The sequence below is a fragment of the Stagnihabitans lacustris genome, assembly GCF_025950525.1.
Taxonomy (GTDB): domain Bacteria; phylum Pseudomonadota; class Alphaproteobacteria; order Rhodobacterales; family Rhodobacteraceae; genus Stagnihabitans.
In genome coordinates, this window is sequence record NZ_JAPDGS010000006.1 from 1 (window position 1) to 56,708 (window position 56,708).

General features: G+C 66.3%; 47 protein-coding genes and 1 pseudogene (1 of these 48 running past the window's edge). 24 read left to right on the forward strand and 24 right to left on the reverse strand.

The window, feature by feature from the left end:
• The first annotated feature begins 556 nt into the window (after positions 1–556).
• The 7 genes from NX862_RS14110 to NX862_RS14140 all read left to right on the forward strand — a co-directional run bounded on the left by NX862_RS14110 (position 557) and on the right by NX862_RS14140 (position 8,039).
• Complete coding sequence (locus NX862_RS14110) at positions 557–1,243, forward strand: hypothetical protein (protein WP_264494568.1); 687 nt, start codon at positions 557–559, stop codon at positions 1,241–1,243.
• On the forward strand, positions 1,240–2,343 hold the full coding sequence (locus tag NX862_RS14115) for an AAA family ATPase (RefSeq protein WP_264494569.1): 1,104 nt from the start codon (positions 1,240–1,242) through the stop codon (positions 2,341–2,343). The genes NX862_RS14110 and NX862_RS14115 overlap by 4 nt, the downstream gene beginning before the upstream one ends.
• A complete protein-coding gene (locus tag NX862_RS14120; protein WP_264494570.1) occupies positions 2,340–3,524 on the forward strand; it encodes a vWA domain-containing protein in 1,185 nt (394 codons plus the stop codon). Before NX862_RS14115 ends, NX862_RS14120 begins: the two co-directional genes overlap by 4 nt.
• A 97-nt stretch (positions 3,525–3,621) precedes the next feature.
• The gene (locus tag NX862_RS14125; protein ID WP_264494571.1) at positions 3,622–4,800 is read left to right on the forward strand and encodes a PQQ-dependent sugar dehydrogenase; all 1,179 of its coding nucleotides are present in this window, start codon (positions 3,622–3,624) and stop codon (positions 4,798–4,800) included.
• A 40-nt stretch (positions 4,801–4,840) separates the two neighbouring features.
• Positions 4,841–5,752, forward strand: coding sequence for an MBL fold metallo-hydrolase (locus NX862_RS14130; RefSeq protein ID WP_264494572.1), 912 nt, complete (start codon positions 4,841–4,843; stop codon positions 5,750–5,752).
• Positions 5,753–6,237: 485 nt separating this feature from the next.
• A complete protein-coding gene (locus tag NX862_RS14135; RefSeq protein WP_264494573.1) occupies positions 6,238–7,620 on the forward strand; it encodes an MATE family efflux transporter in 1,383 nt (460 codons plus the stop codon).
• Positions 7,617–8,039 (forward strand): glyoxalase superfamily protein, encoded by a 423-nt coding sequence (locus NX862_RS14140; protein WP_264494574.1) that lies wholly within the window; start codon positions 7,617–7,619, stop codon positions 8,037–8,039. The genes NX862_RS14135 and NX862_RS14140 overlap by 4 nt, the downstream gene beginning before the upstream one ends.
• 101 nt (positions 8,040–8,140) lie before the next feature.
• On the opposite strand, the gene NX862_RS14145 is transcribed toward NX862_RS14140, so the two are convergent.
• The 5 genes and pseudogenes from NX862_RS14145 to NX862_RS14160 all read right to left on the reverse strand — a co-directional run bounded on the left by NX862_RS14145 (position 8,141) and on the right by NX862_RS14160 (position 10,898).
• Positions 8,141–8,269 carry a hypothetical protein gene (locus NX862_RS14145; RefSeq protein WP_264494575.1) on the reverse strand — a complete coding sequence of 43 codons (129 nt, stop codon included), beginning with the start codon at positions 8,267–8,269 and terminating at the stop codon, positions 8,141–8,143.
• Positions 8,270–8,366: 97 nt separating this feature from the next.
• Positions 8,367–8,525 (reverse strand): annotated as a pseudogene (locus NX862_RS19470) (hypothetical protein); the annotation flags it as partial.
• Positions 8,491–8,619 (reverse strand): hypothetical protein, encoded by a 129-nt coding sequence (locus tag NX862_RS14150; RefSeq protein ID WP_264494576.1) that lies wholly within the window; start codon positions 8,617–8,619, stop codon positions 8,491–8,493. The gene NX862_RS14150 and the pseudogene NX862_RS19470, both read right to left, overlap by 35 nt.
• Entirely contained in the window at positions 8,619–9,197 is a 579-nt protein-coding gene (locus tag NX862_RS14155) for an ATP-binding cassette domain-containing protein (RefSeq protein WP_264494577.1), read from the reverse strand. Before NX862_RS14155 ends, NX862_RS14150 begins: the two co-directional genes overlap by 1 nt.
• A 1,059-nt stretch (positions 9,198–10,256) precedes the next feature.
• Positions 10,257–10,898, reverse strand: coding sequence for a TetR family transcriptional regulator (locus NX862_RS14160; protein WP_264494578.1), 642 nt, complete (start codon positions 10,896–10,898; stop codon positions 10,257–10,259).
• An 85-nt stretch (positions 10,899–10,983) separates the two neighbouring features.
• Between NX862_RS14160 and NX862_RS14165 the strand changes: the two genes are divergently transcribed.
• Positions 10,984–12,066 (forward strand): FAD-dependent oxidoreductase, encoded by a 1,083-nt coding sequence (locus NX862_RS14165; RefSeq protein WP_264494579.1) that lies wholly within the window; start codon positions 10,984–10,986, stop codon positions 12,064–12,066.
• Positions 12,067–12,449: 383 nt separating this feature from the next.
• Here the strand turns inward: NX862_RS14165 and NX862_RS14170 are convergent, their stop codons facing one another.
• The 5 genes from NX862_RS14170 to NX862_RS14190 all read right to left on the reverse strand — a co-directional run bounded on the left by NX862_RS14170 (position 12,450) and on the right by NX862_RS14190 (position 16,291).
• Positions 12,450–12,722 (reverse strand): hypothetical protein, encoded by a 273-nt coding sequence (locus tag NX862_RS14170; RefSeq protein WP_264494580.1) that lies wholly within the window; start codon positions 12,720–12,722, stop codon positions 12,450–12,452.
• A gap of 3 nt (positions 12,723–12,725) precedes the next feature.
• Complete coding sequence (locus NX862_RS14175) at positions 12,726–13,061, reverse strand: hypothetical protein (RefSeq protein ID WP_264494581.1); 336 nt, start codon at positions 13,059–13,061, stop codon at positions 12,726–12,728.
• Positions 13,062–13,099: 38 nt separating this feature from the next.
• Entirely contained in the window at positions 13,100–13,450 is a 351-nt protein-coding gene (locus NX862_RS14180) for a hypothetical protein (RefSeq protein ID WP_264494582.1), read from the reverse strand.
• A 192-nt stretch (positions 13,451–13,642) separates the two neighbouring features.
• Positions 13,643–13,813 (reverse strand): hypothetical protein, encoded by a 171-nt coding sequence (locus tag NX862_RS14185; protein WP_264494583.1) that lies wholly within the window; start codon positions 13,811–13,813, stop codon positions 13,643–13,645.
• 147 nt (positions 13,814–13,960) lie between these two features.
• On the reverse strand, positions 13,961–16,291 hold the full coding sequence (locus tag NX862_RS14190) for a hypothetical protein (protein ID WP_264494584.1): 2,331 nt from the start codon (positions 16,289–16,291) through the stop codon (positions 13,961–13,963).
• Between the two features lie 335 nt (positions 16,292–16,626).
• Here NX862_RS14190 and NX862_RS14195 point away from each other — a divergent pair, with 335 nt between their 5' ends.
• Complete coding sequence (locus tag NX862_RS14195; protein ID WP_264494585.1) at positions 16,627–17,847, forward strand: serine hydrolase domain-containing protein; 1,221 nt, start codon at positions 16,627–16,629, stop codon at positions 17,845–17,847.
• Between the two features lie 30 nt (positions 17,848–17,877).
• Here the strand turns inward: NX862_RS14195 and NX862_RS14200 are convergent, their stop codons facing one another.
• Together NX862_RS14200 and NX862_RS14205 are read right to left on the reverse strand one after the other, a co-directional pair.
• Positions 17,878–20,256, reverse strand: a complete 2,379-nt coding sequence (locus tag NX862_RS14200; protein WP_264494586.1) for a calcium-binding protein — start codon at positions 20,254–20,256, stop codon at positions 17,878–17,880.
• Positions 20,253–21,098 (reverse strand): FG-GAP-like repeat-containing protein, encoded by an 846-nt coding sequence (locus NX862_RS14205; RefSeq protein WP_264494587.1) that lies wholly within the window; start codon positions 21,096–21,098, stop codon positions 20,253–20,255. The genes NX862_RS14200 and NX862_RS14205 overlap by 4 nt, the downstream gene beginning before the upstream one ends.
• A 315-nt stretch (positions 21,099–21,413) precedes the next feature.
• Between NX862_RS14205 and NX862_RS14210 the strand changes: the two genes are divergently transcribed.
• Positions 21,414–23,288, forward strand: coding sequence for a calcium-binding protein (locus NX862_RS14210; RefSeq protein ID WP_264494588.1), 1,875 nt, complete (start codon positions 21,414–21,416; stop codon positions 23,286–23,288).
• A gap of 226 nt (positions 23,289–23,514) precedes the next feature.
• Here NX862_RS14210 and NX862_RS14215 read toward each other — a convergent pair whose 3' ends face one another.
• A complete protein-coding gene (locus NX862_RS14215) occupies positions 23,515–25,647 on the reverse strand; it encodes a methyl-accepting chemotaxis protein (protein ID WP_264494589.1) in 2,133 nt (710 codons plus the stop codon).
• 851 nt (positions 25,648–26,498) lie between these two features.
• Positions 26,499–27,476 (reverse strand): helix-turn-helix transcriptional regulator, encoded by a 978-nt coding sequence (locus tag NX862_RS14220; protein ID WP_264494590.1) that lies wholly within the window; start codon positions 27,474–27,476, stop codon positions 26,499–26,501.
• A gap of 138 nt (positions 27,477–27,614) precedes the next feature.
• Between NX862_RS14220 and NX862_RS14225 the strand changes: the two genes are divergently transcribed.
• A complete protein-coding gene (locus NX862_RS14225; RefSeq protein WP_264494591.1) occupies positions 27,615–28,421 on the forward strand; it encodes a pyrroline-5-carboxylate reductase in 807 nt (268 codons plus the stop codon).
• Between the two features lie 26 nt (positions 28,422–28,447).
• Entirely contained in the window at positions 28,448–29,779 is a 1,332-nt protein-coding gene (locus tag NX862_RS14230) for a DUF6880 family protein (protein WP_264494592.1), read from the forward strand.
• Here NX862_RS14230 and NX862_RS14235 read toward each other — a convergent pair whose 3' ends face one another.
• The 4 genes from NX862_RS14235 to NX862_RS14250 all read right to left on the reverse strand — a co-directional run bounded on the left by NX862_RS14235 (position 29,780) and on the right by NX862_RS14250 (position 38,010).
• Positions 29,780–30,316, reverse strand: coding sequence for a hypothetical protein (locus NX862_RS14235; protein ID WP_264494593.1), 537 nt, complete (start codon positions 30,314–30,316; stop codon positions 29,780–29,782).
• Positions 30,317–30,346: 30 nt separating this feature from the next.
• Positions 30,347–34,096 (reverse strand): DarP family protein, encoded by a 3,750-nt coding sequence (locus NX862_RS14240; protein ID WP_264494594.1) that lies wholly within the window; start codon positions 34,094–34,096, stop codon positions 30,347–30,349.
• Positions 34,097–34,125: 29 nt separating this feature from the next.
• Positions 34,126–35,622 carry a hypothetical protein gene (locus NX862_RS14245; protein WP_264494595.1) on the reverse strand — a complete coding sequence of 499 codons (1,497 nt, stop codon included), beginning with the start codon at positions 35,620–35,622 and terminating at the stop codon, positions 34,126–34,128.
• Between the two features lie 96 nt (positions 35,623–35,718).
• Complete coding sequence (locus NX862_RS14250) at positions 35,719–38,010, reverse strand: arginine/lysine/ornithine decarboxylase (RefSeq protein WP_264494792.1); 2,292 nt, start codon at positions 38,008–38,010, stop codon at positions 35,719–35,721.
• Between the two features lie 137 nt (positions 38,011–38,147).
• Between NX862_RS14250 and NX862_RS14255 the strand changes: the two genes are divergently transcribed.
• Genes NX862_RS14255 through NX862_RS14270 form a run of 4 tightly spaced genes read left to right on the forward strand, consistent with a single transcriptional unit; the run spans position 38,148 to position 41,504 of the window.
• Positions 38,148–38,942, forward strand: coding sequence for a metalloregulator ArsR/SmtB family transcription factor (locus NX862_RS14255; protein WP_264494596.1), 795 nt, complete (start codon positions 38,148–38,150; stop codon positions 38,940–38,942).
• Between the two features lie 3 nt (positions 38,943–38,945).
• The gene (locus NX862_RS14260; RefSeq protein ID WP_264494597.1) at positions 38,946–39,932 is read left to right on the forward strand and encodes an ArsJ-associated glyceraldehyde-3-phosphate dehydrogenase; all 987 of its coding nucleotides are present in this window, start codon (positions 38,946–38,948) and stop codon (positions 39,930–39,932) included.
• Positions 39,929–41,158: an organoarsenical effux MFS transporter ArsJ gene (arsJ, locus tag NX862_RS14265; RefSeq protein ID WP_264494598.1), complete on the forward strand. Its 1,230-nt coding sequence runs from the start codon at positions 39,929–39,931 to the stop codon at positions 41,156–41,158. Before NX862_RS14260 ends, arsJ begins: the two co-directional genes overlap by 4 nt.
• Positions 41,159–41,168: 10 nt before the next feature.
• A complete protein-coding gene (locus tag NX862_RS14270) occupies positions 41,169–41,504 on the forward strand; it encodes a zinc ribbon domain-containing protein YjdM (protein WP_264494599.1) in 336 nt (111 codons plus the stop codon).
• Between the two features lie 152 nt (positions 41,505–41,656).
• On the opposite strand, the gene NX862_RS14275 is transcribed toward NX862_RS14270, so the two are convergent.
• Positions 41,657–42,265 (reverse strand): TetR/AcrR family transcriptional regulator, encoded by a 609-nt coding sequence (locus NX862_RS14275; RefSeq protein ID WP_264494600.1) that lies wholly within the window; start codon positions 42,263–42,265, stop codon positions 41,657–41,659.
• 102 nt (positions 42,266–42,367) lie between these two features.
• Between NX862_RS14275 and NX862_RS14280 the strand changes: the two genes are divergently transcribed.
• Positions 42,368–44,101, forward strand: a complete 1,734-nt coding sequence (locus NX862_RS14280) for a CocE/NonD family hydrolase (RefSeq protein ID WP_264494601.1) — start codon at positions 42,368–42,370, stop codon at positions 44,099–44,101.
• 452 nt (positions 44,102–44,553) lie between these two features.
• Here NX862_RS14280 and NX862_RS14285 read toward each other — a convergent pair whose 3' ends face one another.
• Positions 44,554–45,399, reverse strand: a complete 846-nt coding sequence (locus NX862_RS14285) for a MurR/RpiR family transcriptional regulator (RefSeq protein WP_264494602.1) — start codon at positions 45,397–45,399, stop codon at positions 44,554–44,556.
• Positions 45,400–45,474: 75 nt separating this feature from the next.
• On the opposite strand from NX862_RS14285, the gene NX862_RS14290 reads away from it, so the two are divergent.
• From NX862_RS14290 to NX862_RS14305, 4 genes are read left to right on the forward strand one after another with little or no spacing between them, the layout of a single operon-like run.
• A complete protein-coding gene (locus NX862_RS14290; RefSeq protein WP_264494603.1) occupies positions 45,475–46,212 on the forward strand; it encodes a 5-formyltetrahydrofolate cyclo-ligase in 738 nt (245 codons plus the stop codon).
• Between the two features lie 27 nt (positions 46,213–46,239).
• Positions 46,240–47,202: an ABC transporter substrate-binding protein gene (locus NX862_RS14295; protein ID WP_264494604.1), complete on the forward strand. Its 963-nt coding sequence runs from the start codon at positions 46,240–46,242 to the stop codon at positions 47,200–47,202.
• A complete protein-coding gene (locus NX862_RS14300) occupies positions 47,202–47,972 on the forward strand; it encodes an ABC transporter ATP-binding protein (protein WP_264494605.1) in 771 nt (256 codons plus the stop codon). Before NX862_RS14295 ends, NX862_RS14300 begins: the two co-directional genes overlap by 1 nt.
• Entirely contained in the window at positions 47,962–49,497 is a 1,536-nt protein-coding gene (locus tag NX862_RS14305) for an ABC transporter permease (protein ID WP_264494606.1), read from the forward strand. Before NX862_RS14300 ends, NX862_RS14305 begins: the two co-directional genes overlap by 11 nt.
• Positions 49,498–49,533: 36 nt before the next feature.
• On the opposite strand, the gene NX862_RS14310 is transcribed toward NX862_RS14305, so the two are convergent.
• The 4 genes from NX862_RS14310 to iolD are packed head-to-tail and all read right to left on the reverse strand — an operon-like array spanning position 49,534 to position 54,081.
• Entirely contained in the window at positions 49,534–50,373 is an 840-nt protein-coding gene (locus NX862_RS14310) for a class II fructose-bisphosphate aldolase (RefSeq protein WP_264494607.1), read from the reverse strand.
• Entirely contained in the window at positions 50,370–51,209 is an 840-nt protein-coding gene (locus tag NX862_RS14315; protein WP_264494608.1) for a 5-deoxy-glucuronate isomerase, read from the reverse strand. The genes NX862_RS14310 and NX862_RS14315 overlap by 4 nt, the downstream gene beginning before the upstream one ends.
• A gap of 11 nt (positions 51,210–51,220) precedes the next feature.
• A complete protein-coding gene (gene iolC, locus NX862_RS14320; RefSeq protein ID WP_264494609.1) occupies positions 51,221–52,222 on the reverse strand; it encodes a 5-dehydro-2-deoxygluconokinase in 1,002 nt (333 codons plus the stop codon).
• Complete coding sequence (gene iolD, locus NX862_RS14325; RefSeq protein ID WP_264494610.1) at positions 52,222–54,081, reverse strand: 3D-(3,5/4)-trihydroxycyclohexane-1,2-dione acylhydrolase (decyclizing); 1,860 nt, start codon at positions 54,079–54,081, stop codon at positions 52,222–52,224. Before iolD ends, iolC begins: the two co-directional genes overlap by 1 nt.
• Positions 54,082–54,172: 91 nt before the next feature.
• Here iolD and NX862_RS14330 point away from each other — a divergent pair, with 91 nt between their 5' ends.
• The 3 genes in view from NX862_RS14330 to NX862_RS14340 are tightly spaced (at most 11 nt apart) and all read left to right on the forward strand, a layout consistent with a single transcriptional unit that may run on beyond the window.
• The gene (locus tag NX862_RS14330; RefSeq protein WP_264494611.1) at positions 54,173–55,273 is read left to right on the forward strand and encodes a Gfo/Idh/MocA family protein; all 1,101 of its coding nucleotides are present in this window, start codon (positions 54,173–54,175) and stop codon (positions 55,271–55,273) included.
• 7 nt (positions 55,274–55,280) lie between these two features.
• Complete coding sequence (locus NX862_RS14335) at positions 55,281–56,171, forward strand: TIM barrel protein (RefSeq protein ID WP_264494612.1); 891 nt, start codon at positions 55,281–55,283, stop codon at positions 56,169–56,171.
• Positions 56,172–56,182: 11 nt separating this feature from the next.
• A protein-coding gene (locus tag NX862_RS14340; protein WP_264494613.1) for a Gfo/Idh/MocA family protein crosses the window boundary here: on the forward strand, positions 56,183–56,708 show its 5' portion. Its footprint extends 608 nt past the window's final position; the window shows 526 of its 1,134 coding nt (coding positions 1–526); its start codon is at positions 56,183–56,185; the stop codon falls past the right edge of the window.

Below are 56,708 nucleotides of genomic sequence, written 5' to 3' on the forward strand. Positions count from 1 at the left end.
CGCCTCAGTGTATCTGCTTGTCTTCATTCGGAATCTCCTCGTTCATCTTGGCGAGAAAATTCTACTTATCCAGCCCCGTTAAGAATGGGGGGGATTACCATTGCGTCATGCCGCTAGGCGCGGCTCCGATCCTGTCGCGCAGAGCGCGGCATCTGACGGAGCAGGACTTGACGGGCCATCCACAACTGCGCCCGATCCTGCTGCAGGCCGGGCGGGAGGGCAACCACAGCGACCCGATTGTCTCGCCACAGCACGCTGTCTGGACTGGGGCCGGGACTGAGCCCGCGGGCGACACAGGCCGGGTTTCGCGGCAGCCTCTGCGCAGCCTATGGCCCCCCTTCCCACAGGGTCCTGTCCGCCCGACAGGCGCGCTGGCTTCGGGACCAAGGGCGGACAGGTCCTGCCCTCCTTTTCGCCTGTCGGCCGATATCGCCCGCCCCTCTTTCCATGTGCGGCCCTGTCACGGCTGGCTGTCATGCACCCGGGGCCATTTCGCCAACTTCGCCCCCCGGTTGCCGCCGGGCCGCAGGGCACTATCTGACAAGGGGGAGAAGCCATGCTGATCGTCACACAGACCACCGTCCTGAACCCCGCGGTCCTGGAAACCCGCAGCCTGCCGAAGAAATTCTTCGGCCGTGTGCTGGTGCTGCCACGGGGGGCCACCCCGGGCCAATGGCTGCGGCTGGTCGTGGAAATCCAGCTTCTGCGCTATCTGCTGACCCTGACGCCCTTTGTGGTCATCCCCTTTGCCTCACGCGACCTGGCCTTGCCGGTCATGGAGGCCCCCGCGCTGATGCTTTTGTTGATCGGCCTTGTCGAACTTCGGGTGCTGCGGCGGTCAAAGGCGGTGCGCGCCCGCGCGATCACCGAGGACGAGGCCGCCCGGCGTCTGGATCTGCTGTCGTTTCGCGCCCGGGCCTGCCTGCGCCGGATCGCGGCCCTGCATGACGTGACCGAGGGGCAGTTGCGCCTTGTCGTCGAACAATCGCCCTTGGCCCGGCTTCCTCCCCTGACGCTTGTTTCGGTGCAAAGCGACCAGCCTGAACCGCATCTGTTGGCGTTGGACGCGCAGGACCGCGCCGTCCTAAGCACGCTGTTCGATCACGATTTCACCGAAAGGGACCTTCTGGTGACGAACCAGCGCGACGACATCTATATCCGCGACATCGCGCAAGAGGCCCGGGCGGTCTCGGCCCAATCGCGGTTGGCGGCCTTTCTGGACAAGCGCGAGGCAAGCGCATGAGCGTCAACGCCACCACCGTTTCGGCAGGCGAGGCGCTGCGGGTGCTGCAGGCGGGCTGGGACGCGCAGCAATCGGGGGGGATGACAGTGTCCTGGATGCTGCATGGTCGCCCCGGGGTCGGCAAGACCGAACTGGTGCAGACGCTCGCCAACCGGATCGGGGCCGAGCTATACGACCTGCGCCTGACCACGATCGAGCCGCAGGACCTGCGCGGCCTGCCCTATTTCGACCATGCCCGCGCCAAGACGATCTGGTATCGCCCCGAGGATCTGCCGGACACTGACGCCCCGGCGATCCTGTTCCTGGACGAGCTGACCGCCGCCGCCCCCGCGCTGCAACCCACGGTCTATGGGCTGTTGCAAGAGCGCCGCGTGGGCCGCCACCGTCTGCCGGCCCATGTGATGATCGTGGCGGCGGGCAATCAGGTCGAGGATGGCGCCATCGCCTATGATATGGGCACCGCGCTGAGTGACCGGCTGATCCATATGATCGTGCAGGCCAATCCCGACGACTGGGTCAAGAATTACGCCGTACCCGCGGGCATCCATCCCACAGTGACGGCCTTTATCCGCACCCGCCCCGACCTGCTGGAGACGACAGAAGCCAGCCTTCGCCGCGGTCAGATGATCGCCTGCACCCCGCGCAGTTGGACCCGCGTCAGCCAGATCATGTCCAGCGTGCCGGACCGCGCCCTGCGGCAGGTCATGATCTCGGGCACGGTCGGGCTGGCTGCGGCGGCGGAATTCGCGCTGATGGCGGATGACATCGCGGCGACGGTGCGGATCGACGAGATGCTGGCCCTGCCAAGGCCTGACCGCGCCGCGCTTTATCCCGGCAGTTTGCACGGCCTGACCGCGCTGGTCTGCGGCCTTGCCGGAGCCGTGACGGAACGGACCCTGCCCGCCGCCATCGAGATGCTGGCCGATCTGCGGGGCCTGAAAGCTCCGGCCTTTCAAGGCCTGCCCTTGAGTGAACTGGCCAGCTTTGGCTTCGAACTCCTGATCACGCGGGCACTGGACAAGGGCTGGCAAGAGGTCTTTGCCCAATCCGCAGCCTATGCCGATTACGCAGGCCAGCGGCGGGCCGCTGGCCTGCCATGACCCGCGCCGCCCGCGCCTTGGCCCATCTGGCAGAGGTCGATGCGACCCTGGCGGTTCTGGCGCTGTGGTGCCGCCACCGCGACGACATGGGGGTCACGCGGACGGCGGGCGACACGATCACCTATGGCCCCGCCTTCGACCGCCTGGGGCTGCCGGAACAAGTGGGCCTTGTCGCCCATCACGTGCTGCATGTGGCCCTGCGTCATTCCGCCCGTCAGGCCGCGCTGACCGAAAGGCTGGGCGATGGCTTTGACGCGGCGTTGTTCGGTCTGGCCGCCGATGGCATCCTGAACCAGACGCTTGTGCTGGCAGGCCATGCCATCCCGCGCCCCGCCGTGCTTTTGACCGACCTTCTGGCGCAAGCAGGGCTGCCCGACCAAACCCCCATCGCCGCGCTTGAGGCCTGGGATGTCGAGCGTCTGGCCATGGCTTTGCACCGCGACCCCAAGCAGGCCGAGCGGCTGCGGGATTGGGGCAAGACACGGGGCTTTCAGGTCGACCTGTCCACCGGCGCGCCCCAAGACGAGGGCAAGGGCCAATCCACCGCGGACTGGCGCAACCATGTGCTGCGCGCCTTTGAGGCCGGGCGCAAGGCGGGGTCCGGCATCGGCCGGCTTGGCGCGATCCTGGCCGATCTTGCCCCCGAAAGCACCCCCTGGGAGATCCTTTTGCGCGGCATCCTGGCCCGCGCCCTGACCGAAAACCCGCGCGTCAGTTGGCGGCGGCCCTCGGGTTCGTGGATTGCCCGCATGGCCGCAGCCCAAGACGGCGCCGTCCCGGTCTTCGAGCCCGGGCGCCAAAGGATGGACAACAGGCCGCGGATCGTGGTGGGCCTTGATACCTCCTCGTCGATCGACGCCCAGACGCTGCGGCTTTTTGCGACCGAGGCCGAAGCGATTGTGCGCCGGACCGGGGCAGAGGCGCATCTTCTGGCCTTTGACGAAGCGGTCTTCGCGCAGGGCAAGCTTGGACCTGCGGGGTGGGACCTGCCCCTGCGCCAAGGCGGCGGCACCGATTTCAACGACCTGTTCCAGAAGGCCGGCGCCCTTGGCCCCTCGATCCTTGTGGTCCTGACCGATCTGGATGCGCCCCTGCCACCCGCGCCGCGGTTCCCGGTCCTTTGGGCCGTCCCCCATGAGATGCCCGCCCCGTCCTATGGGCGCCTTTTGCGGCTGACGTGACACACAGCCGTCCCGGACCTCGCCTGATATCACGGCATCGTCATGTGCCGGATTGGACCACTGCTCTAGGTTAACGCCAACCAAGCGGAGTTTCCCGATGCGGTTTGTCGCAGCCCTTGTCGGGCTTTTCCCCCTGCCTGCCCTGGCGCAGGACTGGAATACCGAGCCTGCGAATGCGCCCTATGTTGCGGCCTTTGCCGGGCAGACCCGGGCGCCTGTCTTGCCCGATGTCGCCCTGACCGTCACGCCGCTGGCCCAGGGGCTGGAGCATCCCTGGGGCATGGAGGAACTGCCCGATGGCCGTTGGCTTGTCACCGAACGCCCGGGGCGGATGCGGATTGTGGGCGATGCGGTGTCAGCCCCGATCCAGGGCCTGCCGCCGGTGCATGCCGAGGGGCAAGGCGGGCTTCTTGACGTGGCCATCGCCCCCGACTTCGCCCAGACCCGCCGGATCTGGTGGTCTTATGCCGAACCGCGCGGGGCCTTGAACGGCACCGCGGTTGCCACCGGGGTCCTGTCCGCCGACGAGACACGGGTGCAGGATGTGCAGGTGATCTTTGCGCAGCAGCCCGGTTGGGCCTCGGATGCGCATTACGGCGGGCGGCTGGCCTTTGCCCCCGATGGCGCGCTGATCCTGACGACCGGAGAACGTTCGGACCGCCGCGCGCGGGTTCAGGCGCAGGACCCCGCCAGCCACCTGGGCAAGGTCATCCGGCTGAACCCGATGGGCGGGCCTGCGCCGGGCAATCCCGCCCTGCCGGGCTGGGCGCCCGAGGTCTGGTCCATCGGCCATCGCAACGTGCAGGCAGCGGGCTTTGGCCCGGATGGCCAGCTTTACACGATCGAACACGGGCCGCTGGGCGGCGACGAGCTGAACCGGCCCCAGGCTGGGCGCAATTACGGTTGGCCCATCATCACCTATGGGCTGGAATATTCCGGCGCAGCCATTGGCCAGGGCCAAACCCGGGCCCCGGGGATGGAGCAGCCGCTTTACTACTGGGACCCTGTCATAGCGCCCTCGGGGCTGGTCTTTTATGACGGGGCGCTTTTCCCCGATTGGCAGGGCAGCTTGCTGGTGGGGGCCCTGGCCGGCCAGGCGCTTGTGCGCCTGACGTTGGAGGGCCAGACGCTGCAGGGCCAGGCCATCACCGGTGAAGCACGTTACCTGCAAGGCATGGCGCGCATCCGCGATGTGGCCGTTTCCCGCGACGGCGCCGTGATGATCCTGACCGACGAAGACAACGGCGCCTTGATTAGACTGACCCCGCAAGACTGACCCCGCAAGACTGACCCCCAAACCCTGACAGGAGAGCAAGATGACCCGACTGACCCGCCGCATGGTTCTGGCCTCTGGCGCGGCCGCGAGCCTTACGCCCTTTCTCGCCCAGGCTCAGGCGCCGATGCTGGGCGCCTCGACGCCGCTGCATTACCGCTTCACACTGGGGGCGTTCGAGGTGACACCCCTGCTGGCGGGCACCGGCACCCGCGACAAGCCGCAAGAGACCTTCGGCCTGAACGCCACGCCCGAGGAATTTGCGGCTTTGTCGGCCGAGAACCTGATCCCCGCCGACCGCAGCCAGAATTTCTTTACCCCCACCCTGGTGAACACCGGCAAGGAACTGGTCCTCTTTGACACCGGCCTGAACCCCGAGGGGCTTTTGGCCGCCCTGACCTCGGCGGGCTATACGGCCGATCAGGTCGACGTCGTGGTCCTGACCCATATGCATGGCGACCATATCGGCGGCATCGCGGGCGCGGCGGGCGTGACCTTCGCCAAGGCGCGCTATGTGACCGGCGCCATCGAGCACAACCACTGGTCGGGCGCGGCAAACGAGGGTTTCGACAAGCTGATCAAGCCCCTGAATGACAAGTTCACCTTTCTGGATGCCGGGCAGGATGTGGTATCCGGCATCACTTCGGTCGAGGCTTACGGCCATACACCGGGCCATTTCGCCTATCACATCGAAAGCGCGGGCCAGAGGTTGATGTTGACGGCTGACATGACGAACCACGCGGTCTGGTCCCTTGCGCGGCCGGATTGGGAGGTGAAGTTCGACATGGACAAGACGGCCGCAGCCACCACGCGGCGGCGGATTCTGGGGCAGTTGGCGGCCGACAAGACGGCTTTCGTCGCCTATCACCTGCCCTTTCCGGCGCTGGGCTATGTCGAGACCCGCGGCGAGGGCTTTGCCCATATCCCCATGTCTTACCAGCTGATTATGGGCTGACACCAAGACAGGGCGGCAGCAGCCCGGCCAAAGCCGCTGCCGGTCTTGGCCCGGGTGCATTTCCGGCGCTGCACCCGCCGGAAATGCATCTGGGCCAAGGCGGTCAACCGATCCCGGCGTTTTTCAAAAGGCGTTCTCAACGCCGACAGGCGAAAGATCTGGCAGTCTCGTGAGGGCGGGCGCAGACTTGGCGCCTGCCGGGCGGGCCGGTCTTGCGGAGGCCTTGCGTGCCGGAACACCAGGCGACGCCGGAACACCAAGCGACGCCGGAACACCAAGCGACAATGCGGAACCCGCGGCCCGGTTCCCTTGACTCGTCTGCCCCGCTGCGCTACGGCCCGTGCAAGGTGCCGGGCACCTGCCGCCTGCGGACACAAGTCACGGTGAAGCCCGGATCGCGACGATATCTTACCCTCGACGCATTTCGCGTGGTGGACAATGCAGGCTCCCATCCAGATCGAAATGCCTCATCAGAGGAGTAAGCGATGTCGGTCCGGCGCGCTGTCCCACAGGACAATCCCTTTCTGACCGCCCCCATCGGGCGGTTGTTTTTGTCGAATACCCTTCCCATGGCCCTGGTCATGTCGATGGGAGGTCTTCTGAACGTGGTCGACGGCGTCTTCGTCGGGCGGTTCATCGGGGCCGAGGCGCTTGCGGCGGTCAGTCTTGCCTTTCCGGTGGTCATGCTGATCTCTGCGCTGACGACACTGGCGGGGGGCGGCATGTCAAGCCTGCTGGCGCGATCTCTGGGGGCTGGGGATCGCGTCGCGGCGGCACGGGTCTTTGCCGGGGCGCATGGGTTGGTGGTGGGGATCGCGGCCCTTCTGGTGGGGCTGTGGGCGCTGTTCGGTCAGGCGCTGCTGATGCGGATGGCGGCCGGAAATGTGCCGCTGGCCCAGACGACCGGGGCCTATCTGTCCATCCTGATCTGGGCTGTGCCGGTCCAGCTCTTGCTTGGACTGCACGCTGACGCCCTGCGCGTCGAGGGCCGGGCCGGCGCGATGGCTGCGCTGTCCGTTCTGGTGAACCTGTTCAACATCGGCGCGAACTGGCTGGGGATCGTCATCCTTGGCCTTGGGATTGCCGGCTCCGCCTTGGGAACCGTCGCGGCGCAGGTCCTTGGCCTTGCGCTGGCCCTTGCCCTGCGAGCCCGAGGGCCGGGACTCCTTCCGCTGGGCACCCTGCGGCAAGAGAGCTGGTTTGCGCAATGGCGGCCGATCGTCACCCTGGGCCTGCCCCTGTGTCTGAGCTTCCTGGGCATCGCCCTGGTCGCCAGCATGGCGATGCTGGCGCTGCGGCAGCACGCTGCCGCCTATGACACGTCGATCGCGGCCTATGGCGCGGTCACGCGGCTTTTGAGCCTGGCCTTCCTGCCGCAGTTGGCGATTGCCTTGGCCTTGCAAGCCATCGCGGGCCAGAATGTCGGAGCCGGGCAGGGCGTGCGTGCCGTCGCGGCCCTGCGGCTGTCGATGACGGCGGCCTTGCTGTGGTGTGGAGCGGTGGCGTTGACCGGGCTTTTTGCCGGACAGGTGGTCAGCCGCTGGTTCACCAGCGATCCGCACGTGACCCTGGCGATCGTCGCAATCCTGCGGCCCATGCTGGCGCTTTACGTCTTTGCCGGTCCGATCCTTGTGCTGGCCATGTATCTGCAGGCGCTTGGTCAGCCTGGTTGGACGGCCGCACTGACCCTGGTGAAGCCATGGGTGCTGATGCCCCTTCTTATCCTTGGACTTTCCGCCCGGTTCGGGGTGGCGGGGATATGGCTGGCCTTTCCCATGGCGGATGCGGTGGTCCTGCTGATTGCGGTGACGATCGGGCGCGCCATCCTGCGCGGCGCGACGGCGCCCGGCACGGAGGAAGCGGCATGACCATCGACGAGGCCAAGGCGCAGGCAAAGGCCCTGCGCGCCGCCCTCGAGGCCCAGGGCCACGCCATCAGCCATGCCCAGGCGCTGGAACTTGTGGCCCGCCAGCACGGCGCCCGGGACTGGAACACGTTGCACGCCAGATTGGCGCTGCGCAATGCGCCGCCCGAATTGGGCCTTGGTGACAGGGTGCGGGGGCTCTACCTGGGTCAGGCTTTCGCGGGCCGGATCATCGGCCTGTCGGGCCCCTTGACCCACCGGCTGATCGAGATCCGCTTCGATCAGCCGGTCGATGTGGTCCGGTTCGAGAGCTTTTCGAACCTGCGCAGTCAGGTCCGGTCTGTCATCGACGAAACCGGCCGTTCCCATCGCAAGACCTCGGATGGCGCGCCACAATTGATCGTCCAGCGGGACAGCAGGTAGGCCGGCGCGGGGGCCTCTTGACCCGCCATCGCAGCTTCGAAAGCCGCGCGGCCCATGTCGAAATAGGGCAGGGCCATGGTCGAAAGACCGGGCCGCAACAGTCAGCAGAAAGGCTCTTCGTTGTCAAAGCTCCTCTCGGCCAGGTCATGGCCGATGCGCAAGCCCGCCCCGGCCGCCGCCAGATAGACCTGCGGCGTCTGGGTGTCCTGATCCTGGACCTTGAACAGCATCAACGGCTTGCCATGGTGCCAGGCGGCCTCTTGCGCGCCGCCACGCTGAATAGCCCCCGGCGGTCGATCTCTTTTTGGATGCGCAGCGGGTGGTTTCGGCCACCAGCGGGTCCTTGTTCATCGCCCGCGACACGGTCTTCACCGAGGTCCCCGCCGCCTGTGCCACCTGCTTTTGCGTCGCCAATGGATCGTTGCCCCCAAAGCCCGACCTTTGGCACGGGTCAAATGCCGCGCAGGCGGGGCAGGGCGCGCCCATCCGGGCCGAAAAGATGCAGCCGCGCCGGATGGGCGGCAAAGCGCAGGCTTTGGCCCGGAAGACCCGAGGTCTCGCCAGGCCGTTTCACGATCATCAGCTTGGGGGCGGACGGGGTCTCGACATGGGCCTGGGTGTCTTCGCCCAGCTCTTCGGCCACCGGGATGCGGGCCTGCAAGAGGGGGGGGCGGCCGTGATGGACAGGTGTTTGGGGCGGATGCCAAGGCGCAAATCGCCCTCTGGTGCGGGTTCCCAGGCCTGCCGCAGCGCCGCCCGGCGCGCTGCGGCAGGGCAAAGGTGCTTCGCCAGAGCGCCGATGAACCGCGCGACAAAGACGTCGGCGGGATGGTGATACAGCGTCATCGGCGTGCCGACCCGGGCCACGCGCCCGCCCGCCAGCACCCCGATCCGATTGACCAGCGTCATGGCCTGGTCATGGGTGACATGGATCACCGACTGTTTCAGCCGCGCGATCTCCAGCCGGGGCGCCACCCGCAAAAAGGCATCCGGGTTCGACAGGGGCGCGTCAAAAAGGAAGACCCCGGGATTGCGGCAGATGGCGAGGCAGGGACATTCGGCCAGGGTGGTTCTGTGGTCGGCTTCGCGGTGCAGGAGGCTGGCAAAGGTCCGCCCCGAGGCGCCATCCGCCGCATCGGTCGTGTGGTGCAAGATCACGCCGCCCGCCTTGTCCCTTGTGCCAATGACCCTCTGCAGGCCCCCATCCGGGCCGGGGACCACATGGGGGTCGCGGACATCGCTCCAGAGGCCCGGGCCCCGCGGCAGATCGGGCAGGATCGTCGCAGGCGCCGCGGTGACGCCATCCGGGACCAGGGCGGTCCGCTGGAACTCGGGCGGCTGGCGTCATCGTCGGTGAAAACGACCCGCAGAAGGCCGCGCCCAAGGGGGCGTCTGCGGTCGGCTGGCTGGGGATCAACAGGATCGGCTGATGGGTCCAATGGATCAGGTCGGTCGAGGTCGCATGGCCTCAATGCATGTCGGACCAGCGCAGCGCATGGGGATGATGCGGATAGAACAGGTGATCGGCCCCCCGGCCCGGCAAAGCCCTTGGGGTCGTTCATCCAGCCCATGAGCGGGCGAAAGCGGATGCCCTGCGCCAGGTCGTGCCGCGCTGCCCGGGCCAGGTGCAGACCCGTGATGCCCGGTGCCCCGTCAAAAGCATAAAGCATCCCGTCAGCCTCTGTCGGGTTCCAGGTCAGGTTTGCCTTGGCCTCGATCCCCCGGGGCAAGGTCGAAAAGGGTGAGGCCGGGCGCGGTCGCATGGGCCAGGACTTGGGAGCCAAGCGGCAAGCTGGCCTCGGCCTTCAGCGGTTTCAGTCACAGATGCAGGCGTGTCGATGGGGTCAGGGTCATGGCGATCTGACGTGGAAGGATGGCCTTGGTCATGTTCATCCCTTGATGGCCGAACCGATGAAGGACGAGACGAACCAGCGCTGAACGCCGAGACACAGCGCCAGCACTGGCAGCAGGTGCCACCGGGTCTTGAGGCGAGGAGGCTTGAACGGCGCCCTTCCAGTCTTGCCCCTCCAGTCCTGCCCCGGGCAAGACTTGCGCGGACAAGACTGGCCCTGCCAGCATGGGCGTTGCGACCTCTATTCCGTGGGGGGCGCCCGCCCGTCTTGCAAAGCTTTCCCCGGGCGCCAGGGCCGAAGAGGCAGCGCCCGCCCATCATGGGAGGACCGGCCATCCCCCCAAGTCGGTCCTTGCGACCTTTGGCTAGCGCAGGCCGTTCAGGATCAACGCGATGCCGCCCAGGAATTCGGCGCGGTCGTCATGGCTGGACAGCCGGGCCGAGAGGCTGCGGATAAAGGCGAAGTCGGTGGCGTCCAGCGCCTGCCAGCTGGCGGCCACCTCATCCAGAAAGGTCGTGCGGTCCTGGCCAATGGCGCGGTTGGCGGCGTTCTGGCGGCTTTCGGACAGGATATAACTGCCCAGCAGGGTCGCCCCGGTGAACTGCCGGTCCGGCGCCACCTGCAGCGCCTGAAGCTGGCGGCCCAATGCCTCGTAGAGCCGCAACAGCGCCAAGGGCGGCGGGGTCCGCGTCAAGGGGCCGCCCAGCCAAGGATGCGCGTCCAACAGGTCATAGACCCACAGCGCGATCTGGGGAATCGCCTCGGCCGGCGCCCCCATCGGCGCGGGCAAGGCGCGGACCATCACATCGGCGGCCTCGGCCAAAAGGTCCTCCTTGTTGGCGATGTGCCAATACAGCGTCCCCGGACCCGTCGCCAAACGCGAGGCCAGAACGCGGAAGGTCAGGCCCTCTTCGCCCGTCTCGTCCAGCACCTCGATCGCCGCCGCGATGATCTGGCCGCGCGACAGGCCCCCGGCCCGGCGGTTTACCTTGATATCGTCCGGCATCGACTTCCCCCGCTTGACTCGTGTGGAACGGCGTTCCATATAGCGGCAATGGAACGACGTTCCACCCTTGTCGCAGAGGTTTCCCATGAACACCATCGCAATCATCGGCGCGGGCCTTGGCGGCCTTGTGCTGGCCCGCGTCCTGCATCGGAACGGCATTGCCGCCACCGTCTATGAGGCCGATGCCTCGCCCCAGGCCCGCACCCAGGGCGGGATGCTGGACATCCACGAAGCCAACGGCCAGGCCGCCTTGAAGGCCGCCGGGGCCTATGACGCCTTTGTGTCGATCATCCATCCGGGCGGTCAGGCCACGCGCATCATCGACCCCCAGGGCTGGGTCTTGCTGGACGAGGCCGATGACGGCTCCAGCCACCGCCCCGAAGTGCCGCGCGGCGCGCTGCGCCGCATCCTGCTGGAGGGTCTTCCCGCGGGTTGCGTGCAATGGGGCCACAAGCTGGCCAAGGTGACACCGGGCGAGGGCGGCCCCAGGCTGACCTTCACCCACGGCGCCGAGGTGCAGGCTCGGTTGGTGATCGGCGCGGATGGCGCCTGGTCCAAGGTCCGCGCGCTGCTGTCCGACCACAAGCCCGCCTATATCGGCACCACCATGGTCGAGACCTTTGTGGAGGCCGCCCTTCACCCCGAGACCTCGGCCCTGCTGGGCCAAGGCTCGACCTATGCTTTGCAGCCGGGCAGGGGCCTGGTCGTCCACCGCGAGCCCGGGGGCGTCTTGCACAGCTATATCGCGCTGACCCGGCCGATTGACTTCTTCCAGACCAAGGATCTGCGCGCCCTGGTGGCGGCGGAATTCGCCGATTGGGCGCCCGAACTGCGGGCGCTGATCACCAACGGCGATCCCGTGTTGCGGCCGATCCATGCCCTGCCCATCGGCCACACCTGGACGCATCAGCCCGGCCTGACCCTGATCGGCGATGCGGCCCACCTTGTGCCGCCAGATGGAGAGGGCGCCAATATCGCCATGCTGGACGGTGCCGAACTGGCGCTTGCCATCGCGGCCCGACCGGATGACCTTGACGCCGCCGTCCGCACCTTTGAGGCCGCGATGTTCGCAAGGTCCGCCAGTGCAGGGGCCGAGGCGCTGGAAACCTTTCAGCGGATATTCGAGGACCCCAAGGCGCCGCAGGGTCTTTTGGACATGCTGGGCTAGGCGCGGTCCCCTTTGGGGCGCTGCGGCAAGGACCTGGCCGCTGCACCGGAAAGAAGGGCTTGCTCGTGATCCCGTTCCGGGCGGCGCCCGGGCGTCATGCCGGTTCCGATGATCTCGCAGCGCTGGGCAAGGCAGTCGAGAGGGGCGGCCGTCACCACGTCAAGCCCTCTGGCCAAAGGCGCGGTTTGGGGTGACGTTGACCGGGGTCCGCTTGGGGAGGCGGCCGATCCTTTGGACGGAGCAGGACCGGCAAACCGCCCGGGCGACTGTTCTTCCGACGCAGGCTGCCTTGACGTGACAGGCCATGGACCGCGGTTCGCACGCCCTCCAGTCGCAAGATCCGTCGATCTCAGCGTCACAGCCGACATGCTTTATGTCCGGGCTCAGCCGCCGGGCACAAAGCACAAGAGGTCATCGCCGCGGGCTGCGCGCACCCGGGCCAGATAGTCGCGCCCGGTCATCCCGTCCTGACGCAGGCTATGGGCCAGGCTGGATTGCCCGGCCAGGGCGAGGACGCTGCCCTTCAGCCCATGGGTCAGACTGCGGGCCTGATCAAGGGATCGCAAACACAGGCCCTGCGCGGCCTCGGGCTCGGCCGCGCCCGCCGCAATGCGCCGCGACAAAAGATCGGGGCTGATCTCTTCCAGAAGGGCCAAGTGTTACGCGGTCTCGGTGGCGCCAAGCCGTTCCGCGGCCTGCAATTCATCCGCCATGAACAGCGCCTGCAAGGCGGCCTCTTGGCAAAGTCGCATGGCCCCGGCCAGTGTCCACAACAGGTCAAGCTGCGCCAGCGTCAGGTTCGGGGCCGTGGCCTCGCGGCGGAAATGGGTCTCAAGCTTGCGGGTCGACCGGGTCAGGTTCGCTTGCAAGTGTTCCGCGAAGCGGCGCGGGTCGCTTCGATCGGTCAGGGTCTCAAGACTCAAAAGGTCGCCGCTGATCTCGGCCAGGGTGATCTTGATGTCGTCATCCCGGCGGTCGCGCGTGACCTGGGTCATGGCACCGGCAAGAAGGTCGATCCGCCGCTCGATCGCCTTCAGCCGCGCCAGGGTCGCGGCAAACCCGCAACCGAGATCCCAAGCCCCAGGCCGGACAGGGCCAGGGCGCCATAGTGCAGGTTCTGCATCAGGATCATGCCGTTTTGCAGCTGGGCGATGCCCTGCTTGATCTGTTCGTTCTGCACCAGGGACGCCGCCGCCAGCGGGCTGAACCCCGAGCTTGCCATTCCCGTCAGCCGGCTCAGGACCTGGGTCAGACCCATCGAGGGCTGCATCTGGGCGATGATCTGCCCCGTCGCATTGTCCTTGATGATGGCGCCAAAGATCGAGGCCTGGTTCATCGCAAGTTGCGCCAGCACATGGGCCGGCGGATCATAAAGAAAGGGCATCAGGCGACCTCGGCCAGGCGGGTTTCTCCGGATTTCAGGACAGTGGCTTGCAGGGTGGTCAAGAGGCAGGGGGCCTCGGGGGCGAGGCCGGTGCCAAAGACCGCCGCGCGGGCCAGGGCCTCGATGCGCTGGGTCAGGTGCTGGCCGACCTTGCCCCTGGTGCGGCCGCCCAGAGCCCCAAAAGGTCATCGGTCAGCTTGCGCGGGTGATTTGCAGGGCCGACATGCCCGCCACATGAACCTGGATTTGCAGCAGCAGCGTGGGAAAGGCCGCCTCCAGCTGCCGGGTGATGGCCGCCAATTCCCGGTCCCGCCAGTCAATGACCTTCAGCCGGGCGTCCAATTCTGCAAGATCAATCGGCATCTGCGAACGCCAATTCGCCCACACATTGATTCCCCGACGCGGCAAAGGCAAGGGGAATGGCCCCGCGGGTTTCGAATGTGGCCAGAAACCTTCGCAACCGCCTGGCGGGCGTTTCAATCGCCATCGCCGTCTTTCGGTTTGGAAACATCATAGATTGTCCGCAGGATGTCGGGGTTGCTGCCCCGGCCCTCCAGCTCCATCGTCAAATTCCGCAACACGTCGATATAGCGCCTTGCCGTCGGTTGGAACAACGGGACCCGCTCGGCCCGGTGTTCCAGATCGCCAAGCGTCGCGTCTATTGCGTCCTTCAGCCGGTCTGCCACGCTGTCTTCCCCAAGGACCAGGCTGTTGCGCAGTTTCAGCCGCCAGCGCAGCAAGCCGCCCAACAGCAGGGGGGCATAGTTGAACTTGGTATAGGGTCCGCCGCGTTGGTCCTTGAATTCCATCACCACGCGATCGGCAATCCGCTCGACCTCGCTGCCGCTCAGATGTCGGGGCGCGCTGTCCGACCGCGACAAAAGGAATGCCAGGGCCGCCGTTTCCTGTTGATAGGCCCAATCCTTCACAGGTTTTGCAAGGATCAGAGACATGGCCTTTCGTTCCAGGTCCGGGTTGCGGCAAGAGCGGCCAAAGCCCTGGAACACCAGAGTCCAACTGGACCAGTTCCGGCCGAAAGGATGTCTTTGACCGCGCCTCCATGGCCTCCAGCAGGCAATGGGAAAGCTCTGTCGGCGCGTTGCGGAATTGCCAGGTCAGAAAGATAAGGGCGGCATTGTTGGGGGTCGGCGCTCCGCGGGCCTGAGCGGTCACCGCCTCCAGCGCCCGAGCGTTCAGATCACCAAGGAGGTTGACCAGATGGGAGGGCACTTCTGGGGGCAAATCGCCATCGCTTGATATGGTGTGAAGCTTTTGGGGCCGCGCTTTGACCCGTTCGGCCAAAGTCACCCAATCGGGCGCGGCAAGCCCCCGGTTTGCCTCCAGCGCTGCCGCCAATCCGTCCGTCCCCGTCGACCCCTCCCAGGCCAGAATCCCGCAGGGCAGGACCAGGCGGGCGGGGATCGTGGCTTCGCCTGCGTCCAGCTCGGTGATCAGCGCGTCCCAGGGGCGCCGGATTTCCTCGGCCGCGTCCCAATCCAGCGTGAAGTGCCGCGCCAGGCTGGGGGCCTCGACGATCAGCCTGGCGCGGCCAGAAGCCGGAGCCTGTTCAACCCGCAGCTCTACCGGGGTCGCCTTGGGCAGGGCCGCGCCCAGTTCGATCCGCGCCTTGCGCGGCCAATCCGCCAGCTCTTTGCGGATATGGACCGAAACGCTGGCCTGACCCGCCTGGATCGCGAAATGGGCGGGTTTGGCCGAGCGATAGATCTGACCGGCCGGCAAGGTGGCCGAGGCCTCGATCAGGTCGTAGCTCTGCGCCCCCTCCGCGCCCAGAACGATGGTCGAGATCTGCGGCAGAAAGTCGAAATAGACGGGCAGGCCCTGGGCCAGACGCTTGGCCGCGACCAGGGCGCCTTGGGCCACGGTTTCGGGCGGGCAGGCCACCAGAGGACAGGGCAAAGTCTCGGCCAGAGCCGTGACAAGGTCCTGGCGCAACCGGCCTTCGGTCAGCGTCTCGAAAAGGATCAGGTCGCAATCGGCAAGCGCCATGACCCCCTCGGGCGGGGCGGCGGGAAGGGGCAGATGCCCGGGCGGGGTCAGGTGCAGAAACTGCCCCCGCGCGTTGCGGTAAAGCTCGGGGGCGGCCGTGCCGGTCAAGGCCGTTTCCGCCAGGGCACGGGATGCAACGGTCCAATCCTCGCGCAGGTCGGGCGGGACCCTGGTGGCCCGTTCGGCCGCAAGGATCAGCCCGTCATAGCCAAGCCCGCTGATGACTAAATCCGCCGCCCGCCGCCGCTCTGGCGCCAGAACCGGCCCCCGGGCGGTGACCACTTGCCGCAAGCGCAGGCTTTGCAGCGTGAAGCCCGCCGAGACATGGCCGATCACCCCGACCTTCATCCCGTCCTTCAGGCCGTCTTGCGCCAGCACCGCCAGCACCGAGCGCCAGACCAAAAGCCCGCGGCCGAGGCGTGCCTTGCCCATGGCCTCGACCAGACGTTCTTGCAGGCGTTCCGAGGTCTCGGGCCCTTCGGCGATGGCCAGGACCGAGGTCCCGGGCCTTTCCGCAAGGCCCGAGAGGGCGGCGGCCAGTTGGGCGCTGTCGGCCGCCGCGTCGCGCAGGATGTCCAGCGTCAGGCGGCGGCGGTCCGGCCTTCCGACCTCGCCCCAGCCGCCGCCCCTGCCGTGCGGCGCAAGGCTGGCCTGGGCGCCGCCGATCCAGCGCATCCCCTTGCCCGTGGCCATCCGCACCACGCCCGAGCGCAGGACGCGGCCGGTCAGATGCGGTTCTTCAACCACGTCCCCATCCGCGCCAAGGGTCCAGCTTCGGGCGGCCCGGTCGCTCCAGCCGTTCAGGTCATAGCCGCACAGCCGCCGCACCGTCATTTTGCCCCCCAGAGGTCGCTTTGCAAAAAGCGGGCGATGGCGCCGCGCCCCCGCATCAGGCTTTCGCCCGCGGCATCGAAGGCAATGGCGCAGAGATGCACGCCGTCGCGGCTGGTCCAACGTTTTCCACAAGGCCATGGGCCGCGGCGGGGCGGCCTTTGCCCGGCGGGCAACGTCATCCGTCCTTGGCCCAACCGGGGGCGCTTTGGTCCCCGCGGCCAGGTTGGGCAGCCTGATTGTCATGCGCCCCAAGACGCGCGCCCATGGTGCGCTCTGGTGGCCGCTTGACACCGCTTGGCGCAGCGCGGAGGCTGGCGCGTGCACAGGAGGCGTCGATGCAGGACCGGCCCGAACCGCTTTCCCCCCAAGATTTGCGCCACCTGGGCGTCGACCCCGACCGGCTGGGCCGCATCCGGGCCTGGATGGCGGCGCAGGGGCACAGGCTTCCGGGCCTCGCGGTGCAGATGACACGGCGGGGGCAGGTGGTTTTTTCCGCGCGCCATGGCCTGCGCGATGCCGAGGCCGGTTTGCCCGTCACCCACGATACGGTTTGGCGCATCTATTCGATGACCAAGCCGCTGACCTCGATCCTGGCCCTGACCTTGTATGAAGAGGGCGCCTTTCGGCTGGATCAGCCGCTGGCCGATTTCCTGCCGGGTTTTGCCGACATGCGGGTCTGGAAGGGGCCGGGGCATGACCTGGACGCGACAGAGCCGCTGAACCGGCCTGTGACGATCCATGACCTGTTCACCCATCAGGCCGGTTTGCCCTATGGCAATCCCGCGGGTGATGCGCTGGAGCGCGCCTATATCGACGCAGGCCTGACCCTGGATGTGCATGGCGACACGGCCGCCCAGGCGATCACGCGGCTGACGGCGCTGCCCCTGGCCGATCAGCCGGGCGCGCGGTGGCGCTATGGGGTGGCGACCGATGTGCTGGGCCACCTGGTCGAGGTGCTGACCGGTCAAAGCCTGGACCTTGTCATGGCGGACCGGCTGTTGACGCCTTTGGGCATGACCGAGACCGGGTTTCAGCTGCGCCCCGATCAGGCGGGGCGGTTGGCGGCGCTGTATCAGGTGGCGCCGGGCGGTTTTCTGCGCGCGGCCCAGCAGGCGGCGCCCTTCGCCCCGGTCACGTTCCACAGCGGCGGGGGCGGGCTTGTGTCGACGCTGGGCGACTATCAGCGGTTTGTCGACCTGTTGCTGGCGCGGGGGCGGGGGGTTCTGGGCCGCAAGACCTTTGACCTGATGGTCGCCAACCACATGCATCGCAATGGGGTGGCCTGCGACCTGGCCGGCCGCGGCCAGCCGCATTTTTCGGAAACGACCTTCGAGGGCATCGGCTTTGGCCTTGGCGTCTCGGTCATGCTGGACCCCGCGCGGGCCAAGATCCTGGGCACGGCGGGGGAATTCGCCTGGGGCGGCGCGGCTTCGACCGCGTTTTGGGTCGATCCGGTCGAGGATCTGTCGGTGATCCTGATGACGCAGCTTTTGCCCTCCAGCGCGCATCCCCTGCGGCGAGAGCTGCGGGCGCTGACCTATCAGGCGCTGATCTAAGGCGCCCCCGCACGGGGGGAGCCCCGCGCGTCACGAGATCACGAAGCTTGCCGCCTCTAGGGCCAAGCCGCTTTGCAGCTGGGCAAAGACCACGGCATCGACCCCGCCCACCCCATCGACATCGAAGGACAGCCTGCCCGTGGCGCTGTCATAGATGACGCGGTCCAGCGCCTCTTCGGCCAGGCCGGTCAGGTTCACGACGAAGCTGTCCGCGGCCAGAACCCCCAACGCAAGCCCGGCAAAGTTGGCGTCGTTCAGCCGCAGATAGTCGCCCTCGCTGGCATTGAAATCAACGATCTGGTCGATGTTCAGACCCCCAAGCGCCGAAGCAAAGATGAACTGATCCGCCCCGCTGCCGCCGATCAGCACATCGGCACCCTGACCGCCGTTCAGCGCATCCTTGCCGGCGTTGCCCATCAGGACATCGGCGCCCGACCCGCCGTTCAGCGTATTGGCCGCGGCATTGCCGATCAGCACATCGGCCTGACCACTGCCGGTGACTTTCTCGATCCCGGTCAGCACATCGCCTTGCGCATCCCCGCCCGAGGCGCGCTGCACCCCCGCGCCATCGGCGTTCAGGTCCACCGTCACGCCACTGAGCGACCCGGTACAGCGCACCATGTCCAGACCCGCGCCGCCGTTCAGCACATCGGCCCCGGCGCCTCCGGTCAGGACGTCGTTGCCCAGCCCGCCTTCCAGCACATCGGCGCCCGCCCCGGCGATCAGCGTGTCATTGCCCGCCCCGCCCAGCAAGATATCCCGCCCATCGTCGCCCATCAGCACATCGGCAAGGGCGCCGCCGATCTGCGTGTCGGCCACTTCGGCGATCTTGACGGTGATCGTGCCCGCGGTGCGCTGGCTTGTGTCATCCTGGGTCGTCAGGGTCAGGACCGCCGTGCCAAAGGCATTGGCGGCCCCGGCATAGGTCACGGCCCCTGGCGCGTTCAGCCAGGCGTCGATATCGGCCGCCGTCCCGATCAGGGTCAGCGCCGCACTGCCCGACCCCGTCACCACCACGCCCGCCCCATCCAGGCCGACAAGGCTGCCCGCGCTGGCGCTGACCACGACCGCGATGGCTCCGACGCTGTCCAGATCACTGACGGTCAGCGCCGAAAGGTCCAGCGCCACTGCGCGATCCTCGGTTGCGCTGACAAAGGCGGGCAGGCCCAGGATCACCGGCGCATCATCGACCGGCGCCACGACGATATCGACCTGGCCCAGGATCAAGGCCCCCGTGCCATCATCCGCCGTCACGGTCATCGCCACATGGCCATTCGCCTCGGCCAGCCCAAGATAGGACACCGCGCCGGGCTGAAGCAGCCAGGCGTTCAAGGCCGCCTCGCCGCCGGTCAGGGTCAGGACCGCGCTGCCAAAGCCCGCAACCGTGACCCCCGCCCCGCCAAGCGCCTGCAACTGGCCCGCGGCCACCGACAAGGTCAGGCTTAGCCCCGCAGCGGCATCGGGATCGCTCAGGCTAAGCCCCGAAAGGGTCAGATCCGAGATCAGATCCTCGGTCGCAAACACCGATTGCGGCAAGATGCCCTGCGGCAGGTCATTGACCGCGGTGATGTCAAGCATGACCTGTCCCAGGCTTGTTGGGCCCGTGCCGTCATCGGCCGCAAAGGTCAGGGTCACGGGGGCAGTGTCATTGGGCGCGCTGGTATAGGTCAACACGCCCGCAGTGTTCAGCAACAGGTCGATGGCCGCCATGGTCCCGGTCAGGGTCAGAACCCCGGTGCCGCCGCCCGTGACCAGAACCCCGGTGCCGCCCGGGGTCTCCAGCCGCCCGGCGCTGACCGACAGGGTCACGGTCAGGGGGGCCGTCGTATCCGGATCGGCCAGCGTCACGGCGGACAGGTCCAGCGCAGAGCCCAAATCTTCGGTCACTGACAGCCGCGCCGGCAGGCCCGTCGCACTGGGCAGGTCGTTTTGCGCCGTCACCCGCAGGGACATCGTGATCCCGCGCGGGGACACGTTTTCGCTGACGATCAGGGCGTTGTTCAGGTAACTGACGCTGATCGAGTCGACATCGCCATCCAGGTCAAGATCGGCAAACGACATGGCGCCGTCCGCGTGCCCATTCAACGGATTGTTCGCCCCGGTCTGCCGCGCAAAGCTTCCGGCCGTGCCCACAGTGCCATTGCGTTCATAGTTGGTGCCATAAGTCCGCGACGAGGTCAGGATATCCAGATCGCCATCGGCATCCACATCGACAAAGGTGGCCTTGGTGTTGGCGACGGGCATATTCGTAAAGGGCAGCGACGCCAGGGCATAGGCGCCCGAGGTCGCATCCGTGCCATTCAGCCACAGCCTGAAACCGGTTTCACTCACGCTTCCCAGCAAAAGGTCCAGGTCGCCATCCTGGTCGATATCCCCAAGGCTTGGCCGGTCCATAGCCGAGGTCGTCACCGCGGCAAAGGGGTTCCTTGAAACGGGCTGCAGGTTGAAGGCCCCCGCCGTGCCCTCACCGCCGTTGCGCCAATATTGCCCCTGGTCGTATCGCCCGTGACGATCATGTCGTCATCGCCATCCCCATCGACATCGGCAAAGGCCGCCGCCGCGTTGACCGGAAAGCTGCGTCCAAAGAAGGGCGAGTCTGTATCCTCAACGCGGGTGAATTTGCCCGGACTGCCCTCGGCCCCATTGCGCCAGACGACGAAGTGTCCGGTGGCATAGGTGTTCACAAGGTCCTTGTCGCCGTCGCCATCCAGATCGACAAAGTTGGTCGACATCAGGACGGCGCCGTCATTGTCCATGGTCACGTTTTCCAGCGGGTTTGCCGCGCGGGAATACTCGTTGAACACGGGCTGGCTGGCGCTGCGCAACCCCAGATCCGCCCCCGATGCATCCACCAGGTTGACGTGCAGCGTCCGGATGGTGGCCGGGGCGTCCGAGGTGTTGGTGTAAAGCAGGTTCTGCGCCAGGGCATTGACCGCCTCGGTCCCGGCATCTGGATTGAACCGCACCATGAAGGGCGTTCCCGTGCCGCCGTAAACCGTCCCAAAGACCGTGCCGCCAAAGCTGACCTCGTTGCCCTGCGCGCTGATCTGGCCTGCGGCTGTGCCCGCGTTGCGGATGAAGATCCGGTCCTCGGCCAAAAGCCCCGAGACGTGAAAGCTGCCGCCGCCGAAATCGCTTTCGGCATCGCGAAACACCGGGGCGGTGGCGAAAAGCGGGCTGCCCTCGGCGGTCAGGCTGTTTTCGGCAAGGGTCCGCAAGACGGAATAGATCGACGAGGTCGGCGCGGTCATGGGAATATCCTTTTGGGAACGGGCACTTGAGCTTGGCGCGACCATGCGGGGGTGGCTGCGGGGTGGCAATTGAAATTAACCTTTTGTTCAGGAATTCTGGGGCCATGGTTGCTGCGGCGGCCTTGGGGGTGCGCCGCTGCCCTGCGGATGGGCAGAGGCTTGGCGCTCGATGTCTTTGGGGGACCCTTGCCCCGGGCCGGGGCGCGCCCGACTGGTTACGAAAATCTTGCGCCATCGCAAATTTCTTGCCCTTGGGTGAAACTTTTCGCGGCCCCGCCTCGTCCTCATGTGGTGCGAACCCCATGGAGAACCCAGATGACCGACCTCATTCACCTTTTTCCCTTCGATCAGGCGCCGGTGATGCGCGACCTTGGCGCCGGCGATGACCGCGCTATCGTCCATGGGCCCAAGGGCGGACAGGTGCGGCTGTCCTTCACCTCGGCCGAGGTCGGCAATGGCAACAGCCTGGACGCCGGGCTTTTGGCGGGGCAGGACGGCGGCCTGGCGCTGCGGCTGCAGGCCGAGGATGCGACCGGCGCCCTGACCGGTCCGATCACGCGGCTGGACGACGAGGGCATCCGCTTTGAGGCCCGCGGCGGCATCACCTTTGACGTGCGCGACCTGGTGTCCGGGGCGGCGCGCGGGTCGCTGTTCCAGACGGTGCAACTGGGCACGGACATGGGCGATGTCCTTGATTTTGCTGGCGCCTTCAAGCCGGTCTATGTCAATGCCGGGCGTGGCGATGATGTGGTGACGGGCGGCAAGGCCAATGACTTTCTGGTCGGAGGCGCGGGCCATGACACGCTTTACGGCGGTCGGGGCGAGGACAGTTTCATCGGCGGTGCGGGCAATGACATGGTGCTGGGCGGCGACGGCGCCGACCTGTTCACCTTTGCGCCGCTGACCGACGGGATGGACAGCGTCGACCTGGGCGCCGGGCGTGATACGGTCATGGTGACGGCCGCGGCGGGGACGCAAGTGCGGCTGTCCTTCACCTCGGCCGAGGTCGGCAACGGCCGCGCGATGGATGGCGGCACGCTGGCGGGGCAGGACGGCGGTCTGGCCCTGCGCCTGGCGCAAGAGGACGCGGCGGGCATGCCGATGGCCACGGCGGGGCGCTTTGACGACGAGGGCATCCGCTTCATGGCCTCGGCCGGGGTGACGTTCGATGTGCGCGACCTGGTGTCGGGCGCGGCGCGGGGCGATCAGTTCACTGGGGTGATCCTGGGCACCGAGGCGGGCGACCGCTTTCTGGAAACCGCCAGCACGGCGCAGCTTTACGTGAACGCCGGGGCGGGCAATGACACGATCCGCACCGGGGCGGGGGCGGATTTCCTGGTCGGCGGGCTGGGCGATGACGTGATCGACGGCGGCCTGGGCGACGATCTGGGCCTGGGTGGGGCTGGCAACGACACGCTGTTCTTGTCGCTGGACGCCGGGGCAGACCGTTTCGACTTGGGCGATGGCGCTGATATCGCACGCATTTCGGCCTCGGTGGGCGGTCAGGTGCGGGTCAGCTTCACATCCTCCGAGGTTGGAAACGGTCGGGCGCAGGATGGCGGAACGCTGGCGGGGCAGGATGGCGGCCTTGCGCTGCGTCTGGCGCAAGAGGACGCGGCCGGCGCCGTCACGGGCCCGGTGTCACGGCTTGACGACGAGGGCATCCGGCTTGTCGCCTCGGTCGGGGTGACGTTCGATGTCCGCGACCTGGTGTCGGGGGCGCAGCGCGGCGACCAATTCGCCTTGGTGCAGCTGGGCACGCTGGGGGCCGACCGGATCGACGAGACCACGACGGGCGGTTCGATCTATGTCAACGCCGGGCAAGGCGACGACTGGGTGATGGGCGGCAAGCGGTCCGATTTCCTGGTCGGCGGTGCGGGGGCCGACAGCCTGATGGGCGGGCGTGGCGCGGATACGGTGTTGGGCGGCGCGGGCAATGACAGCCTTGCGGGCGGAGAGGGGGCGGATGTCTTCCTCTTTACCGGCAGCGACGGCATGGACCTTGTGGCCGATTTCGCCTCGGGCCTGGACATGATCGACCTACGCAGCCTGGGCGCGGTGGGTCTGATGCAAACCGTGACGACCGAGGGCCTGCGGCTGGAGATCGACCGGACGGCGGACGGGGTGGCCGATCTGACGATCCTGCTGGAAGGGGTGACGTCGCTGCGTGCGGGTGATATCTGGATGTGATATCAAGACATTGACCGGGGCAGGCCATCCGGCTTGCCCCGGTCAAAGTCACAGGCCAAGACCTTGCGTCCCGGCGCCCGAATGGAACCGCCGCCGGCCGCCCGAACCACCCTGTTGCGGATGTTCCGGCCGCAGAACCCACAGCTTGGCGGACATCCCCCCGGCGCAAGATGGCCATGCCCAAGACCGGGCCTGCCTGACCCGGGACCCCGCGCGCTTGGCCCAATCAAGAGGCCAGGCGATAGGGCACGGCGGCGGATTTCGTCAGGCGGAAGGTCTTGATCGTCGACAAGAGTTCGTTCGACCTTTCGCGCAGCGACATGGCGACGGCGGTCGCCTCTTCGGCCACGGCGGCGTTTTGCTGGGTCACATTGTCCAGCGCCTGAACGCCGCTGCTGATCTCGGTCAGGCCGCGCACCTGTTCATTCGCCGAGGCGGAAATCGAGCTGAGCAGTTCGGACACCTCGCGCGCACGTTCGAAGATCTGGCCGAGGCTGGCCCCGGTCTGGCGGACGCGACCGCTTCCGGCCTCGACTTGCGTGTTGCTTTCGTTGATCAGGCTGCGCACCTCGCCCGCGGCGGTCGCGACCCTTTGCGCCAGGCCCCGCACTTCAGAGGCCACGATGGAGAAGCCGCGCCCCGCCTCGCCCGCGCGGGCGGCCTCGATCCCGGCATTCAGCGCCAGAAGGTTGGTCTGGAAGGCAATATCCTCGATCGCGCCGATGATCTGGCTCATCTTTTGGCTGCTGCTTTCGATGCCGCTGACCGCAATGACGGCCTCTTCGACGACATTCACGCCGCCCTGGGCCAGATCGCGGTTGGCGCGGCTGGCGGTATCGGCCGCCTGGGTGCGGTCGGCGGTTTCGCCAAGGCTCGCGCTGATGCCCGACAGCGACTGCGCCGATTCCGCCAGGGTCGCTGCCTGGGTTTCGGTTCGCCGGGCCAGGTTGCCCGCCAGTTCCGAAATCGATTCAGCATCTTGCCGCACGGTCATGGCCACCTCGCCCAGGCCATGCAAGGCGCCGTTCAACCGCGTCAGGGCCGTGTTGTAAGCCTCTTTCAGGATGCGGTAATCCTCGGGGAAAGGCCGCCCCTCGGCGGTTTCGATGGCCTGGGTCATGTCGCCCGCAGCCAAACGCTGGATCGCGCCCTCGATCGTGCGGACCACGGCGTCCTGATCGGCCTTGGCCGCGGCGGTCGCCTCTTGCAGGCGTGACCTTTCAGCCATGAACTCTTTCAACACCGCAACGGCGCGCACCATTTCTCCGATCTCGTCCTTGCGGTGCTGATCGACCACCACGAAATCGGTATCCGTCCGCGCGATGCGTTCCAGGCTTTCGGTCACGCGACGGATCGGGCGCACAAAGCTGCGCGCCGCGAGGGCCGAGACGGCCAGGGTTGCCAGGATGGCCACGATGGCGATGCCAAAGGCGATATTGCGCGCCGTTTGCAGTTCGCCAAAGGCGAGAGCGGCCGGGAAGGACACCAGCACCGTCCAGGGAGCGCCTTGAAGGTTGGTTTCGACCTGGCCCGACACGAACTGGATCTCTTCCTTTCCGGCGCTGGGCAGGATGCCCAAGCTGCCCTTGGGATTGCCCGCAATCGCGGCCAGGATATCGGGATCGACCGGTTGGCCCTGCAAGGCGTGATCGGGGTGCGACACCCATTTTCCATCGCTGGAAATCAGCATCACCGAACCGCCATCCAGGGGCGACAACTGGCCCAGACGGTCGCTGAGGGCGGCCAGACTGGTGTCATAGGTCACGACGCCAACCGCGGCGCCGTCGCGGCGGATCACGGCGCTGGAGGTCACCATAAGCACCTGTTTGCCATTAATTTCGAAGGCATAGGGCTCTGTCAGGATGGATTGGTTCGCGGTCATCACCGGCGTATACCAGACCCCCACATCGGGGGCGGCCATGTCCAGCGCCATCATCTCCAGCGCGTTGCCCGCGCCGCGGTAGACATAGGGCACATAGCGCCCCGCGGGGTCGGCGCCGGGTTGGCCGACAAAGCCCGAATCAGCCCCCTCCATCACATCGGCCTCAAGGGCGATGGCCATGCCGGTGGCCTTGGGATTGGCCGCGACCTGGTCATGAAGCCATTGCAGCAGCGCCGCGCGCGTCATTCCGGGCTGTCCGATCAGCGTCGCGATCGTCTCGCCGCCCGCCCGCGTCACACCCAAAAACTCTGAGAATTCATAGGATACCAGGCGGGCGATGCTGTCGGTCTCGGCCACGGCAAGGTCGCGTGCCTTGTCCGACGCGGTCTGGTGCAGGCGCGGATAGACCAGGCCCGCAAAAAGCAGCGGAAGCGACAGCGCGATGGCCAAAGCCCCAAGCATGAGTTTGTTTTGCATGTTGAAATGAAGCAAACTGATCCTCCTTGGGGGATTTGATGGCAACCTTTCGGTTCGTCTTCCGGCCCAGATATGCCCCGCAAAACTTAAATTCGGGTTATGACCCCCGGGGCGCGGCGCGGATCGGGCCAAATCTTCCCCATGGGGAGGCACGAAGGAAAGCCTGCCCCCGCTGCCCGGCCATGCCTTATCGCAATGCTTTGTTAAATAGTAAGAAAATGGACAGCCCCGATTGAGGTGGCCCCGCCTGTTGCTGCCCTGTAAAAGCCAAGCCATGATGTTGCTTTCCCCCGGACGACCCCGCTTTCGGCGCTGCCGGGCGACCGCTTTTCCACTGGCGCTGCCGGCCACAAGACCCACCACGCGCCAAAGGCCCCCGATGCCGTGGTCTGGCCCCTGAATACCAAGGGCGTAGTTTTGCGTCGCCACCACGTCATGCAAAAGCGCCAGATGCGGGCGGATCATCGGCAGGATGGGCGCGGTCTTGGTGGCATTGTTGCCAAGCGCGGCTTGGGGGGGAAATCTGCCGCGGTCGGCTGGACTCCGTGTTGGGGCATGTCGAGGGCGGCAATGCCCGCGGGTCAAAGTGACAAGCCCCGTGCAGGGCAATTCACCCCGCACCGGGTCCGCAAAACCACCGCCCCGGAAAGGGCCAGCCACAGCGGCCTGACAGCAATTCACCACGGTGAAGAAAGAGGACTTCGCCCGCGCGGCCCGTTCCCGCGGACTTTGCCAAATATGGAAAAGCAGTCTTCCCAAAGAGCGAAGGCCAGTCTTCCCAAGGAGCGGTTGGTATCCCTTGCCGTCCCGGGCGGGGTATATTTCACCCCGAACGCTGCAAATCCTCTGACCTAGGGCAGAGCGACGAAATCGGTCCGACGGTGATCGGCCACCCTCTGCGCCAGGGCCTCGGGGGCCAGGACCTGCACCTGGTCGCCCCACAGATACAGGTGCCAAACCATCTCCAGCCAGCCCGAGGCGGTAAAGCGCAGGGTCAGCGACCCATCGGCCTCGTCCGTCATCTCTTGCGTCGGGTGGAACAGGAAATCCCGCGCCGTCACCGCGGCCTTCGGGGTGAATCGCCAGACCACCTCGCCGTATTCGTCTTCGGCGTAATAGCTGCCAAAGGCGCGGGCGGCATGGGTGGCCAGGTCAAAGCCGGGATCGCGGGCGAAACTCGTGGCCTCCAGCCGGGCGCCCTCGATCCGGTCCAGCCGGTAATGCTGCATCCGGCTTTCGCCGACCTCACGCGCCACCAGATAGCGCCGCGTGCCCAGCAACAGCCCATGCGGCTCCAGCCGGCGCGGGCGGCCGCTATAGGTCAGGCTGATCACATGCGGCCCCTTCAGCGCCTCGGAGATCAGGCCCAGCAGGTCGGGCGCCACCCGCACGGCAGGCCCCGGGCGCGAGGCAAAGCCATGGGCCTCAAGGACCGCTTCGGCATCTGCCTCGGCGCGGCGGGCATGGGGGCCGGGCATCGAGGCCAAAAGCCGGTCGCGCAGACCCGCCAAGGCGCGGACATCGGTCACGGCGCCCTCACGTTCGGCGCGCTGGATCGCCAGGTTCAGTGCGATCAACTCGCTATCGCGGATGCCTTGGGCCAGCATCAGCCGCGCATGATCGGCCCGCAGCTTCCAGAACTTGCGGCGGTCGTCATCGGTGCGCGTGATGCAGTTCGGAAAGGTCTCTTCCAGCGCCTTGGTCATGCGCTGCGCGGTGCGGCGGTCGACGCCAAAGGTCTCTTCGATCTCGGTCAGGCTGACGCCGGCATGGCGGGCGCTGGCCATTTCGGCCAGGCGCAGAAGGTCGGTGGCTTTCTGGAAGGACATCGCGGCCTCATGACAGGATTTGCCACCCTTATGCCACATCAGGGCCCGCCTGGCGATGATCTTCTTGGCCGGTTTTGAAGAGCGGGGCCTTGACGAAGCCGGGGCGGCGCCCGACACCGGGGCAACAAGGGAGGTCACATGACCCTGGGGTTCATCGGCATCGGCACCATGGCGTCTGCCATGATCGAGGGTTTGCGGGCGTCTGCCATGGTCGAGGGTTTGGGCGGCGGCGATATCCTGCTTTCGCCGCGCGGGGCGGCGCGGGCGCAGGACCTTGCGGCGCGTCTGCCGGGGGTAAGGGTGGCGGCCAGCAACCAGGCCGTGGTCGACGGCTGCGACACCGTCATCCTGACGGTCCGTCCGCAGATCGTCCGCGACGTGGTGACGGCCCTGCGCTTTCGCCCCGGGCAAAGGGTGATCAGCCTGGTCGCCGCCACCGCGGCCGAGGATCTGCGCGCCTGGATCGGGCTGGACCTGCCCATCACCCGCGCCGTGCCCTTGCCCTTTGTGGCCACACGCAGCTGCGTCACGCCGGTCTTTCCGCCCGACCCCGAGGCGCTGGCGCTGTTCGACCGGCTGGGTCAGGCCGTGCCCTGCGCCAGCCTGCAGGACTTTGACCTGTTGGCCGTGGCCTCGGCCATGATGGGCAGCTATTTCGGCCTGCTGGAGACGGTGCAGGCCTGGCTTGCCACGCAGGGCCTGCCCGAACCCGCGGCGCGGACCTATCTGGCGGGGCTTTTCGCCAATCTGGGGCAGGTGGCGCGGCAAAGCCCGCTGGATTTCGCGGACCTGCGCCACGAATTCTCGACCCGCGGCGGGCTGAATGAACAGGTCTTCCGCGACTTTGCCGCAGGGGGCGGCACGGCGGCGCTGACCCAGGCGTTGGACGGCGTTCTGGCCCGGGTGCGCGGCCGGACGCCGGTTCCCCCCGCCGCGGTAGAGTGATAGGGCAGGGCTTTCAGGGGATTGCGATGGCCTCCAAAACCACGTTGAACGCGGCCAATCTGCAGGGCCTGGGGGCCGAGCGCTTGGCGGAGTTGTTGATCGAGATCAGCACGGGATCGGCGCTGGCCAAGCGGCGGCTGCGGCTGGAACTGGCCGGGGCGCAAAGCCCGAAAGAGGCCGCGCGCGAGATCTCCAAGCGCCTGACCACCTTGGCCACGGCCCGCGCCCGCATCACCTGGCGCAGCCGCAAGACGCTGGTGGCCGATCTGAGCGGCCAGTTGCAGGCCATCGAACAGCTGGTTCCCGCTGATCCGACCGAGGCCCTGGCGCTGACCTGGCGGTTCTTGCAGGTCGGCACGCCGCTGTTTCAGCGCTGCGAGGATACCAATGGCACCGTCCGGGCGGTCTTTGCCCAGGGCTGCGCGCTTTTGGGCCGGATCGCGCCCCGGGACCGGCCCGAGGCCCTGGCCGATGCGGTCCTGGATGCGGTGCAGGACAATGAGGGCGGACAATACGATGGGCTGATCGCCGCCCTGGCCGAGGCGCTGGGGCCAGTGGGCCTTTTGCATCTGAAAACCCGGCTGCAGGATGAAAAGGGGCCGCTGATCCGTCAGGCGCTGCAAGAGGTCGCGGATGTGACGGGCGATGTCGATGCCTTTGTCGCCCAGACCCCTGTGCCCGCGCGCCGCGACCCGCTTGTGGCGCTGCAGATTGCCCAGCGGCTTGCGGCCCAGGGGCGCGACGCCGAGGCGCTGGCGTTTCTGGACCAGGCCCAGGGCCGCCCCGGCGCTGACGCGGTGCAGCTGCGGCTTCACCTGCTGGAGAGGCTGGGGCGTCAGGCCGAAGCGCAGGATTTTCGCCTGGCGCTTTTCCACCGTGACCTGGATGCGCCCGCCCTGCGCGCCTATCTGAAAAAGCTGCCCGATTTCGAGGACATCACCGCGCTGGACTTGGCGATGGACCATGTGACGGCCTATCCCGTGGCCTGGATGGCGCTGCAGTTCCTGCTGGATTGGCCCGACCACGACCGCGCGGCCCGGCTGATCCTGACGCGCCGGGTCGAGCTGGACGGCGACCGCTATGACATCCTGGCCCCCGCAGCCGAGGCCCTGGCCAGCCGCGCGCCGCTGGCCGCGACCCTGGCGCTGCGGGCGATGATCGACTTCACGCTAAGGGCCGGGCGGTCCAGCCGCTATGGCCATGCCGCACGCCATCTGAGCCTATGTGCCGAACTTGCGCCCCATATCGCCGATTTTGGCCCGCTTCCGACCCATGCGGCCTATGAGGCCCGCTTGCGCCACGATCACCCGCGCAAGGCGGGGTTCTGGACGCAAAGCCCCTTGCGTGGCCAGTCCTGATCAGGTCAGCCGGTCGGCCTCGTCCAGCTCTGTCGTGTCGGGCAGGGCCGCGGGCGGGCCGGCAGGCGGAAGCTCTGTGGGGGCCTCCTCCAGCTGGGGGGCCGGCTCTTTGGCGGGCGGGTCAAAGGCCTTGGGGTCGAACTCCAGCTCCAGCCCATAGACGCGCAGGCCGTAATCCTGCAGCGCCGCCAGGAAATCGGGCGCCCCGCGCAAAACCTTGCGCTTGGAGGGGCCGGGATGGGGCGCATCCACGTCCAGCTCCGGGATATCGGCGGGGACATCGTCAGGGAAACCGGGCAGAAGGTCCGGGGCAGGCGGCAGGGCCGGCGCGCTGGCCTCGGGCGGGCCTTTCAGGATCACATAGGACCGGGCGTTCAACTCGCCCAGATTTTCGGCCAGCCAGGCGTCCTGGTCGGGTGCGGCTTCAGTGACGGTGATAATGCCCAAAGGGTCAATCGTGCCGCGCCCCAGAAAGGCCGGAGCACCGGGGGGCGAGATATAGCGGATCGAAACGGGGGTCGTGGCGGGGATGCTCATGGTCTCTGGGGCTCCTATTCAGGTCTGCGGTCACAGGGTGGGAGGCGCGGTCTTCAGCGCCTTCTGGACATCGCCACCCGTCTTCCAGGCATGTTCCTCCATCGGCTCCTTCTTGTAGCAGGCCGGGTCTTCCTCGCTTTGCACATAGGCATGAGGTTCGCTGTTGGCGGCGAACATCAGCGCCTGCTTGTATTCCGGATCGCCCGGCTGCAAGAGCCCCTCGCGCAGCTTCTTGACGATATGGGCCTGATAATTATGCGCATTCTCGTGGACGATCGTGTCGATCGTATCGTGGAAATCGTCGAAGGTCGCCGCGGGATGGGTGTTGATGCGGATCGTTCCCGTTCCCCCGTTGAAGGACCCAAGGTCGCCCGGAGGCTCTTCGAAGGCCACGATCCTTGGCACCGGCATGTCATAGATGCGACATTCCGTCTCTAGCGTCTTTTGCAACAGCGCCAATTTGCGGTCCACCGGCAGGTTGCCCCAATCGTCCTTGGCCTCGAACAGGTCCTTGTCCTTCTTGATCTCGTCGATCAGCCGGTTGCGGCGCGGTTCGTCGACCTTGAGGAAATCTTCGTCCAGGTCCATGGCCATATAGACCTTGCGTTGCAGGACCCTTTGGTCCGGCGTCAGCTCTTCCTTGGCGCCGCGCAACCGGTTCAGAAGGTCAAGCTTCTCTTCGGTGGTCTGCTTTTTCAGATCCTCCGGGCTGGTCGACGTCAGGGTCGTGCCGGCCTGGGTCGCATCGGTCTTGACCTGAACCAAAAGGAGATCGTAATCGCCCTTCTTGTCGGCCAAGGCCTTGGCCGCCTTGCCATAGGCCGGAATGGCCTGCAGGGCCGACACATAGTCATGGCTGAAGTAGTGCTTTACAAACAGTGTCTTGGCCTTGCTGAAGGCCGCGACAAGCTTGGCAAATTCCGGGCTGATCGGCTTCATCGCCCCTGCGATGTTGATATCGGCCGAGAAGGGGCCATAGGCCTTGTTCGCCGCAATCTTCGCCTTTTCCTGGATGTCGTGCTGGCCCTTCAGCCCGTGCAGCGCGTTCAGCGCCTCCAGGTATTCGGCAAAGCCCGCGCGGGCGGCGGCCTGGGCATAGCGGTCGGCATTGGGACCCGAGATCGCCGCAGCCTTGGCATAGCGGGCCACGGCCGCCTCGGTCTCGCGGTCCACTGCCCGCATCTGGTCGGCCTCGTCGGCCTTGGCCTTGACCTTGGCACGCTCTGAAATCAGCCAATCGCGGTCGGTGATCCTTTGGTCGTGATCGCCCTTGCGCAGCACCAGGGCATCGACCGCCAGTTCCAGGGCTTTCAGCTTTTCCAGCCCCTTGACCCAGTCTTCCGCGACTTCAAGTTGCGCCACCTCGTCGCCCAGAAGCTTGGCCGCGCCGACCGCGGCCAAAAGACCGGGGGCCACGTCTTCATACAGCCGCACCGCGGTCAGGCGGTCTTTCAGCGGTTGGGCAAAACGCTTCTGGAAGTCGGCCTTGCGCTCGCCCATCTTGTTGGTGGCGCCATCGACCTGACCCGCGACCGAGGCCGCAATACGGGAACATTCCTCAAGCTTCTCAAGGGCTTCGATGGGCTTTCCTGCCTTGGCCAGTTTGACCGCCGCGCCATAGGTCGCGTTGATCGACGTGTCCAGCGCATCCAGGTCGGGGACATGGGCGGCGCAGATTTTCAGTGCCTCCCTGGCCTCACCGATGACGACCAGCTTGCGGGCCTCATAGGCCTTGACGGCGGTGGCGCGGTTCTTCTCGTCCTCGACCTGTTCGGCAAGGCAGGCTTTGGCCGATATCACCGCCCGGTCCAGGATGGCGGCAAAATCCAGCGGAGCCGTCTTGAACGCCTCCTGGAACAGGGCGTAATCCGCGCTGGCCTGGCGATAAAGCCCCAACATCTTGTCGCTGGCGGGCTTGACCTTCCACAGGTCTTCGAAGGTCGTCTTGTTGGTCTCATAGGTCTTCATCACGTCCTTGCGACGCTGCATCGCTGCATCGTTGCGCAGGGCAAGCGGCGGCAGTGCGGCACAAAGCTTTTCAAGCTTGGCGACCTCCAGCCCGGCTGCGGCCACATCGCCGCCATCCACCAGCGCATCCCAGGACTGTTGCGAGGCCGTGATCAAGGCGCGCTGTTCGCCGAACTCTGTGTCGACGACCGTCTTGCCGAATTCGCCCTTGACCGTCTTGATCGCTGCCTTGACGCGCTTTTCCAGCTTGACCCGGTCCAGTTCCAGCGTGGCACAGGCATCCTTCAGCCCGATCATCTGGTTGGCCTTCTCGATCCCCTCGCGGCACAGCGCCAGGACCTGGACAAAGTCTTGCGCCGTGATCAGGCCCAAAATCAGGTTGAAAATTTCTTCCAGCCGCGCCTTTCCCTGGACGACTTCGGGCATCGCGGACTCGGTCTGCATCGCCAGGGCCGCAAGCCGGGCCAGCTCTTCGCCAACCGAATTGGCCTGCGCCATCGCCTCTTCGATGGCGGTGAATTCGGTCTGGCGGCCCAAAAGCTTGGCCGTGGCGACCTTCAGCTTGTCGATGTCCTGAAGCGCCGTGCCGAAGGCTTTGTTGTGAAGCCGGAACTGGACAATGAGGTCGGCATCGTTGAAGGCCTTCACATCGTCCGTGAACCCGGGATTGATCGCATGGATCTTGCGCGCCTTTTTCAGATCGGCGGCCATCTTGTCATAGGCCTTGAGGGCCTCTTCGCGCAACAGCTTCGCCTTGGTCAGGGCGGTTTCCTCGACCTGCATCGCGCTGACGGCCTGTTTCAGCGCGTCGAACGAGGTCTCGGCCGCGGCCAGGTCTTCGGCCACCAAAAGCTTTGTCAGGCGGGCCCCATGCGCGGTGATGGCGCGCATCAGTTCGGCCGCCTCGGCCGTGTCCTCGGGCAGCTTGCCCAGACGGGTGATCTCGGGCAGCAGCTTTTCTTGCGCCTTGCCGATCTCGGCCAGCTTGCGCTTATGCTCTTGCAACTCGGTCGCGCAGGCCAGGCGCAGGTCCTCGACCGTGGGGGATTTGGCGACTTCGGTCAGAAGGGACGTCGCCTTGGCATGGTCAGAGCGGGTGGTGGAAACCTCGGCCTTGCGCGCCTCGGTCAGCGCCTTGCGGGCCTTGTCGATGGCGCCGGTCAGCTTGTCATGGCTGGCCATCTTGGCAAAGGGCGCGGGGTCCAGCACATCGGCGGCCTCCAGCGCGTCCTTGACCCTGGCAAAGGCATCGACAAAGCCCTGACGGACGCGGCGGTCCTCGACGGCGGTGCGACATTCTTCCTTGGCGTTGATCAACAGCGGGATCTTGTCGCGGGCGGCTTCCAGGTCGACCTTGCGCGGCAGGGGTTTGGCCTTGGTCAGATCAAGGATTTCATCGCCGATGGTCTTCAGCCGCTGCGTCTCGACGCCGTCGATGCCGGGCACATCGGTGGCAAGGCCCGCCTCGTCGCGCAGGCCCTTGACCACGTCGCCCCAGCGCTGGATGGCCTGGCCCACATCCGTCACCGCCTTTTGCAAGGTCGCCACCGCGGCCTTGAACTCGCCCGCCTCACGAGATTTGGCGGCGCTTTCGCCCTGCGCCTTTGCCGATTTCGCCTCGGCATAATCGCCGGGCAGGCCCAGCAGAGCCTGGGTCAGATCGCCGTCCAGCTTGAGGCTCAGTTCATAGTCGGCGGTCTTGGCGACATTGTCGGTCTTGGTCGAACGCTTTGAATAGACATCCGAGAACCGCTTCTTGAAGTGCTTGTCCAAAAAGGCCTTCTGGTCTTTGGTCAGATCATCCCAAGGCATGGCAATACTCCAGCGGACGGGGTCAGGGGTCAGGCGGCCAGGACGGCTTCGACTTTGGCCAGGGCCGCCGTGGCGGTGGCCGTGACAGAGACGTTCAAGAACCCGTTGGCCGCATCGACCTCGGCAAAGAAGGGCTTGGCCAGCTCGGCCTGATAAAGCCGGATCAGCGCGCGGGCCTCGGTCTTCAGCTTGTCGCGGGTCTGACCCGCGGGGGAGCCTACGATTTCGTCAAGCTTGTCCTCCAGCTTGGTGTCGATCGCCTCCAGCGGGGCCATCAGATCGGCGAGGCTGGCCACCACCTCGTCCAGTCCGCCGACCTCTTCGCAGCGGGCGCGGATCGCGTCTTGCAGGCGGCTCACCTCGGTCAGCATGGATTTGCGGCTGCCGCCCCATTCGATGCGCGACTTGGCAAAGGGTTGCACATCGGTCGGGATATCGCGGGCGGGGTCCTTGCCGCCGGCGGCGATCAACTTTTCGATCCGGTCCAGCGCGGTCATGGCCTTGGCGTGATCCGGGGCGGGGACGTTTTCGGCGACCGTGTTGAACAGCAGGCGCAGCTTGTCGGGCTCTGCCACCAGACCCTTTGACAGGGCGTTGGCGACGACAGGCGACAGCCGGTCGATGGCGGCTTGCAGCGCCAGCCCGTCCTGAACGCGCTTGGCATTGGCCTGCAGCGGGCCGGTGTCGCCCTTGGCCAGGCCTGCGCGGGCCTGGTCCAGCAAGGCGGTCAGCGCGGCGCGGGCGTCGCCCTGGGGCAGCGCATCGACAAGCCCCTGAAGCTTGGCCACAGCGGGACCGTATTTATCGGCCTCGGCCGTGGGTTTGGGGGCGCCTGCCGCTGCGGATTTGGCCTTTTCGACGGCCTGGGCCAGTTTTTCGGCCGCAGAGGAGGCCTCGGCCACCTTGCCGGTCTTCAGCAGGTCGACGATCTTGCCCAGGGCCGCCAGCATGGTTTCCGCCATCTTGCCGCCGATGTCGGTGATGGCCGCCTTCAGCGATTTCAGCTGTTCGGCCACAGCGCGGGGATCGGGGCCGGACGGCGGGGCCTCGGGGGAGGGGCCGGAGGACGGAGAAGAGGAAGGCGGGGCGCCGGGCGCAGTGGGGCTGGGCGCAGTGGGGCTGGGCGCAGTGGGGCCGGGCGCAGTGGGGCTGGGCGCGGTCGTCGGCTCTTCGGCGTCATCCTCCTCGCCTTCGGCCTGGCCGTCCGGTTTGATGATTTCCAGGTCGAAATTGATCCCGATGGCCTTGAAAAACGCCCGCAGGCTTTTGCCCAGACCCGAGGGCGGCGCGGTCACGCAGTGAAAGACCCCGCTGCGGCCTTCGATGGTCAAGGTTCCGGCGGCGACCTTCGCGGTCTCGCCCTCTTTCTTGGCCTCGCGCATCAGGGCTTCGGGGGCGCGTTTGCGGTCGATCTTGACGATGGAATCGGCCGGCTTTTTGCCCAGGCACAGGCCCACATTGACCGGCATCTTGCGCGCGACGGTGATCAAAGCCTTGAGATCGGCGATTTCGTCTTCACTGGGCATGGACGGCCTCCTGACACAATCGTCAGAGAGAGGTTAACCACGCTTGAGAGTCGAAGCAATCGGGGAAAGCGGCGTCCGCTTTCCCCCTTGTTCAGGTCACAGCGCCACGCAATCGGCATAGTGGCGGACGATCCCATCCGCGCCGACTTCCTGGACCAGACCGTGGATATCGGTTTCGAACCCCGGACATTCCAGCGCGAAGGCGCGGTTGAACTGCAGGTATTCCACGATCTTGCGGTTAAAGACCTCACCCGGGACCAACAGGGGGATGCCCGGCGGATAGGGGGTGATCAGGCTGGTGGTGATGCGCCCTTCCAGCTCGTCAATCGGCACACGCTGGGTGGTGCGGCGGGCGATCTGCGCGAAGGCATCCGAGGGCGTCATGGCCGGGTGGTGGTCGGTCAGATAGATATCCGTGGTCAGGATCGCCACGTCATATTTCGCATAAAGCCGGTGAACATGGCTGCACAGGTCGCGCAACCCCATCTGTTCATAGCGCGGCTGCTTGGCCGAAAACTCCGGCATCGACCGCCACAAGGGCTGGTTCTTGTCGTAATCGTCCTTGAACTGCTGCAGCGCGGTCAAAAGCGAGTTCCAGCGGCCCTTGGTGATGCCGATGGTGAACATGATGAAGAAGGAATACAGCCCGGTCTTTTCGACCACGACGCCATGTTCGGCCAGGTATTTCGTGACGATGCTGGCGGGGATGCCGGTCTCTTGGAACTTGCCGTCCATGTTCAGGCCCGGCGTGACCAGGGTGGCCTTGATCGGGTCCAGCATGTTGAACCCCGGCGCCATGTCGCCAAAGCCGTGCCAAGATTCCTCGCCATCCGAGGGCTGCACGCCTTCGGCATCGGTGCGCTTCAGCACCCAATCCGCGGTGCGCCCGATGCCCTCGTCCTCCAGCGCCTCGGGGCCCCAGACCGTGAACCACCAATCGTCATCGCCAAATTCGGCATCCACCTTGCGCATGGCGCGGCGGAAATCCAGCGCCTCGGCCAGGCTTTCTTCGACCAGCGCGAGGCCGCCGGGAGGCTCCATCATCGCCGCCGCCACATCGCAAGACGCGATGATGGAATATTGCGGCGAGGTAGAGGTGTGCATGAGGTAGGCTTCGTTGAACAGGTGGCGGTCCAGCTTGGTGTCATGCGCATCCTGCACAAGGACATGGCTGGCCTGCGAGATGCCCGCGAGAAGCTTGTGGATCGACTGGGTGACATAGGTCACGGCATGTTTCGGCCGCGCGCGTTTGCGGCCCATCGCATGAAAGCTGCCATAGAACGGGTGGAAGGCAGCATGGGGCAACCAGGCCTCGTCGAAATGCAGGTTGTCGACATAGCCGTCCAACAGGCCCTTGATGACCTCGGTGTTATACAAAACCCCGTCATAGGTCGACTGGGTCAGGGTCATGATGCGCGGCTTGACCGTGTCGGCATCGACGCCGGCCAGCAGCGGATTGGCGCGGATCTTGTCCTTGATCGCCTCGATTTCGAACTCCGCCCGCGGGATCGGGCCGATGATGCCGTAATGGTTGCGCGTGGGCTTCAGGAAAACCGGGATCGCGCCGGTCATGATGATCGAATGAAGGATCGACTTGTGGCAGTTGCGGTCCACGACCACGACGTCACCGGGGGCGACCGTGTGGTGCCAGACCATCTTGTTCGATGTGCTGGTGCCATTGGTCACAAAGAAACAGTGATCCGCATTGAAGATCCGCGCGGCGTTGCGTTCGGAGGCGCCAATCGCCCCGTTGTGGTCCAGAAGCTGACCCAGCTCCTCAACCGCGTTGCAGACATCGGCACGCAGCATGTTTTCACCATAGAACTGGTGATACATCTGCCCGATGGGCGATTTCAGAAAGGCCACGCCGCCGGAATGGCCGGGGCAGTGCCAGGAATAGGACCCATCCTCGGCGTAATCCAACAGCGCCTTGAAGAAGGGCGGCTGGATGCCTTCCAGATAGGTCTTGGCCTCGCGGATGATGTGGCGGGCGACGAATTCCGGCGTATCCTCGAACATGTGGATAAAGCCGTGCAGCTCACGCAGGATGTCGTTGGGCAGGTGGCGCGACGTCTTGGTCTCACCATAGACAAAGATCGGGACATCGGCGTTTTTCCAGCGCACTTCCTCGATGAAGTTGCGCAGGTTCAGGACGGCGGGGTCAAGGTCCGGGCCGGGGGTGAATTCCTCGTCGTCGATGGACAGCACAAAGGCGCTGGCGCGGGACTGCTGCTGGGCGAATTTCGACAGATCGCCATAAGAGGTCGCGCCGAAGACTTCAAAGCCCTCGTCCTCGATGGCCTTGGCCATGGCGCGGATACCAGAGCCCGAGGAATTCTCGGAGCGGAAATCTTCGTCGATGATGACGATGGGAAAGCGGAACTTCATGCAGGTGTCCTCACGCGGGGGGCGGCCTTGGTGCTTTAGCGCCTGGGCGCAGCGATTGCCAGTTTTCATCGCGGGACTTGGGGGGTGTCACAAAAGCTTCACTGGCGGGGCCTGTTCGTTTCTATTATTCCTGAATCATGGAAATGAATCAGGCCGCCCAAAGTTTCACCGCCCTTGGCCATCCCGGCCGCCTGGCCGTCTTTCGCATCCTGATGCGGCGGGCGCCGGGGCCTGCGCGCCCCTCCGAGATCGCCGAGGCGTTGGGGATGAAGGCCAACACGCTGTCCCATCACCTGGCCGACCTGCAGGCCGCGGGGCTGATCGGGGTCACGCGTGAGGGGCGGTCGCTGCTTTACGCCGTCGATCTGGCGCGGGCGGGGGCGCTGGTGGGCTATCTGGCCGAGGATTGCTGCCGGGGCCGGGCGGATATTTGTGCGGAGATCAAGACGATGACGACACCCTATGACGTGCTGTTCCTGTGTTCGGGCAACTCGGCCCGGTCGATCTTTGCCGAGGCGCTGCTTCGCGACCTTGGCGGGGCGAAGTTCCGGGCCCATTCGGCCGGCACCCGGCCCGGCAGCCAGCTGAACCCCTTTGCGCTGGATGTTCTGGTGCGCAATGGCCATGACCTGGCCGGCCTGCAGTCCAAGCATGTGGCCGACCTGCAGGGGCAGAAGATGGATTTCGTCTTCACCGTCTGCGATCAGGCCGCGCTGGAGGAATGTCCGCCTTGGCCCGGTCAACCCGTCACCGCCCATTGGGGCCTGCCCGATCCGGTCAAGGCCACGGGGACGGATGCGGAAAAGGGCCTTGTCTTTGCCCAGACCTATGGCGCGCTGCGTCGCCGCATCCAGGCCTTTGCCGCGCTGCCCTTCGATCAGCTGGACCGGCTGGCCCTGCAAACCCGGCTTGACGCCCTTTCCAAGGAATAACCCATGACCCGCATCGCATTGAACGGCCTTGGCCGGATTGGCAAACTTGTCCTGCGGCGGCTGACGGATATGGGCGTGCCCCTGGCCCTGATCAACGACGCCACGGGCACGCCCGAACAGCACGCCCTGTGGCTGGAGTTCGATTCGGTGCATGGCCGCTGGCGCACCCCCGTCGGCCACAAGGACGGCGCCCTGGTGATCGCGGGCGCCGACATCCCGCTGACCCAGGCGAAACGGATCGAGGACCTGCCGCTGAAGGCCATGGGCATCGACGTGGTGATCGACTGCACCGGCGTTTTCAAGACCGCCGAAAAGGTCGCGCCCTATTTCGAGGCGGTGCCGCGCGTGGTGGTCTCGGCCCCCGTGCCGCAGGCCCTGAACATCGTCTATGGCGTCAATCATGACCTTTACGACGGCTCGCAACGCCTGATCACCGCGGCCTCTTGCACGACCAATTGCCTGGCGCCGGTGGTCAAGGTGATCCACGAGGGGCTGGGGATCAAACATGGGTCGATCACCACGATCCACGACGTGACCAACACCCAAACCATCGTCGACCGCCCGGCCAAAGACATGCGCCGCGCGCGCTCGGCCCTGTTGAACCTGATCCCCACGACGACCGGATCTGCCACGGCCATCACCGCGATCTTCCCCGAGCTGAAGGGGCGGCTGAATGGCCATGCGGTGCGGGTGCCTTTGCTGAACGGGTCGCTGACCGATTGCGTCTTCGAGGTCGCCCGCGAGACATCGGCCGTCGAGGTCAACGCCCTGCTGCAAAAGGCCGCCGAGGGTCCGTTGAAGGGCATCCTGGGGTTCGAGACGCGGCCGCTGGTGTCGTCGGATTACACCAATGACGACCGCTCGGCGATCATCGACGCGGCCTCGACCATGGTGATCGCAGGCACCCAGGTGAAGATCTATGCTTGGTATGACAACGAATGGGGCTATGCCTGCCGCCTGGCCGATATCGTGCGGATGGTGGCGGGATGAGGGCCTATGCCACCGTAACCGCCGCCTATTGGGCCTTCATGGCCACGGATGGCGCCTTGCGGATGCTGGTTCTGTTGCACTTCAACGCCTTGGGCTTTTCGCCCCTGGCGCTGGCCTGGCTTTTCCTGCTGTATGAGCTGGCGGGGATCGTCACCAATCTTTGTGCGGGCTGGATCGCGGCGCGCTTCGGTTTGGCGGTGACGCTTTGGGCGGGGCTGGGGTTGCAGATCGCGGCGCTTACCGCGCTGGGCACGCTGGACCCGGGGTGGAGCGTGGCGGCCTCGGTCGCCTTTGTCATGGCGGTGCAGGGCGTCAGCGGCGTGGCCAAGGACCTGGCCAAGATGTCGTCGAAATCCGCCGTCAAGCTTTTGGCGCCGAAGGGGCAGGTCTTTCGCTGGGTCGCCTGGCTGACGGGATCGAAGAACGCGGTCAAGGGTCTTGGCTTTTTCATGGGCGCGGCGCTTCTGGCGCTGGTCGGGTTTCAGGGCGCGGTCTGGGGGATGGCTGTGGCCCTGGGCGTGATCCTGGCCGCGGTCTGGGCCTTTTTGCCGCCCGGGCTGCCCATGGGGGCCAAGGGGGTCAAGTTCTCCTCTGTCTGGTCGCGGGATATCCGGATCAACCGCCTCAGCCTCGCGCGGCTGTTCCTGTTCGGGGCGCGCGATGTCTGGTTCGTCGTGGGCCTGCCGGTCTATTTCCAGTCGGTCCTGTCGGATGGCAGCCCCGACAGCCGCCGCGCGGCCTTCTTTGTGATTGGCGGTTTCATGGCCTTGTGGATCATCGCCTATGGTGGGGTCCAGGCGCTGGCCCCCTGCATCCTGGGTGCAAGGACCCGCCCCGAGGCCGAGACCCAAGCCGCCGCCATCACCTGGGCGGGGCTTCTGGTGCCCATCCCCCTGGCCCTGGCGCTGGCGGCCTGGATGCAGGTGCCGGGCCTGACCTGGATCATCGTCGCGGGGCTTTTGGCCTTTGGCTTTGTCTTTGCCGTCAACTCGGCGGTCCATTCCTGGCTGATCCTGGCCTTTTCGCGCGACGAAAGGGTCACTCAGGATGTGGGCTTCTATTACATGGCCAATGCGGCGGGGCGGCTTTTGGGGACGCTTCTGTCGGGGCTGTCCTATCAATACGGCGGCCTGCCGCTGTGTCTTGCCACCGCCGGAGCGCTTGCCGCCCTGAACTGGCTGGCCGCCCGCAGGCTGGGACTTGCGGCAAGGGCGCCGGCGCGCTAGGCCCGGGCCCATGTCAGATACCTTGCCCCCGTGCCCCGAATGTCGTTCCGCCTTCACCTATGAGGTCGAAGGCCAGTTGACCTGTCCCGAATGTGGCCATGAATGGACCGCAGGCGGCCCCGCAGGCGCCGAAGTGCGCGACGCGGTCGGCAATCTTTTGGCCGATGGCGATACGGTGACGTTGATCAAGGACCTGAAGCTGAAGGGCTCGTCCACGACGCTCAAGGTTGGCACCAAGGTGCGCGGGATCAGATTGGTCGATGGGGATCATGACATCGACTGCAAGATCCCCGGCGTGGGCCAGATCGGCCTGAAGTCGCAATTCGTCAAGAAGGTCACGGGCTAGGCCAATAGCGGCACGCGGCGCCGGGCGGTACGGGGCGAGGCGGGAGGGGCCGAGGCGGGCCTCGCCCGTCGCCACAGCCCCTGCATCGGCACGGCGGCTATAGACGTGCGGGCATAGATGTCTTGTGACCCCCCATGCCGTCGGTCCGGCGGCTAATCCCGCCCGGTCAAGACGACCTGCAGCGCGGGGCCGATCCGCGCTGCGATGCGGGGGATATCGGCCCCGGTCAGGACGGGGATATGGACGATCTGGCGGCCCAGAACCACGCCCATCAGCATGGCCGCCACCAGACCCGCGCGCAAGGCCGCATCCGGCCCGCCCAGTTTGGGGGCTATGACCTGGACCAAGCGGGCCTGAACGAAATCCCGCACCAGCTCTCCGGCCGCCTCATGGGCCACGGCGGCGCGCATCATGGCCAGCAAGGCCGGCGCGTCCTCGGTGTCCTCGGCCCAAAGGCCCAGGAAGGCCCGGGCGATCTGCGGGCCAAGTGTGTCGGGGGGGCCGTCAAAGGCCTCGGCCATCACGCGCATGGCCTGGGGGGAAACCTCAAGGCAGGCCGCGAAAAGCTCGTCCTTGGCGCGGTAGAATTGCATGACCAGCGCCGGATCGACCCCGGCATCGGCGGCCACCTGGCGGATCGTGGTGGCCGCAAAGCCATCCCGGGCAAAGCGGCGTTTGGCGGCCTGCAAGATCGCATCCCGCGTGGTCGAAGGACCGGCACGACGGCCACGCTTGGCGGGGGATTCAGGAACTTGGCTCATTGACACAGTGTAGTCGATTCGAGTATATCATCAAGCGTTGATATAACGGACGACCCAAGGTCGCCCCTGGCAGAATGCCCCCCCAGCACAAAGGCACCTGACATGACCAAAATTGCAAAGACCTTCGTCCCCGCCTTCCCCTATGAGGCCGGCCCCGCTCATGGCATCCTTTCGGCTTTCGAGCCCGGCAGCCGCATTCTGCCCAAAGGGTTCCAACTGGCGCCGCAGTTCCGCCCGCTGACCTGCGACATCCTGTTTGAAAAGGACGTCCCGGTGCGGTTGCGCGATGGCGTCACGATCTATACCGACATCTTCCGCCCCTTGGGTGCCACGACTGTCCCCGCGATCATCGCCTGGAGCCCCTATGGCAAAAGCGGCGGCTCGGCCCCCAAGACCACCGGGCTTTACGCGACCTTGGGCATCGACAACGGGCTGCTGTCGGGTCTGGCCAAGTTCGAGGGCCCCGATCCGGCCTATTGGGTCGCGCAGGGCTATGCGATCTGCAACCCCGACCCGCGCGGCATTGCGCGGTCCGAGGGCGATGCGGTGCTGTTTGGCCGCCAAGAGGGTCAGGATTGCCACGACCTGATCGAATGGCTGGCAGAGCAGGACTGGTGCTCGGGCAAGGTCGCCATGTCGGGGACCTCTTACCTCGCCATCGCGCAATGGTTCACCGCCGCCGAACAGCCGCCGCATCTGGCCGCGATCAACCCGGTCGAGGGGGTCTCGGACGCCTACCGCGACCTGTGCAAGCGCGGCGGGATGCCCGATCCGCATTTCACCCGGCGGCTGCAGATCAACCATGTGGGGGCGGGCTTGCGTGAGGAGGTGGCCGAGGCCGTGGCCACGACCCCCTTCGCCGATGCGGCCCTGTGGACCGACAAGGCCGTGGCGCTGGAGCGCGTGCAGGTGCCCGCCTATGTCGTGGCCAGCTATTCCAACACCTTGCACACGATGGGCACCTTCCGCGCCTGGCGCCGGATCGGTTCGCCCGACAAGTGGTTGCGCATCCATAACAATCAGGAATGGCCGGATTACTACGAGGCCGCAAACGTCGCCGATCTGACCCGGTTCTTCGACCATTTCCTGAAGGGCATCGACAACGGCTGGAAGACGACCCCGCGCGTCCGTTACGCCGTCCATGACATGAAGGGCGGCGACCGGATCAATGTGGCAGCAGACAGCTTCCCGCCCGCAGGCTCGGTCCTGACGCGGTATTACCTGGATGCCCGCACCCGGACCCTCGGGCTTGCGGCAGGCACCCCGGCCGAGGCGGTCTATGACACTGCGGGCGAGGCGCCGATGGCCTCTTTCGTCCACCGCTTCGACCATGAGGCGACCTTGGTGGGCTATCCCAAGGCCTCGCTTTGGGTCGAGGCGCGGGGCCATGACGACATGGACCTGTTTGTTCTGGCGCAAAAGCTGGATGCGCAGGGGTCGGTGCTGACCCAGTTCACCGTGCCGGCCCAAGGCGCGCTGATGCAGGACCTGACCGAAAACGGCGCCTCGGTGCTGCGCTATAAGGGGTCAAATGGACGGCTGAGGGTCTCGGCCCGGGCTTTGGATGCGACCTCGACCGAAGAAGTCCCGGTCCACAGCTTTGACCGCGTGGAAAAGCTGTCGCCCGGTCAGGTGGTGGAGGTGCAGATCGACATGTTCCCGTTGGGGCTGTCCTTTGCCCCGGGCGAGCAGCTGCGCCTGGTGGTGGGGGCGCGCAACACTTTGGGGTCGATGATGCCCGGAACCCCGGCCTATGCGCCGGAAAACCAGGGCCTGCACGTGATCCACACCGGAGGCGACCGCGCCTCATACCTGCAACTGCCCGTCATGGGGTGAACCTTGCGCCCTAGGCGCGAAGTCTTGGGCGTCGCATCAAGACCCTCATCCGCCGTGGTGTGACCCGTCAACGCCCGACCAGAAGCCCCCTCTGGGCCGTCACGATCTTGCAAGTGCGCGCCAAGTCCTGCGGGCAGATGACCCGAAGGGGCGTGCGGGTGATCTTGGCCCGGATCGGCCCCTCCCTTGCGGTGGACCGGGTCCCGGACCAGATTGCCGCGCGATTTTGGCGCGCTTTGGGGGGACAAACTCTGGGCTGAAGACCGGGGCGCGGTGACAGGGCTTTGGGGGGAATTCCGGGATAGAGGGACAAGCGCCACCCTGTGACGCCTCGCCCTGGCACATGACCTGACCACATGTCCGATCAAACGGCCCCCCGTTGGCAAAGGGCGCGCCCTGTTGCGCCGCCATGGTCTGCGTTCAGTCGTGGCGGCGGTCAATCGTGGCCGCGTTCAATCGTGAAGGTCGATTTCCTCGTTGATCTCGTCGATGACCGCCAGCCTTTGCTGTGCCGCCTCGCCTGACTGGCCCAGATAGGCGATGGCCAGCATCCGCAGGACCGACAGCAGCGTCGTATGGCTGGGGATCGCGCCATAGCTGGCCACATGGCAACCGATGACCAGCCGCGAGAACCTTTGCGCCCTTGCATAGTATTGGTGGTCGGTCAGGGTGATCACGTTCATCCGCGTCGTGCGGGCATAGGCCATCAGGCTTGGCAGCGTCTTGGGCCGCGGCTCCAGCGTCAGAAGGATCAGAACGTCGCGCGGGCCGGTCATCGCCAGATCTTCGGCCCAGGCGCCCTGATGGGTGCCCAAAAGCTGCACATCGGGGCGCAGGCGGGCAAAGGTCTGGCGGGCGTGGCGGGCCAGACCCTCTTCGGCGCCGAACCCCAGCACCCAGAGGCGGGGCGCGGCATGGATCAGCCGCGCCGCCTCGGTCAGGGTATCGGCGCGCATCTCCTCGAAGGTGCGGGTCAGGTTCAGAAGTTCCAGGTCCAAGTGGTTGCCGATGGATCGCCCCAGGGCCACCGGCTCGGGGGCCTGGGACCAGGCATAGGGCTGGGTGCGGTTGCGTTCCTCGCGGGCCTGGGTCTTGGCCTCGTCGAAATCGGCATAGCCCAGCGACTGGAAGAACCGCGCCGCCGTGGCCTTGGAGACACCCGCCAATCCCGCCATCTCGGTCGCGGAATGGGTTTCGACAAGTGCATGATTCTCAAGCAACAGCGCCGCGATTTTTTGCTCGGCCTTGGTCAGGCGGGAAATCCTGTCCTGAATCCTTAGGGTTAGCCGAGTTGCCATTTTCCGCCCGTCACGCTTGCATTTGTGAAACCGTTGTTTCAGCATTGTGAAACACCGAAACGGTTCAGGTCGATCATGTCCAAATCCAAGATCATACGCCAGCAAATTTGGTCCCGGCTGCGGGACGTGGCCAAGCCCGACACCCGCTTTCACCTGAACTTTGCCGAGGTCATCCCGGACTTTCAGGGCTCGGAGGCCGCCACCGATTTCGTGGCCTCGATGCCCGCCTATCAGGCGACCCGTTTCGCCTTCATCACGCCGGACAACTGCCTGGTGGACCTGCGCCGCCGGATGATCGCGGAGGGAAAGCCCTTCGTCATGTCGACCTATGGCATCTATCGCGGCTTTCTGTTGATCGAGCCCGGCATGGTCCCGCCCGGCGCCGAGCTTTACGCCGCCTGGCTGGACGGGATGGAGCATTTCGGCCGCCCGATCACGCTGGCAGAGATCGCCAGGCGCGGCAGGTTCGACTTCATGGTCACAGGGGCCTCGGCGGTTTCGGTCGATGGGGTGCGCTTTGGCAAGGGGCATGGGTTCTTTGACCTGGAATGGGGCATGTTCACCGATCTTGGGCTGGTGGATGAAACCACCCCGGTCGTCGCCGTGGTCCATGATTGCCAAGTCGTCCAGGAAAAGCTGACGCCCTCGGAAACCGACATCCTGGTCGACCATATCGCCACGCCCAGCCAGCTTTACACCGTGGGCCGCCGCGCCAAGCGCCCGCATGGGGTGAAGTGGCCGCTGTTGGACCCCGCCCAGATCGACGCCACCCCGCCCTTGCAAGAACTGCAACGCATCCAAGGCCTGACATAGGCCAAGGTCTTTCACAGGAGAGCCGCCATGAAACTGACGCTGAACCGCCGTTCCTTTCTGAGTGCCGCTGCCGCCCTGCCGCTGATGCCGCGCATGGCCCGGGCGGGCACGCCCTTTGCCTTCCAGGCCTCCTGGATCAACGATGCCGAATTCGCGGGCTATTTCACCGCGATGGACCAGGGCTATTACACCGCCGAGGGGCTGGACCTGACCTATCTGTCGGGCGGCCCCGATGTGATCCCGGAAACCGCCGTCATCGCGGGCAAGGCGGACCTGACCCTGACCACGCCGGACACGACGATCCTGGCGATCAGCACCCAGGGCGCCAAGCTGAAGATCATCGGCACGCAGTATCAGAAGAACCCGGTGGGCATCGTGTCCCTGGCCAAGAACCCGATCAAGACCCCGGCGGATATGGTGGGCAAGACCATCGCCGTGCCGCCGGTCAACACCATCAGCGTCGAGGCGATGTTGGCGATGAATGGTATCGACAAGGCCCAGGTCAACATCGTGCCCTATGAATACGACCCGACCCCGCTGATCAAAGGCGAGATCGACGGCTCGCTCGATTTCACCACCAACGTGCCCTACACGATCAAGCTGGCCGGAGAGGATGCGACCTCGTTCCTGCTGTATGACTTCGGTTATACGCTGTTCAACGACACGGTCGTCGTGACCGAAGAGACGCTTGCCGCCAAGCGCAAGGACATCGTCGCCTGGCTGCGGGCCTCACGCAGGGGCTGGGTCGATGCGCTGGCCGATCCTGCCGTCTGGCCGCCCAAGTTCAAGGACACCCATTTCGCAGGCACCGGGCGCGAGATCGACAACGAGGTCTTTTTCAACACCGCGCAAAAGCCGCTGATCGAGGCCGAGGCCGGGATTTTCTCGATGTCCGAAGAGGCGATTGCCGCGAATATCGAGGCGCTGTCCAAGGTCGGCATCAAGGGCAGCCGCGACATGTTCGACACCACCTTGCTTGAGGAAATCTGATGACGGCGCCCGCAGGGATCGCATTGACCGGCCTGGCCAAGACCTATCAGGGTCGCGGTCAGGTGGTCGAGGCCCTGCGGGATGTCACCCTGACCTGCGCGCCCGGCAGCTTTACCGCGCTGATCGGGCCGTCGGGCTGCGGGAAATCCACCGTCCTGCGCGTGGCCCTGGGGCTGGAGCCGCTGAACGCGGGCCGGGTCCTGATCGGCGGTCAGCCGCCGGAACAGGCCCGGGCGGTGGGCGTCACCGGCGTGGCCTTTCAGGACGCGGCGCTTTTGCCCTGGCGGACGGTCGAGCGCAACATCGCCCTGCCGCTGGAGGCTTTGGGCCGCGATGTCTCTCCGCACCGCGCCCGCATCCGCGAGTTGATCGCCCTGGTGGGGCTGAAGGGCTATGAGACCGCCTTGCCCGGGGAATTGTCTGGCGGCATGCGCCAGCGCGTCGCCATCGCCCGCGCCCTCGTGACCGAACCGCAGGTCCTGTTCCTGGACGAACCCTTCGGCGCGCTGGATCAGATCCTGCGCCGCCAGATGAACATCGAACTGCAGCGCATCTGGGCCGAGACCGGGGCCACCGCGCTTCTGGTCACGCATGGCATCGACGAGGCGGTCTTCCTTGCGGACCGCGTCGTGGTCATGCAGGCCCGCCCCGGACGCATCACGGCCGAGATCGCCATTCCCTTCCCCCGGCCCCGTGCGCCCGCGCTGTTCACCGACCCAGCGTTCCACCAGATGGAAGACCGCATCGCCGAGGCCCTGCATGGGGCGTAACGGCCTTCTGGCGCTGCTGGTGTGGGAGGTCATCGGGCGGCTTGGCCTGATCCATGGCGCGCTTCCGGCGCCCTCGGCCATCGCCATCAAGGTCTGGGCCGACCGCGCCGATTATCCGCCTCATGTCTGGGCGACGCTGCAAGCCTCGGGCGCGGGGTTTGCCATCGGCAACCTGGTGGCCATCTTGGCCGGGATGGCCTTTGTCCTGTTCCCCCGCTTGATGCAACTGGCGCGCGGGGTGAATATCGCGCTTTTCGCCCTGCCGCCGCTGGTCGTGGCCCCGATCCTGTCCCTGGTGCTGGAGGGCATGGCGCCGCGCATCACCCTTGCGGCACTTGGGGTCTATTTCGTCACCATGTCGGCCACCGTCGCCGGCCTGATGCACTACGACCGCCGCGCCGCTGATCTGGTCGCGGCCTATGGCGGTGGCCGCCTGGCCGTCCTGCGCCTGGTGCAACTGCGCGGCGCGGTTCCGGCGATCCTGTCCGGGTTTCGCGTGGCCGCCCCCAATGCCGTCCTGGGCGCCATCCTGGCCGAGTTCGGCGGCGGAGGCCGCTGGGGCCTTGGCGCCTATCTCCTGGGCTCCCTCGGGCGCGCCGATCCGGCCCGGCTTTGGGGCATCGGGCTTTGTGCCACGGCCATCGCCGGGGCCAGCTATGCCGTCTTTGCCCTGATCTCTGCCCGGCTTCTCGGCTCCAGTCGGGCGATTTCGCTGAACCCGACGCTGCCACCGGTCGCCACACAGGACCCGGCCTGGCTGCGCCTGACGCTTGGCCTTGGGTCGGCGCTGTTGCCCTTTGCCCTGTGGTGGGGCGTGCTGGCGATCCTCGCCGCCCCCGAGATGATCGCCAAGACGCCCCTGGCCGTGGCGACCTACCTGACCTCGCCCGATACCGCCCCGCAGGCCTGGGCGCGGCTCTCCGAGGCCCTGGCCGAGACCCTGCCCATCGCGGGCCTGGGCCTGATCCTTGGGCTGGGCCTGGCCTTTGCGCTGGCGGTCAGTGGGCGGCTGATGCCCGGCTTTACCCGCGCCTTCCTGCCCGTGGCCCTGGTGACGCAGACCATGCCGCTGGTCGCCCTGACGCCCCTGCTGGTGCTGATGCTGGGACGGGGTCCGGCGCTGACGCTTTGGGTCACGATCTCTGTCACCTTCTTTCCGGCCTATGTGCTGATGGCGCAGGGCCTGGCGCAGGTGCCGCAGGGCGCGATGTATGTGGCCCATGCCTATGGCGCCAGAGGCTGGCGCGAGATGCGGTTGATCTCGATCCCGGCCAGCCTGCCCTGGGCCTTTGCCGCCGCGCGCCTGACCGTGCCGCGCGCTTTGCTGGGGGTGATGATCGCGGAATGGCTGGCCACCGGGCAGGGGCTTGGCGCGTTGTTGAACCAGTCGCGCGGCTATCTGGATTTCGGCATGATCTGGAGCATTGCCACCCTGACCGTGCTTTTGTCCGTCGCGCTTTATCACGCCGTCCTGATGGTCGAGCGCCGCGTTCTGCGCCGGTTGGGGATGGCTGCGGCGGAATAGGGCCGGGCGCGTCGCGCCAGCCTTCATCCCCGCACCTCAGGCGCGGCCAGAGGCCCCAAGACTGCGGATCACGGCCCTTGTGGCCATGGTCAGCGGGCCTTCGGTCGCTTTCAGGATCGCGATGCGGTCGAATTGGTCCGGGTCGCGCGCCAGGCTGTCGCGCAGGGCCTGACCAAAGGCCATGCGCAATTCGGTGCCGATGTTGAACTTGGCAACCCGGCTTGTGGCGGCCAACGCGCTGCGGTCCAGGGTCCCGATGCCCGACCCGCCATGCAGCACCAGAGGCACGGTCGTCCCGCTTTCGATCGCGCGCAGCCGGGCCAGGTCCAGACCGCCGCCCGGGCTGGTCTGCAGATGCACATTGCCAACCGAGATCGCCATGGCGTCGATCCCGGTCTCTTGGGCAAATCGGGCGGCCTCTGCCGGATCGGTCCCCGCCGAGGCCGCGCCCCCGGCATAGCCGACAAAGCCGATCTCTCCTTCGCAAGAGGCCCCGGCGGCATGGGCCAATTCGGCCACCGAGGCCGTCAGGTCGATGTTCTGCGCCAGGGGCAGGCTTGACCCATCGACCATGACCGAGGTGAAGCCCGCCTGCAAAGCCGCCCGGCAGTCCTCCAGCGTATAGCCGTGGTCCAGATGCGCCACGACCGGAACCGAGGCGGCCTGAGCCAGGTGGCGGAACATGGCGCCCAGGACGGGCAGGGGGGTATGGGCGCGCGCCCCCGGCCCGGCCTGCAAGATCACCGGCGCGCGCTCGGCCTCGGCTGCGGCGACATAGGCGCGCATGTCCTCCCACCCCAGGCACACAAGGCCCGGGACGGCATAGCCCTGCGCCAGCGCCGGTTGCAGGACCTGGGACAGCGTCACAAGGGTCATTTGAACTTGGCCACCATATCCATGATCCCCGGGATCGTGTGCAGTTGCGCGGCATGGGTCGGCTGGAAATGCTGCTTCAGGCTGCGCTGGCTTTGGCCGCCCAGGATGGTGAAGTAATACATCTCATAGCCCGGCAGGACGCAGCAGGGGTGATAGCCCTTGTCGATCAGCACGGTGGACCGGTTCATGATGTGATAGGCCTCGCCGGGTTCGTTATCGACGCGTTGCAGCATCTGCAGGCCGGACCCGTAATCCGGGCGAAAGCGGAAGTTGTAACATTCGTCGTGGCGGGTTTCCTCTGGAAGCCGGTCGGTGTCGTGCTTGTGGCTGGGAAAGCCCGACCAACCGCCCGCGCCTACGGTGAACAGCTCTGACACCAGAAGCCGCCCCACCCGGTCATGATAGGCGGCGCCCAGGATGTGCTTGATCTTGCGGTGAGTTTTCGTGTCATCGGAGCCATATTGCACGCGGTCGATTTGGGCCGCGCGCACGGCAAAGGGGCGCAGCGTCTCGGCGTAGTGCGCGCCTGCGACGAAGACTTCGGTATCGGTTCGGGCGGTGATCCGGGCGGCGGTGCCGGAGGGCACATAGACGCCCTCGGGCTCGCCGTCCCAGACATCGACGCCGCGGTGGCCGATGTCGGCAAAGGTCTGGCCCAGGGTTTCGACCGTCACCGTGCCGGTGGCGGGCACGATGCAGGTCTCGTAGCCCGGGGTGCGGTAGTCGAAGTGCTGGCCAACCGTCAGGCGCAGGATGTTGAAATAGACCAAGGGCACCAGGGGGTTGTCCATATCGACGATGGGGCGGTTCTGGTTGTCATGGGGGGCGATGTGCATGGGGTCTCCTGTCAGCCTTCGGTGGGGCCGCTGTGAAAGGTGATGAAGCGGTCCAACTCTGGCGTCGTGGGCATGGCGGGGGCGCATCCGACGCGCGCGACGACGATGGCGGCGGCGGCCGATCCGCGCAGGACGGCTTCGGTCAGGTCTGTGCCTTGCGCCAGGCTGGCGACCAGGTTGCCCAGGAAGGCATCCCCGGCGCCGGTGGGTTTCAGCGTCGCGGTCTGGAAGATGCCGGTCCGCGTTTCGCGCCCGAAGGCCAGGGTGATCGCGCCCTTTTCGCCCCTCTTGTAGATGACGATCTGCGCGCCAAGGCTGCCGGTAACAGGGTTGCGGGCCACAAGGCTGCGGGCCTTTTCCAGCCCCGCGCCCGGCGCCCCGGCCATGAAGTCGAATTCGACATCATTGCCGATGATCACATCGCAGACCTCTGCGGCGCGGGAATAGACCCGTGAGGCCTCGTCTGCCGAGGCCCAGGAATAGGGCCGATAGTCCACGTCAAAGATCAAGGGCAGGCCCGCCGCCCGGGCAAGGTCAAAGGCGCGGAAGGTGGCGCTGCGCGAGGGGTCACGCGCCAGCACCGTCCCCGTGGTGATCAACCCGCCAAAGCGGGTGTAATCGACCGCCTCCACATCGGCCAGCGTCATGTCGAAATCGGCGGCGCCGTTGCGATAGATGACCGACTGGCAGTTCTGGTTCCTTGTTTCCACCACGGCGAGCGAATTGCGCGCCTCGCCCCCTGTCGCGCGCACATGGGTCCGGTCCACGCCATAGGCCTCCAGTTGCGCCAGGCAGAACCGCCCCACCGCATCATCCGACACCGAGGTCAAAAGCGCAGCCCCCGCCCCCGCCCGCGTCAAAGCCACCGCGATATTGGCCGAGGACCCGCCGAGGGCCGAAGTGAACCGCGTCGCCGTCTCGATCGGCGTGCCGGGCGGATCGGCGTAAAGGTCCATGCCCGCGCGCCCGATCACCAGGCATGGCTTGGTCTGAAGGCGTGACAGGTCGGCCATCACAGACCCTGCCTTTGCGCCACGCGCCCGGCCTCGACCTCGGCGTGCTTTTCCAGGACCCGGGGCGCAGAGGAGACCTCGGGCGTCCCGATCTCCCACCAGGCGTGACCTTGGGTCGTCCAGCCCTCATGCGGATCAACCTGCATGACGATGACGCTGGTCTTGGAGGCCGCCTTGGCGCGCAAAAAGGCCGCGCCCAGGTCGGCGGGGCTGGCGACCGTCTCGGCATGGGCGCCCATCGCCCGGGCATGGGCTTCGAAATCGACGGCAAAGGGGTCAGGCACCGTCGGGCAATCGGCAATCAGGTTGTTGAAACCGGGTTGCCCGGTGTTGCCCTGCAGCTTGTTGATGACCGCAAAGCCGCCATTGTCCAAGACCAGCACGATCAGCTTTTTCCGCGTCAGAACCGAGGAATAGATGTCCGAATTCATCAACAGGTAACTGCCGTCGCCCACAAAGACCACGGTATCGGCTTCGGGCTCGGCCTCGGTCTGCGCGATCCGCGCGCCCCAGCCGCCGGCGATCTCATAGCCCATGCAGGAAAACCCGAACTCGACATCCACCGTGCCAAGGCCAAGCGTGCGCCAGTTGGCGGTGATCTCGGCCGGAAGCCCCCCTGCGGCTGTCACCACCCGGTCGCGGGGGTGGGCCAGCGCGTTCACCACCCCGATGGCCTGCGCATAGGACGCGGGCCGGTTGCCATGCGCCACATTGGCGGCCACATAGGCGTCCCAGGTCCGGCGATGGGCCTGCGCCCCCGCCGTCCAATCGGCGGGCGCTTTGGCGCCACCGAGCCCCGCGCCCAAGGCCCGCAGCCCCAAAAGCGCATCCCCCACCACCGCCAGCGACTGATGCTTGGCCGCATCCTGACGCCCGACGTTCAGCCCGATCAACCGGGCATCCGGCGCAAAGACCGTCCAGGACCCGGTCGTGAAATCCTGCAACCGCGTGCCGACCGCCAGCACGACGTCCGCCTGACCCGCCACCGCATTGGCGCTGTCCGATCCCGTCACGCCCAAGGGCCCGATGTTCAACGGATGGCTGGCCAGCATGTTCGCCCGCCCGGCAATCGTCTCGACCACCGGGATGCCATGCGCCTCGGCAAATTCCGTCAGCGCCGCCACCGCGCCGGAATACTGCACCCCGCCGCCTGCCACGATCACGGGGCGCTTGGCTTGGGCGAGAAGGGCCACGGCCTCGGTGATCTCTTGCGCATCAGGGGATTGGCGGCGGATGCGGTGGAGGCGCTTGGTAAAGAACTCAACCGGATAGTCGTATGTCCAGCCCTGCAGATCCTGCGGCAGGCCGATGAAGGCCGGGCCGCAATCGGCCGGGTCCAGCATGGTCGCCAAGGCGGCGGGCAGCGACTGCAGGATCTGGGCCGGATGGGTGATGCGGTCCCAAAACCGGCTGACCGCCTTGAAGGCGTCATTCACCCCCAGCGTCGGATTGCCGAAATGTTCAAGCTGTTGCAGCACCGGATCAGGCAGCCGCGTCAAAAACGTATCGCCGCACAGCATCAGCATGGGCAGGCGGTTGGCATGGGCCAGCGCCGCCGCGGTCAGCAGGTTCGCCGTCCCCGGCCCGGCGCTGGCCGTGCAGAACATGAACCGCCGCCGCAGGTGGTATTTCGCATAACCCGCCGCCGCAAAGCCCATGCTCTGCTCGTTCTGCCCACGATACAGCGGCAATTCCGCGCGCACAGGATACAGCGCCTCGCCCAGACAGGGCACATTGCCATGGCCAAAGATGCCAAAGCCGCCGCCACAGACGCGCACCTGACCACCGTCGATGTCGATATACTGGTTCACCAGCCAGCGCGTGATGGCTTGGGCAACGGTCAGCCGGATGGTCTGCATCAAAGGACCTTTCGAAGGGGCTTGCGCGATTTTCCGGCTCAGGATACCTATTTTGCAACCGGTTGCAATATCGGTGTTGCGGAGGGGTCCCATGGCGGAAATCGGAATAGGCCTGATCGGCGGCGGCTATATGGGCAAGGCACATGCGGTGGCGCTTTCGGCGGTGGCTGCGGTGTTTGACACGCCCTTGCGCCCCCGGCTGGAGGTGATCGCGGCGACAAGTGCGGCCTCGGCGGCGCGCTATGCCGGGGCTTACGGCTTTGCCCGCGCGACTTCGGATTGGCGCGACCTGGTGGCCGATCCGAAGGTTCAGGCCGTGGTCATCGCCGCGCCGCAAGAGACCCACCGTCAGATTGCGCTGGCGGCCTTTGCCGCGGGAAAGCCGGTGTTTTGCGAAAAGCCGCTGGGGGCGTCCTTGGCCGACGCGCAGGCGATGGTGGCGGCCGCCGAGGCTTCGGGTCAGCCCAACATGATCGGCTTCAACTATGTGCGCACGCCCGCGACGCAGTTCGTGCGGCAGCTGCTGGCCGATGGCGCGATCGGTCACGTCACCTGGTTTCGCGGTGAACATACCGAGGATTTTCTGGCCGACCCGCAGGCGCCCGCGACCTGGCGGACCACGGGGCGGGCCAATGGCTGCATGGGCGACCTTGCGCCACATGGGGTCAATTGCATGCTGGCCTTGATGGGCCCCGTGGCCCAGCTTTCGGCGCGGATCGAGACGGTCCATGCCTCCCGTCCCGGCGGCACGGTCGACAATGACGACCACGGGCAACTGATGCTGCGCTTTGCCTCTGGCGCCATGGGCCACCTTTATGTCAGCCGCGTGGCGACCGGGCGCAAGATGGGCTATGCCTATGAAATCCATGGCACAAAGGGGTCCATCCGCTTTGACCAGGAGGATCAGAACGCCGTCCACCTGTACCGCGCCGAGGGGCCAGAGGCCACGCGCGGCTTTACCCGCATCCTGACCGGCCCGGCGCATCCCGACTTTGGCGCCTTTTGTCAGGGGCCGGGGCATGGCACCGGCTATCAGGATCAAATCATCATCGAGGCGCGGGATTTCCTGCGCGCCATCTATACTGGCCAGCCGATCTGGCCGACCTTTCGCGACGGTCTGGCGGTGGCCCAGATCATCGAAACCGCGTTTCAATCCTCGAACAGCGGCCAATGGCACGCTGTCCCGACATGAGGTTCCCATGACCATCCGTATCGGCAATGCGCCCTGTTCCTGGGGTGTGGAATTCGCAGACGACCCGCGCAACCCTGCTTGGCGGCAAGTCTTGGCCGATTGCGCCGCGGCGGGCTACCGCGGGATCGAGTTGGGGCCCGTGGGCTTCATGCCCGAAGACCCAGGCGTCTTGGGTGAGGCCCTGGCGGCAAACGACCTGGAACTGATCGGCGGCGTGGTCTTTCGCCCGTTTCACGACCCGGCGAAATGGGACGAGGTTCAGGACGCCGCGCAGCGCACCTGCAAGGCGCTGGTGGCGCATGGGGCCAAGCATCTGGTGCTGATCGACAGTATCTCCCCCCGCCGTGCGCCGACCGCAGGCCGGGCGGGCGACGCCGAGCAGATGGACCCAGCCGAATGGGCGGCCTTTCGCGACCGCATCGCCCATGTGGCGCGGATCGGGGCCGAGGATTTCGGCCTGACCGTCGGTATCCATGCCCATGCGGCGGGCTTCATCGACTTTGAACCAGAGCTGGAGCGTTTGCTGGACGAGGTCGATCCCGCGATCCTGAAAATCTGCTTCGACACCGGGCATCATTCCTATGCGGGCTATGACCCGGTGGCCTTCATGCGCCGCCATATGGACCGGATATCCTATATGCATTTCAAGGACATCGACCCCGTGGTCAAGGCGGATGCCATCGCCCGGTCAACCGGGTTCTACGAGGCCTGCGGCCAGGGCATCTTCTGCAACCTGGGTCAGGGCGACGTGGACTTTCCCGCCGTCCGCCAGATCCTGCTGGAAGCGGGTTTCCAGGGCTGGTGCACCGTCGAACAGGACTGCGACCCGACGCTGGATGTCAGCCCCCTGGATGACGCCCGCAAGAACCGCGACCACCTGACCTCCATCGGATTTTGAAAGGGACCGCCATGGCACAACTGAACTGGGGCATGATCGGCGGCGGAGAGGGCAGCCAGATCGGCCCGGCGCACCGTCTGGGCGCCTTGGCCGACGGGCATTTCCGCCTGGTGGCGGGGGCCTTGGACCACAGGGCCGAACAGGGCCGCGCCTATGCGCAGCGCCTGGGCGTGGCCTCTGACCGCGCTTATGGCGACTGGACCGAGATGCTGGCCGGGGAACGGAACCGCCCCGACCGCCCCGACCTTGTGACCGTGGCCACGCCGAACTCCACCCATTTCCAGATCACCAAGGCCTTCCTGGAGGCCGGCTTCAACGTGCTGTGCGAAAAGCCGATGACCCTGACGGTCGAAGAGGGCGAAGAGATCGTAAAGGTCGCGGAAAAGACCGGCAAGATATGCGCGGTCAACTATTGTTACTCGGCCTATCCGATGGTCCGTCAGGCGCGGGCCATGGTCCAAGAGGGCCAGATCGGCAAGGTCCGGCTGGTGGTCACAAACTTCAGCCATGGCCACCACGGCGATGCGACCGATGCCG

What these genes read in the sequence shown, in the direction of transcription:
- NX862_RS14110 (WP_264494568.1), top strand. Translation starts at nt 557, where the DNA reads ATGCTGATCGTCACACAGACCACCGTCCTGAACCCCGCGGTCCTGGAA.
- NX862_RS14115 (WP_264494569.1), top strand. Translation starts at nt 1,240, where the DNA reads ATGAGCGTCAACGCCACCACCGTTTCGGCAGGCGAGGCGCTGCGGGTG.
- NX862_RS14120 (WP_264494570.1), top strand. Translation starts at nt 2,340, where the DNA reads ATGACCCGCGCCGCCCGCGCCTTGGCCCATCTGGCAGAGGTCGATGCG.
- NX862_RS14125 (WP_264494571.1), top strand. Translation starts at nt 3,622, where the DNA reads ATGCGGTTTGTCGCAGCCCTTGTCGGGCTTTTCCCCCTGCCTGCCCTG.
- NX862_RS14130 (WP_264494572.1), top strand. Translation starts at nt 4,841, where the DNA reads ATGACCCGACTGACCCGCCGCATGGTTCTGGCCTCTGGCGCGGCCGCG.
- NX862_RS14135 (WP_264494573.1), top strand. Translation starts at nt 6,238, where the DNA reads ATGTCGGTCCGGCGCGCTGTCCCACAGGACAATCCCTTTCTGACCGCC.
- NX862_RS14140 (WP_264494574.1), top strand. Translation starts at nt 7,617, where the DNA reads ATGACCATCGACGAGGCCAAGGCGCAGGCAAAGGCCCTGCGCGCCGCC.
- NX862_RS14145 (WP_264494575.1), bottom strand. Translation starts at nt 8,269, where the DNA reads ATGCTGTTCAAGGTCCAGGATCAGGACACCCAGACGCCGCAGGTCTAT.
- NX862_RS14150 (WP_264494576.1), bottom strand. Translation starts at nt 8,619, where the DNA reads ATGATCGTGAAACGGCCTGGCGAGACCTCGGGTCTTCCGGGCCAAAGC.
- NX862_RS14160 (WP_264494578.1), bottom strand. Translation starts at nt 10,898, where the DNA reads ATGCCGGACGATATCAAGGTAAACCGCCGGGCCGGGGGCCTGTCGCGC.
- NX862_RS14165 (WP_264494579.1), top strand. Translation starts at nt 10,984, where the DNA reads ATGAACACCATCGCAATCATCGGCGCGGGCCTTGGCGGCCTTGTGCTG.
- NX862_RS14175 (WP_264494581.1), bottom strand. Translation starts at nt 13,061, where the DNA reads ATGACCCAGGTCACGCGCGACCGCCGGGATGACGACATCAAGATCACC.
- NX862_RS14180 (WP_264494582.1), bottom strand. Translation starts at nt 13,450, where the DNA reads ATGCCCTTTCTTTATGATCCGCCGGCCCATGTGCTGGCGCAACTTGCG.
- NX862_RS14185 (WP_264494583.1), bottom strand. Translation starts at nt 13,813, where the DNA reads ATGCCGATTGATCTTGCAGAATTGGACGCCCGGCTGAAGGTCATTGAC.
- NX862_RS14190 (WP_264494584.1), bottom strand. Translation starts at nt 16,291, where the DNA reads ATGACGGTGCGGCGGCTGTGCGGCTATGACCTGAACGGCTGGAGCGAC.
- NX862_RS14195 (WP_264494585.1), top strand. Translation starts at nt 16,627, where the DNA reads ATGCAGGACCGGCCCGAACCGCTTTCCCCCCAAGATTTGCGCCACCTG.
- NX862_RS14205 (WP_264494587.1), bottom strand. Translation starts at nt 21,098, where the DNA reads ATGACCGCGCCGACCTCGTCGATCTATTCCGTCTTGCGGACCCTTGCC.
- NX862_RS14210 (WP_264494588.1), top strand. Translation starts at nt 21,414, where the DNA reads ATGACCGACCTCATTCACCTTTTTCCCTTCGATCAGGCGCCGGTGATG.
- NX862_RS14215 (WP_264494589.1), bottom strand. Translation starts at nt 25,647, where the DNA reads ATGCAAAACAAACTCATGCTTGGGGCTTTGGCCATCGCGCTGTCGCTT.
- NX862_RS14220 (WP_264494590.1), bottom strand. Translation starts at nt 27,476, where the DNA reads ATGTCCTTCCAGAAAGCCACCGACCTTCTGCGCCTGGCCGAAATGGCC.
- NX862_RS14225 (WP_264494591.1), top strand. Translation starts at nt 27,615, where the DNA reads ATGACCCTGGGGTTCATCGGCATCGGCACCATGGCGTCTGCCATGATC.
- NX862_RS14230 (WP_264494592.1), top strand. Translation starts at nt 28,448, where the DNA reads ATGGCCTCCAAAACCACGTTGAACGCGGCCAATCTGCAGGGCCTGGGG.
- NX862_RS14235 (WP_264494593.1), bottom strand. Translation starts at nt 30,316, where the DNA reads ATGAGCATCCCCGCCACGACCCCCGTTTCGATCCGCTATATCTCGCCC.
- NX862_RS14240 (WP_264494594.1), bottom strand. Translation starts at nt 34,096, where the DNA reads ATGCCTTGGGATGATCTGACCAAAGACCAGAAGGCCTTTTTGGACAAG.
- NX862_RS14245 (WP_264494595.1), bottom strand. Translation starts at nt 35,622, where the DNA reads ATGCCCAGTGAAGACGAAATCGCCGATCTCAAGGCTTTGATCACCGTC.
- NX862_RS14250 (WP_264494792.1), bottom strand. Translation starts at nt 38,010, where the DNA reads ATGAAGTTCCGCTTTCCCATCGTCATCATCGACGAAGATTTCCGCTCC.
- NX862_RS14255 (WP_264494596.1), top strand. Translation starts at nt 38,148, where the DNA reads ATGGAAATGAATCAGGCCGCCCAAAGTTTCACCGCCCTTGGCCATCCC.
- NX862_RS14260 (WP_264494597.1), top strand. Translation starts at nt 38,946, where the DNA reads ATGACCCGCATCGCATTGAACGGCCTTGGCCGGATTGGCAAACTTGTC.
- arsJ (WP_264494598.1), top strand. Translation starts at nt 39,929, where the DNA reads ATGAGGGCCTATGCCACCGTAACCGCCGCCTATTGGGCCTTCATGGCC.
- NX862_RS14270 (WP_264494599.1), top strand. Translation starts at nt 41,169, where the DNA reads ATGTCAGATACCTTGCCCCCGTGCCCCGAATGTCGTTCCGCCTTCACC.
- NX862_RS14275 (WP_264494600.1), bottom strand. Translation starts at nt 42,265, where the DNA reads ATGAGCCAAGTTCCTGAATCCCCCGCCAAGCGTGGCCGTCGTGCCGGT.
- NX862_RS14280 (WP_264494601.1), top strand. Translation starts at nt 42,368, where the DNA reads ATGACCAAAATTGCAAAGACCTTCGTCCCCGCCTTCCCCTATGAGGCC.
- NX862_RS14285 (WP_264494602.1), bottom strand. Translation starts at nt 45,399, where the DNA reads ATGGCAACTCGGCTAACCCTAAGGATTCAGGACAGGATTTCCCGCCTG.
- NX862_RS14290 (WP_264494603.1), top strand. Translation starts at nt 45,475, where the DNA reads ATGTCCAAATCCAAGATCATACGCCAGCAAATTTGGTCCCGGCTGCGG.
- NX862_RS14295 (WP_264494604.1), top strand. Translation starts at nt 46,240, where the DNA reads ATGAAACTGACGCTGAACCGCCGTTCCTTTCTGAGTGCCGCTGCCGCC.
- NX862_RS14300 (WP_264494605.1), top strand. Translation starts at nt 47,202, where the DNA reads ATGACGGCGCCCGCAGGGATCGCATTGACCGGCCTGGCCAAGACCTAT.
- NX862_RS14305 (WP_264494606.1), top strand. Translation starts at nt 47,962, where the DNA reads ATGGGGCGTAACGGCCTTCTGGCGCTGCTGGTGTGGGAGGTCATCGGG.
- NX862_RS14310 (WP_264494607.1), bottom strand. Translation starts at nt 50,373, where the DNA reads ATGACCCTTGTGACGCTGTCCCAGGTCCTGCAACCGGCGCTGGCGCAG.
- NX862_RS14315 (WP_264494608.1), bottom strand. Translation starts at nt 51,209, where the DNA reads ATGCACATCGCCCCCCATGACAACCAGAACCGCCCCATCGTCGATATG.
- iolC (WP_264494609.1), bottom strand. Translation starts at nt 52,222, where the DNA reads ATGGCCGACCTGTCACGCCTTCAGACCAAGCCATGCCTGGTGATCGGG.
- iolD (WP_264494610.1), bottom strand. Translation starts at nt 54,081, where the DNA reads ATGCAGACCATCCGGCTGACCGTTGCCCAAGCCATCACGCGCTGGCTG.
- NX862_RS14330 (WP_264494611.1), top strand. Translation starts at nt 54,173, where the DNA reads ATGGCGGAAATCGGAATAGGCCTGATCGGCGGCGGCTATATGGGCAAG.
- NX862_RS14335 (WP_264494612.1), top strand. Translation starts at nt 55,281, where the DNA reads ATGACCATCCGTATCGGCAATGCGCCCTGTTCCTGGGGTGTGGAATTC.